Source organism: Collinsella sp. AM41-2BH, assembly GCF_003468085.1.
Lineage (GTDB): Bacteria > Actinomycetota > Coriobacteriia > Coriobacteriales > Coriobacteriaceae > Collinsella.
In genome coordinates this window covers 1-57671 of sequence record NZ_QSGH01000015.1, presented here as the reverse complement: position 1 = coordinate 57671, position 57671 = coordinate 1, and the positions used below count along the sequence as shown (strand labels likewise).

The following is a 57671-nucleotide window of genomic DNA, read 5'->3' as shown; positions in this document are numbered from 1 at the left end:
GAGCAGGTCGAGGCGCGCGCCTGCAACGGGTGTGCCGTCGGCAAGCGCAATCTGAGTGGAGATACCCTGCTTGGGATGCTCGTTGACGAGCATCAGATAGCTCTCGCCCGCCCGCTCGTAGCGCAGTGCGCGCAGCCAGGGCTGGGGCGCGGCGCAAACCACGGTCTGCATGCCGGTGTTGGCAAGTGTGTCTGCGAGCTCGGTGGTCGCCAGGAGCTTGATGCCGGCGACCGCGGCTGCATCCAGGGAGGCAAAGCCCTCGCGGCCTGCAGTGTCACCGTCGTAGCGCTTGTTCGGCAACTCATCCAGCGCGTACACGGCAACACCTGCGGCTGCGGCACGCGCGGCAAAGTCGAGCACGGCTCCGCCGACAAACTCGGCTCCGGGCATCACCAGGCAGCGGTATGCCTGGCCGTTCACGCCAAAGCCGCTACCGTCTGCGGCAATTTCAACGGCATAGCGCCCTGCGTCCTCAAATGCCTCTGCCGGCACGATGTCAAAGTCGACCTGCGCGCGCATAAGCTCGGAGGCGGCATGCTGCATAAAGTTCGCCTCGCCTGCCCACTCGGCGTCCGCATGGTAGAGAAGCGCCACCGGGGTCGTTGCGCGCCCGCCGCTCAGCAGGCTCGCCGTACGGTTCATGTAGCTCATGAGCTGCCCAAAGTGTGCAAACTGGGGGTTTTGGCCATGCGCATAGAAATGCGGCGGGCAGTCCCAGTCGGGGAAGGCGGCCATGCTAAAGGCATGCGGCACAAACCAATTGACGCCGCGCACCAAAAAATGATCGGCGATCCACTTCATCTCGCGTAGGCCTTCGTGCCATCCAAATGCGCCAAAGACCTCGGCCATGCAGCGCCCCTGCTTTTTGGGGTCGAGGTGTGCTGCCGAGGAGCCCAGCTTGGGCAGCACGTAGTTATAGAACTCGAGGTCCCACACGCCGCGTCCGTAGCTGTGAAGGCCGCGGTCCATGCCGGGTACCAGCTGGTTGATCACGATGTCGACGCCCGCCATGTCCTGACCGCCCACGGCGCGGAAGTAGTGCCCGGTGCCCACGCCCAGGCGCGCGTGGCAGTCCTTGTCCTCGATAACGTGGCCGATGTACTGCACGCCGCGCGCGCGGCACCAGTCTCCGAGCTGGTCGCAGAAGCACTCCTTATAGAGGGTGCTCGCGATGTCCATATAGACGTGGCGTACGTGCGCGCCGGCCGGCTCGCGGTCCCACAGGTGCGGGAGCTCGGCCAGGTAGCGCTCGCCCAGTGCCGCGCGTAGGCGACGCTCAAGCTCGGCCGACCAGGGTAGGGGCGCGGTGGCCTTGCCGATGAGCGTGTCCGAGATGCCATCGGGGCCCGTGGTGCCCTTCTCGTTGGCAAAGCCGGGCTCATCGGAGAAAAAGCCCAGGATCGTCTTGCCAAACTCATCGCCCAGATGCTCAAAATGCGGCTCGTAGACAGCATCGATGAGCTGCGCCACCGAGGCGCGGCCGACCATATTGATGTAGTCCTCGTTGTAGGAGGTCTTGCCGCTCGTGAACATCACGCATGCCTGCGTGAGGCCCGCAGGTGCATCGAAGACCAGGCGGCTGGGGTTGCCGTCTGCATCGTCGATTACTCGGTAAGCGACGTCGACGGGGCTGCCGTCCTGCATAAATGTCACGCCGTAGAAGCGCTCCGTTTTGTCGAGCATGTTGGCGAGCGCGATGCTCGCGGCGGACGTGGGACCCACGATGTCGAACGTGCGGTGCGTGAGCACGATCTTGCGGAGCTCGGGCACGGCCTCCTTGACGGCGCCGTTGGCAAAGCCCGTGGGGAAGTGTGCGTCGTCCAAGATCCAGAGCTTAAGGCCCAGCTGCCTGCACTCGTCAATGACAAAGTGCAAGTCGCGCCACCAGCCCTCGCCGCAAAAATCGGGGTGTGGGCGGCTTTCGAGACAGACCTCGTGGATGTCGGCGCCGGCGATCTTTTCCAGATACTCGGCAATGGTCTTATGGCTCTCGCCCTTCATCCACAAAAACGGAAGCACGTGGTTGTCGTATGTGCCCTCGAGCACCTGCTGATAGTACGCGGTCATGGATCCTCCTTGGCTCGATCGATCTGCTGCATAGCACAGATTATGGACGCGTCGGCGCGTTCTGCTAATATCTGAATCACGACGAACTATGACTAAATCAACGATTGGCAAGCCATGGAGATCGACGAGCTCGAGCGTAGGCTCAGCGAACTGAGCGCCAGTGAGATCGCTTATAAAGACGGCATGGCATTTGATTGGTCGATTATGACCGAGCATGTCGAAATCGACGGATGCCCAGTGCGCAAGATTGGGCAGCCAGGGTTTGCCTATGCCCAGCCCGGCATGCCGCGCGGCCTGACGATAAGGAAAAACTCGCGCTTTAATGCAGTTCCCGAGCACGTGCATGATTACGTGGAGATGAGCTATGTGTATCGCGGGCGCTGCCCGCAGACGGTGGCGGGGGAGAGGCTCGAGTTGCGCCGCAACGAGGTGCTTTTGCTCGACGCCCTTTGCCCTCATGCCGTGGCGGCGCTCGGCGAGGACGACATCATGCTGAGCATGACCGTTTCACGCTCTTTTTTGCGCCGGAGTCTCGAGTCGAGCCTCTCGCGCGAGAGCGCGGTCTCGCGGTTTTTGTTCAACGCGCTCAACAGCGAGACGGACCATCGGGGCCATGTCCGTTTTCATTGCGGCGAGAGCCGTCGGATTCGGCGCTACATGCAGGAGATGCTCTGCGAGCTGTACGACCCGAGCCCCAACGGTCCCGAGATCGTCTTGCGTCTGTTTCAGCTGTTTTTGGCCGAGCTCATGGATTGCTACGAGCGCGAGCTGGTGCGCGGCGCGGCGGACGGCGCGGCGGGGCCCACTGCCCTGGTGACGGGAATGCTCGGCTATATCGATCGCGAATTCGCCGCGTGCTCCCTCGAGGGGATGGCGGCGGAGTTTGGCTTGAGCCCTAATTATGCGACGGCGCTCCTTAAGCGGCATGTGGGCAAGACCTTTAGGCAGCTTGTGCAGGAGCGACGCCTGGTACATGCGGCCGAGCTTCTGCGCGGCGGCGCCACGGCCGGGGCGGCTGCGCATGCGGTGGGCTATGAAAACATGAGCTTCTTCTACCGTAAGTTTCACGACAAGTATGGCTGCACCCCCGCGGCATACCGCCGGTAAGCGCGGGGCGGATCGTCTTCGCTCCTTCGGTGTCAAAAAGTTTCAGCTGCAGCGCTGTTGCAGCGCGCGTCTGCGAAAAGAAGTGTCGGGTTTGGCACCCCTGCCCCTGCCTGTCGCGTGCGTGGGCGATACTCGGCCTATCGACCCGCAATGCAAAGGAGATGCTCATGGCAAACATCAAGTTCCCCGAGGGTTTCTATTGGGGCGGCGCCACGGCCGCCAATCAGTTTGAGGGCGCTTGGAACGTGGACGGCCGCGGTCCGTCGGTCGACGACCACTTCTTGGGTGGCAGCTACAAGGAGCCGCGCCAGATTACGATCGACATCGACCCTAACCGCTTCTACCCCAACCATGACGGCATCGATTTCTACCATCACTACGAGGAGGACATCGCGCTGTTCGCCGAGATGGGCTTCAACATGTTCCGCATGTCCATCTCTTGGAGCCGCATCTTCCCCAACGGTGACGACGCCGAGCCCAACGAGGCAGGTCTCGCCTTCTACGACCGCGTCTTCGACTGCCTGCGCGCTCACAATATTGAGCCGCTCGTGACCCTGTCGCACTACGAGATGCCCTATCACCTGGTCGAGAAATACAATGGCTGGGCGAGCCGCGAGCTCATCGGCTTCTTTGAGAAGTACTGCCAGACCGTCTTCGACCGCTATCAGGACAAGGTCAAGTTCTGGCTCACCTTCAACGAGATCAACTGCGGCACCCAGGACATGGGTAACCTCTTTGGGACCAGCATGATCCAGGGCTTTGAGGGCCCGGCTTCGGCGGTCCACACCACGCCGCAGGCCCGTATGCAGGCCCTGCATCACCAGTTTGTCGCCAGCGGCCGCGTCGTGCGCTATGCCCACGAGCACTATCCGCAGTTTAAGATGGGCAACATGGACTGCTTCATCCTCTCCTATGCCGCCACGTGCGATCCGGCCGACGTGTTCGCCACGCAGCAGGAGATGAATACCATGAACTGGTACTGCTCCGACGTGCAGGTGCGCGGCAAGTATCCGTTCTATGCCAAGCGCTTCTGGGCCGAAAACGATGTCGAGCTCGTGATGGAGGACGGCGACCTGCAGGATATCGCCGACGGCAAGGTCGATTTCTACACCTTTAGCTACTACATGTCCGGCACCGTGGGCACCCACAAGGATCACGAGATGACCGAGGGCAACATGACCTTTGGCGGCAAGAACCCCTATCTGGAGTCCACCGATTGGGGCTGGCAGATCGATCCGCTGGGCCTGCGCATCGCCCTCAACGAGATTTACGCCCGCTACGAGATTCCGCTGATGGTGGTCGAGAACGGCATGGGCGCCTACGACGAGGTCGAGGAGGACGGCTCCATCCATGACCCGTATCGCATCGCCTACTTGCAGAGCCACGTCAAGGCCATGGGCGAGGCCATTGCCGACGGCGTCGACCTGATCGCCTACACCTGGTGGGGCCCCATCGACCTGGTTTCCGCCGGCACGGGCGAGATGCGCAAGCGCTACGGCTTTATCCACGTCGATAAGTACGACGACGGCACCGGTACCTACGAGCGACGCCGCAAAGACAGCTTCTACGCCTACCAGAAGATCATCAAGTCCAACGGTGCCGAGGGCCTGGATTAATCGACAATATGAGTGCCACCGGGGAAAAGCGTTGGGATGGGCTCGCGATTCGAGTCCCCACCTTAGCATTTGAACCATTTGGCACTATAATCACCATAGGCATGCGCACAACGTTGCGCTTAATCAAGAGGAGAAAACGTATGGGTCTGTTTGACATGTTCAAGAAGAAGGCTGAGCCCGCGGCTGTCGCTGCTCCGGCCTCCATCTCTGCTTCTGCCGGCGCCGACGTGCTGTGCTCGCCCGTCAAGGGCAAGGTCATCAAGATGGCCGACGTGCCCGATCCCGTCTTTGGTGGCGAGGTTCTGGGCAAGGGCTGCGCTGTGTGGCCCGAGGACGATCTGGTCTACGCTCCCTGCGACGGCAAGGTGACCGTCACCATGGGCCACGCCGTGGGTCTGCAGTCCGATAGCGGCATCGAGGTTCTGGTGCACGTTGGCGTCGATACCGTCAACATGAACGGCGACGGCTTCGAGGGCTTCGTCAAGGCCGACGACGTCGTCAAGGCTGGTCAGCCCATGCTCAAGATCGACCGCGCCAAGATCGCCGCTGCCGGCTACAAGGACTGCGTCGTCGTGGCTGTGTCCAACACCGCCGAGTTCGCCGACGTCGAGCTCGCCGTCGAGGCTGACTCTGCTGTCGCCGCCGGCGATGTCATCGTCAAGGTCGTCCGCAAGTAAACTGCGGCAACATAAGGGTGTTTTGGGGTGGTCGAATTGTCCGACCACCCTTTTTTATTACAACGCGGCGGAACGTTTTATTGCGCGTTGGGCGGACCGGTAAACCGTTCGGACGTTAAATCGAGCCGACTGCGCCTTTGCTTTGCCGGGGGTGTTCGTTATCGGCTAGTATGGCCTTATTGTTACGACGCGCACCGCGTCGGGAAGCGCGGTGCCGCTTGTTGGGAGGAATGTCATGAAGAAGAAGCTGCTGCTTGCGCCCCTGATGGCTGTTCTGGTCGCGTGCGTGGTTGTGCTTTCCGGCTGCGGAGGTCCTTCGGTTGAGGAGCTCATCACCGAGGATCTTACGACGCAGTTTGACGAGGTCAAGAACGGCGGCGACGACTTCCTCGCCGGCCTGGAAGAGGCCTCGGGCGACGAGTTCGAGCAGCTGGGCATCGATCCCAAGGAGTACGCCAAGAGCTATCTCGAGGGTTTTGACTACAAGATCGGCGATGTGACGGTCGACGAGGACAAGGGCACCGCGACTGCCGATGTCACCATTACCTGCAAGTCCATGAACAAGATCGTTGAAGATTTCGCCACCCAGTATCAGGAGAAGATCGCGGCGCTCGATACGATGCCTTCCGAGGACGACCTGTACAAGATGGCCGGCCAGGTCATGGTCGACGTGACCAAGGCCGCTAAGACCAAGGACACCAAGGTTACCTTCAAGTACACCGCCAATGACGATGGCGAGTGGTCTGCTGACGATTCCGCAACCACCGAGATGATGAATGCAATGATGAACTAGGGGAGTTACGCGGTAGTTCGTTGCGGCGTTTTACCAAACACCGCAACTGCTCGACGCTGCAAACGCCCCTAAGCGGCAATCTGACGTTCAATTTCAAGGGCGCGACCAGAAGGTCAGCGCCCTTTCATTTCACGTCACCTTGCTCGCTTAGGGGCGTTTTCGCTGTCCGTCCTCTACCTGCGACGTTGCCATTGTTTGACCAGTCGTTTAAGAACGTCCCCAACGACTACTTTCCGCGCAACGGCATTGCGGCGGCTGGGTTGGGCAGCGCTGGCGTTACTCGCCCAGGATCAGCGCCGCGAGCTCTTCCTGCGTGTCAACCACGTAGTCGGCACCGGCTGCTTCGAGCTCTGCGCGGCCGCGGAAGCCCCAGCTGACGCCCGCGCTCTTAAGGCCGGCGTTATGACCGGTCAGGATATCGACATTGGAATCGCCCACGTAGAGCGTGGTCGCCGGGTCGGCGCCCAGCGCTTCCATCACATGCAGCGTGACGGGCGCCTCGGGCTTGGGCGGAAAAGCGTCGACACGGCCCTGGACCAGCGCAAAGCGGTCGGGGCCAAAGTACTTCTCGATAAGCGGGGCCGCCGAAATGTGGTCCTTGTTGGTGAGCACGGCAAGCTGGATGCCCGCGGCGCGCAGGCGGTCGAGCATCTCGATTGTGCCGGCATAGGGGGCGGTGTGGTCCTCCTTGTGCTCGCCGTAGTAAGCCCTAAACTCGGCAAGCGTCTGCTCAAAGGCGCGCCCGTCGCCCGCATACTCGGCGGGCATAAAGCGCTCGACCAGCTTGAGCATGCCGTTTCCCACCTTATAGCGGTATTCGTCAACGGCAAACGTAGGCCAGCCGTGCGTCTCGCAGGTATGGTTGCTAGCGGCCGCCAGGTCCTCGAGCGTGTTGAGGATGGTGCCATCCAGATCAAAGATCACATGGGAAAAAGCTGCTGCCATGAAAGCTCCCGTCATTGGGTTTAAAAACGCACCTCATAATACTGGGCTTACGCATCGGGCTTGTTTGGAATCTGAACATCTTCAAGGGATATCGAGCTGCATCGCGCCGTCTGCGAGAATGTGCCGCTAGCAAATCCTCGGCAGCTGCTCTCCCACGAGCATGTCGAGAATACGGGTCGATCCCCAGCCGGTGCGTACGCGCACGGCGGGGCGGGCGTCCTCGGCAAGCGGCAGCACGCGACCGATGATGGCGGCGCTCTCGCCGTAGCGGGCGGCGCGCATGGCCGCCAGCGCGGCATCGGCCTGTTCAGCAGGCACCACGGCGACCATCTTGCCCTCGTTTGCCACCTGCAGCACATCGTAGCCGAGCATCTCACATGCCGCCTGCACGTCGGGGCGCACGGGCACGGTATCCTCGTCGATCTCCATAGCAACGCCGCTGGCCTGGGCAAACTCGTTGAGCGTGGATGCCAGGCCGCCGCGCGTGGGGTCGCGGAAGCAGCGGGTGTCGGGGGCAGCGGCGAGCACGTCGGCAATCAGATGATTGAGCGGCGCAGCGTCGCTTCCGATGTTGCTCGAAAACGCCAAGCCCTCGCGCTGGCTCATGATGGCGATGCCGTGGTCGCCGAGTGTACCCGACACCAGGATGACATCGCCGGGCCGACAGTTGGCACCGCTGAGCGCTACGCCCGCGGGCACTTCGCCCACGCCGGCGGTATTGATGTAGACGCCGTCGGCACCTCCACGCTCGACCACCTTGGTGTCGCCGGTGATTATGGACACGCCCGCCTCGCGCGCTGTTTCGGCCATGGTTTGCACAATCTGGCGCAGCTTATCCATGGGATAGCCCTCTTCGAGGATAAAGCCGCATGAGAGGTAGCGCACGTTAGCGCCTGAGGTCGCGACGTCGTTGACGGTTCCGCATACGGCGAGTCGGCCGATATTGCCGCCGGGGAAGAACTGCGGCGTTACCACAAAGCTGTCGGTCGACATGGCGATTCGCCCGCTTGCGGGCAGTACGGCGACACCGGCATCGTTGCCCGCAAGCAGCTCGGGCGACCCAAAGGCATCCAGAAAGACCTCATCGATAATGCGTTTCATCATCTGGCCGCCGGAGCCGTGGCCCAGCAGGACGGTGCTATCGGTAACGCTATGGGACATATCGAAAACTCCAATCGTGGGTGGTGCCGGTACGCGGGGGCGTCCGGGCTAGTCGCGGTATCTAAAGTACGCCGCGCAGCTGCCTTCGGAGCTCACCATGCAGGGGCCGACGGGGTGTTCGGGCGTGCAGGTGCGGCCAAACAACGGGCAGCTGCTCGGCGTGATGGCACCGCGCAGCACGTCGCCGCAGCGGCATCCGCGTGGCTCGACCGCCGGTTCAATGGGCACGTCAAAGCGGGCGCCGGCATCAAAACGCGCGAATTCTGGTCGGATGGAAAGACCCGAGTTGGCAATCGGTCCCAGCCCGCGCCACGTGGTGTCGCACGGTTCAAATACCTGCTCGACCAGCTGGCGCGCCACGGGATTGCCGTCTGCATTGACGCCACGGCGGTAGGCGTTGTCGATTGCGGGCCTGTGCTCGACAATCATCTGGACCAGCATGCAGATGCCCTGCAAGATATCGACCGGCTCAAACCCGGTGACTACGCCGGGGGTCTCGAACTCATCGACCAAAAACCCAAAGGGTGCCAGGCCTGTGATGGTAGCGACGTGACCAGGCAGGATAAAGCCGTCGATGGTCGTCTCGGGGTCGTTGGAGATCGCACGCAGAGCCGGCGGCGTGGTCTTGTGAGCACAGTAGACCGAGAAGTTCTGGAGCCCGCGCGCGTCGGCCTCCAGGATAGCGGCGGCAATGGTGGGCGTTGTGGTCTCAAAGCCGACACCCATAAAGATGACCGGGCGTTCGGGATTTTGCTCGGCAATGTCGAGTGCGTCGAGCGGAGAGTAGACGATGCGGATGTCGCGCCCCGCCGCCTTTTGCGCGGCAAGCGAGGTGGACGATCCGGGCACGCGCATCATGTCGCCAAAGGTGGTGATGACAGCGCCGTCCATGTTGGAAAGCGCGATTGCGTGATCGATGTCGCGGTTGGCGGTGACGCAAACGGGGCACCCCGGGCCGCTTAGCAGTTTGAGTCCCGTCGGCATAATGGAACGAAAGCCATAGCGGCCAATGCTCACGGTATGCGTACCGCAGACTTCCATAAGGTTGATGCTGCGGTTGCCGACAAGCTCATGAATACGATCGATGAGCTCGCGAGCCAGCTTGGGGTCACGAAATGACGAAAAGTCGATACCGGAGCGAACCGGCTGCGCCGCCGCCACTAGTATGCCTCGGCCGGGTTGGTGACGAGCTGGTCCTCTTCGGCCAGCTCGGTCATGGTATTGACGAGCTCGAGTGTCTCTTGGGCTTCCTGCTCGTCGACAATCTGAATGCCAAAGCCGGCGTGCACGAGAATAAAGTCGCCTACCTGTGCCGTCGGCACGAGGCGCAGCGAAACGGGGCGCTCGATGCCCATCATGTCGACGGTCGCCTTAAGGTCGTCGTCGCGTTTGACCACTTTACCGGGAACGGCAAGGCACATAATGTTCCCCTTTATACGTTTTGCGCTGGATAGGCGCCTAATTACCCATCAGTTGATGGTAGCGCTCGCGGGAGTCACGAGCAAACGCGTTACACCTGTGAGACGGCGGCGCGCAGGCTGGCAAAACAGCCTATCGCAACGCCGTCTGCGCGAGGCGAGCGCGAGCGATGGCGGCCTGACCGTAGGCGATGCAGCCGTCGTTGGCGGGTACAGCGTGGGGGACCAAGACGGCAAGACCGGCGTCTTTGAGTTCGTGGGTAAGGAGCTGAAGCAAAAGCCGGTTCATGAACACACCGCCCGAGAGCGCGACGGTGTCGAGGTCTTCACGGACGCAGATCTCGCTTGCGATGCGGGCCGACGCGCGTGCGATGGTGACATGGAAGTCGAGCGCGAGCTTGCCGGCGGGCACGCCGGTCCTGATTCCCTCCAAAAGCGCCTCAAAAAGCGGTCTGGAGTTCAGAACATGGAAGTCGTCCGGACGGGATGATTCGGTTACGGAAAAGCTGGCCATATTGCCGGTGGGGCAGGCACTTTCACTGCTGAACGCGCGCCAGGCGGCGGCTTCGAGTTCTATGGCAGGCTCGCCCTCGTAGGTTGCCTTGTCGCAGATGCCCAGAATTGCTGCCGCGGCATCAAAGAGACGCCCCATGCTGCTGGTGCGCGGGCTGTTGATGCCGTGCTCGATCATGGTGGCTGTCACGCTGCGCGTTTGCTCGTCGAGGCTGCCCAAAAGCCGAGCGGCGCCTGGGTGCTCGAGCAGACCGAGCTCACTGAGCAGGGCAAAGGCGTTGCGGCGGGCGTCGCGCACGGAGGCCGCCCCGCCGGGGAGCGCCCAGGTGAGTAAATGCGCGGCGCGCTCAAAGCCGCCAAGGCCGGCAACAAGAAACTCGCCGCCCCAAATGGTCCCATCGGTGCCGGCGCCGGTGCCGTCAAAGGCGATGCCAAGGACACGCGCGTCGGTTGTAAGCTGGCCCGCGGCGATGGCCTCGGCCATTACGCTCGCGATATGCGCATGATGGTGCTGCACCTCGACGAGCGGCAGATTGTGCTCCCGTGCCTGCTCGCGCGCCCACTGGCTCGATAGATAGCTGGGGTGCAAATCGCAGGCCAAGGCGGCGGGCGCCAAGTCAAAGAGATCTTCCAAGCGCGTGCGCGCGGCGTTCCAGGCATCGAAGGTCTCGCCGTTTTCAACATCGCCGATATACTGCGACACAAAACAGGTTGCCTCGCCGTTCGTCCCTTCACGCGTGAGCGCAATCGTGGCCTTTTGTTGTGGCCCGCAGGCGAGCACGCAGGACGGAGCGCCGTCGAGAGCCGGCAACGGCAACGGCTGGGGTGCATATCCGCGAGCGCGGCGCACGGGCATAACGGCGCCGTCGACCACGCGCACTACAGAGTCGTCGTAGCGCGAGAGGATCGCGCGGTCGTTGCCGAGCAACGCATCGGCGATGCCGGCGGCAACGAGGTGTTCCCAGGCAAGATCGTCGTCGGTTTCTATGGGTTCTTCGCTCAGGTTTCCGCTGGTCATGACGAGCGCGTGCATACCGCAGACTTCTGCCGCGGCAAGCAACAGATGTTGAAGCGGCGTATAGGGGAGCATGATGCCGAGCTCTGGAAGGTCGTGCGCGACGGACGGCGCGAGCGCGAGGGCGTCGGGGGAGCCGCCGCTCTCGCAAGCAGCACGTCGGCGCAGCAGCACAATGGGGCGAATGCTGCCGGCCAGCAAGCCGCGCTCAACGTCGCTGACATGGCATAGGCGTTCAACGTCGGCAAGGTCGCGCATCATGACGGCAAGTGGTTTGTTGCTGCGGCGTTTGCGACGGCGCAGCTCGGCCACCGCCTGCTCGCTGGCGGCGTCACAGGCTAGATGAAATCCGCCCAGGCCCTTGATGGCGACGATGCCACCGCTGGCCAGCAGCTCAACGCAGCGCTCGATAATGGCGTCGCTGGCCTCGCGTGTGGTGCCGACTGCCGGTGTCGCGGACGAATTCCCGCACGCATCGCCGTTCACAGCCTCGCGCCACGTAATATGCGGCCCGCAATCAAAGCAGGCATCGGGTTGCGCGTGAAAACGCCGGTCGAGTGGGTCGGCATACTCCGCGGCACACTTGGGACACATGGGAAAACAATCCATCGACGTGGCCGCTCGGTCATAAGGCAACGATCGGATGATGGTAAAGCGTGGGCCGCAGTTAGTGCAGTTGATAAAGGGGTAGTGATAGCGTCGGTCGGCGGGATCGAACAACTCGCGCAGACAATCGTCACAGGTAGCGATATCGGGCGAGACGAGCGTCGTGTGCGCGGTCTGGTCCTGCGATGCCACAATGCGAAAGCCCTGCTCATCGGCAGCACTCCAACCGCCAGGCCCCAAGTCCACAACCTCGACATGCTCTACGCGAGCCGCCGCGGGCGCATGCTCAGAAAGCGCGGCAACAAAAGCATCGAGCGCATCGGCCGGAGCGTGCGCCTCGATATGTACGCCGTCGCCCGCATTGAGCACCCATCCGCAAATGCCATGCGCCATGGCCTCGCGATACACAAATGGTCGCATGCCAACGCCCTGCACAATGCCCGTCACATGAATATGCACATGCCGCATGCGACACTCCTCATCAAAACCGACCAAAAAGGGACAGGTTTATTTTGGTCGGTAAAACTTCTAAACCTGCCACAACAAACCTGTCCCTTTTTGGCAGGTGCGCTATAGCCCCAGGCTTTGCTTGGTGGCGGCGCAGGTGAGCTCGCCGTGCTTAACGCCGCGCAGGCCCAGCAGTCGGTCGGCTAGTTCGTAGACGCGCTCGCCGCGACCCTTGAGCGCCAGAATCTCCAGACAGTTGTGGTGATCCAGATGCACGTGCATGGTCGATACGATCTCGTCGGTGTAGTCGTGCTGCACTTCGTCCAGACGGCGCGTCAGGTCGCCGGTATGGTGGTCGTAGATCATGGTGAGCGACCCGATAACATGCTCGTCGGGCGTGCGCATCTGCTCCTTGGCGATCGAGGCGCGAATCAGGTCGCGCACGGCCTCGGAGCGGTTGGCCACGTCGCCGCGGCGCGCGATCTGTTCGTCAAAACGGCGCAGCAGGTCATCCGGTGCGGTAACCGAAAAACGGACCAGCTCGGAGCCGGAGCCACTACAGTGGCAGCCCGCGTCACCGTCCGCCCCGTGCGGATGCTCGTGCTCGTACCCGCAGCCGTGCTCGTGTTCGGCCACCTTACACCAGCTTCACGGAGCCGACGGAGTTGTGGTCGGCCTCGATGGCTTCCTCGTAGCCCTCGAGCGCGTCATGCGCCTCGTGCAACGCGGCCATGGCGGCCTCGAGCTTGGCGCCGATGCGCTCCATGTCAAAATTCTCGGTCGCATGCAGCAACTGATGGCTCCATTCGTGAGCGAGCTCGATGGTGTCGTCGACCTGTTTGACGTTCATGGCAAGCTGGCTCATGTTCATTCCAACATCATGCATGGGAAATCTCCTTTTGTATGGGGCAGTTCAGTGGTTCAGATTTTACTACGCCCGCTTTGCGCGCAGCTGCATAAGAAAACGGGTGCGAGCCTGTGCGACCCGCACCCGTTCACTGGGGGCTGTTTGTAACTACCATACTATCCGTGGTCGCATGCCTTGCGTTTGGCACTCCGGTGAGCGGTGCGAAACCGCTCATGGACGGCAGACAAGTAACAAGCGTATTACAGATGTTTCTCCAGCAGTGCCTGAAGTCTTGCCTTGGGTAAGGCGCCAACCGAGCGGTCGACCTCCTCGCCGTTCTTAAAGACGATCAGCGTGGGGATGCTCATGACGCCAAACTTCATGGCCAGGTCCTGGTTGTCGTCGACGTTGCACTTGGCCACAGCCAACTTGCCGGCCAGCTCGTCGGCAACCTCGTCTACGATGGGCGAGAGCGAGCGGCAGGGGCCGCACCACGGGGCCCAAAAATCAACCAGTACGGGCAGGCTATCGTTGACGACAGCGCCGAAGTTCTCGGGGGTAATCTGCTTAATGTCAGCCATGGTGACCTCCATAATACGACGCGGCTCGGCCGCGTAAAACTCAGTACGACCGTGCTTATACCCAGCGGCCCGCAAAGCAACCACTCGCGGGCGGCTCTTTTATATAATGGTGGGCACGCAAACGATTGGAGAGCGCATGCCCACGTCACAAAGCCAGAAAAAAGAAGCCATCGCTCAGGCGACCGAGCAGGAGCTCGCGTCGCTTGCAGATCGCGGTGTGCGTATCGCGGGCAACGCGTGCTCGCCGATTGTGCTGGTCAAAGGCGATTTGGATGAAGCCGAGTGCTCGGGCGGCGAGCTGGCCGCCGGCGCGGATGGCGCCGCGTTGCGCAAGGCGCTCGGTGCCATCGGATATGCCCCCGAGGATTTTTGTGTGCTGGCAAGCGTCGCCGGCGCGGGCGACGGAGCGGTCGCGGCGGGCGAGGCCCTGACGTGCGACCTGTTCCGCGAGGCGCTGGAGACCTTGGACCCCGAGGCGGTGCTGCTGCTGGACAACAGTGCGGCCGATGTCATGCGCGAGACCTATGCCGATATGCTTGTGGCAATTGATGACTTTGACACCGCCATGCTCAAGCCCGGCCTGGTCGCCCATGTGCAGGGGCGCCGCGTGCTGGCGCTCGACGGTTTTGAGGCGGCGCTCACCGACAAGGCCGCCAAGCAGCGCATGTGGGCCTACATTAAGCAGCTGACCCCGGCGGCTGCACCGCTGTAGCGAGGTTGGCGGCAGCCCCTACATCACGGCGCGCAGCTCAAACCGGTCGCCGTTAATGCGGAACTGGCAGTTGCCGTTCATGCGCTCGACGGCAAGCATAATGCTCTTGGTGCCAAAGCCGTGCCCAGTGTGCTGAGTCACGGGCATGCCGTCGACCATGTGCGGCGCACGGCCAAACGTGTTGGAAACCAGCAATAGAAGCTGACCGTCTTCGTAGCGAAGGTCCAGGTCGACAAACCGCTTGCCTTCGGGGGCGGCGCTCGCCGCGGCGATGGCATTGTCCAGGGCGTTCGATACCACACTGAATAGATCGACATCGCCCACGTGGACGGTTTCGGGCACGGCGGCGTGCAGGTCGGCGGTGATGCCGTGCGCGTTGATGTCCGCGGAAAGCGACGAGAGCGCAATGTTGACCGTTTCGTTGGCGCAGTAGCGGCGCACGGCGGTGCGGTCGTTGGTCTCGCAGAGCGCGTCGATGCGCTCGAGTGCCTCATCGGTGTGACCCTCTTCGATCAGGGCCGCTAGACCGCGCAGGTAGTGGCGCATGTCGTATCACATTGAGACCAAGTCAAGAAGAATCGCTTCGGTCGAATCGCGTCTTTTGGGTGAGTTCTCAACGTCCGCTGCCGCTGGTTTCCACCGTATGCCGAAAACACCCGGACGATGCCGTGCAGATCGCTTCGCTCTGCTATAGTCTCCCAAATTCACGTTTTCTATTGGGATGGTGGTTAATATGGGCGACATACTCGAATCGTTCCTGCGCGTGGCGATGGTGGTGTTCATCGTCGGTCCGCTCACTGCATGGGTCGCCCGTCGCGGCGCGCGCGAGCGCAGTGAGGCGACGGACAGCCTCGATCGCTTCACGGTGCGCATGCCCGCTGCCATCCGCACGATCATCGCCTGCTGCGCCGTCGCGTTCGAACTGCTCATGCTGGGTGTCTACGTCTGGCAGGGCGTCTCGTTGGGCGAGTGGGACCACGAACTTGTGTGGTTCGGTCACGCCATGGCGCTCGCGGGCATGGCCATCTGGGCCCTGCTGAGCATCCCGCGCATCGACGTGGACGGTGAGCGAATTCTCTCGCGTAACGCCTTCGGCATCCGCAAGGAGACGACGTTTGGCAACATCACCCGTGCAACGCTTCACACGCAGATGATGAGGATCGACCTGTTCGAGGGCGACTGGAAGTTCTGCTCGATAAGCCTCGAGGGGGTGTGCTCGCTCAACCTCCTCGCCCGTCTGGAGGAAGAGGGCATCGAAGTCTCGGACGCCGTCGACGGTCCCATGACCAAGGCGGGCCTGTGTTGGTCTGCCATCAAGCCGTTGACGATTGTTTTCAACGGCATGGCGCTCGTCTTCTCGCTCGTGATCGCCTTCATGGCTGTTTTCACCGATGCCGGTGCTCGTCTGCTCTTGCTCGTCCCGTTCCTCTTCCTGTTCATAGGGGGACTCCTGCCCCTGCTCATGCTCAGCATGCCCGCCCGCGGCATCCTCGAGATCGGCAGGCAGGAGCGCGAACTCGGCTTCTCCTTCGCCGAGGAGATGGCGAGCCGAGGTGCCACGGGCACCTCGCTTGTCGACGACGATTGGTTCATCGAGATCAGCAACGCCCGCGTCGTGGCGTTCCGCCGCGATTATCTCAAGAAGGTCACGGCGCACGAGGATAGCGAGAGCGGCGACCGTTGCACGGTGACCACGAAAGGCGGTCGCAAAATCAAGGTGTACGCAGCGGGCAGCACGCTCGAGGACCTGCGCTCGTGGTTCAAACAGGGTGCCAAGGCCAGAAGCATGCTCGACCGTGCAGAGGACGTGCTCGAGACGACGTCTGATTGGGTTGTCTGACCTGTATCGTCTTTTCGGACACGCATGCTAGAGGCCCAATCCTTTAGAATGCATTCATCGACGACCGAGAGGACGGTATGCTATGTCCAACCCAGCCGCCAAGTACACCGACGAGTTCAGGCGCGAGACCGCCGACTACATCATCTCGACGGGCAGGCCGATAACGGAATGCTGCGCAGAACTGGGCCTGAATTCCAAGACCGTGAACAAGTGGGTGCAGAGCCGCCGGCGCGAGCTTGCCGGCGGGCCCGACCCCAAGGCCGAGGACCGCGAGCTTCGCGAGGCGAAAAGGCGCATACGCGAGCTCGAGATGGAGAACGCCTTCTTGAAAAAAGCCGCGGCCTTCTTCGCCAAAAGCCAGGCGTAGCCGCATGCTACCGGATGATGTTGGCGGAGAAGGCCGAATTCCCGGTGAAAATGATGGCCCGCGTGCTCGGCGTGAGCCGATCGGGCTTCTACTCGTGGCTCTCCAACGGCTGCCCGCGAGAAGACTGGTCGGCCGAGCGCGAGGCGGTCCGGCGCGTGTGGCTGGAGTCGGACCGCAGGTTCGGCTTCCGGTTCGTGAAATGCTTCCTGCCCGGCGAGTTCTCCGGATTGACCCTGTACAGGGTGCGCAAGCTGATGCGCGAGCTGGGAATACGCGGCTGCACGCCCAACGCCAGGAAGCGCACCACCATCCCCGACCCGAAGGCCAGGCCCCGGCCCGACCTGGTGCGCCGCGACTTCACCAGTCCCGTTCCAACCTGCAAGCTCGTGGGCGACATCACCTACCTGCGCACCGGCGAGGGATGGCTGTACCTGTCGACGGTCATCGACCTCAACACCCGCATGGTGGTGGGCTGGTCGCTCTCCGAGCGCATGACCGCCGACATCGTGGTTTCGGCGCTGGCGTCGGCCAAATCGCGCGGCTACGTGGCCGGCAACGCGATATTCCACGCCGACCGCGGCGCCCAGTACACCAGCAGGCTTCTGGCCGAATGGGCGCGCGACAACGACGTGCGGCTGTCCTGCAGCCGCGCCGGCAACTGCCACGACAACGCGGTGGCCGAGTCGTTCCTCGCCACGCTGAAGAACGAGATGTACTACAGGCGCAGCTTCCCGACCAGGGATTCCGCCAAGCACGCGGTGGTCGAGTTCATCGAGGCGTACTACAACCGCCGAAGGCCCCGCTCGACGATCGGCTACAAGGTGCCGGCCGAGGCCATGGCGGCCTTCTTCGAGAGAACCGAGCCCAAGCTCGAGGCCATGCCTATGGCCGCTTGATTTCTCGAGCATGCGTGTCCGAAATCTTGACACAGGTCAGAAGGCCTCGATGCCAGCGCTGCGCCGATATGGGGCAGCGGCCCCCCGTTGGCCGCCATGGCCCTGACTTCCGAGCGTATGCTGGCGCCGCTCGTCTTAAGACGTTGACCTCCATCCGGAGCCTGCGGTTCTCGCGCTCGGGCTCCAGGATCCGGTTCTACTCGGGCGTGCGGTTGTCGGCGGCGCGCGGCGAGCCGGTCTCGTTTATCGACTTGACCCGCCTCTCCACGGTGCTCTTGTCGAGGTCGCACTCGTCCATGGCCTCGCGCCTGGGCTTTCCGGCGTTGTGGAGATCGACTATCTTCCTCTTGAACTCGTCGGTGAAATGCCTCGGTCTGGGGCCGGTCGAGGCCGAGCCCCCGGTCCGGCTGGGGTAGCATGTCGCTGCGGACCATTGTCTTTCCTCTCGTTGAATATCTAGGCGCTGACGATTCTAGGCGATGGCCCTCTCTTGCTTCTTACACCTCGATTGTGCTCGCTACCCCCAGCGGGCCCGGATCGAGCGATTCGGGCCCGCTTTTGGGGCCTGCCGGAAACCCGGTGGTCAAAAAGGGCCAAATATGAGTACTGTTACCAGTTTGGTGGCAGCCAAATGGCCTCAAAAATCGGTGCCAGAGGCCAAAAGTGCATCGATTTTCGTTCTTCAGAGTCGCGATCGGGCTCCAAACAAGGCGATTTTGCTGCTCTGGACCGGAAAATCGATGCTACTAATTTGGTGACAGTACTCATATTTGGCCCTTTTTGACCACTGCCCCTTGGTTCAGGACAAAACGGGCTGCCCGAATCATGGGGCGGGTCCATTTTCGGCTGTCCTCAGCTTGCCAGTTCGAAAATGGACCTGCCGCATGATTGAATCTTTATTTCAACTTTACACCTAGGTTTACAGCTGTCTTGTCAGCTGTAAACCTAGGTGTCATACTAAAGCCCCAAGATTCGCCAAAAGAGAGGGGCCTTGATGGCACAGAGCGCGAACATGGATGCGTCGGAGCTTGCACGCGATATCGCGGCCGGCCTAGCATCGGCAACGACGGCAACGGAGCGCGCGGCACTGGTGCCCGCAGAGCTCGTCGAGGCCATTCAGCAACTTAAAACCCAACGCGACGCGGTGATCCTGGCGCACTATTACGTGGCGCCCGAGGTTCAGGCTGTGGCCGATTACGTCGGCGACAGCTTCTACCTGGCAAAGCTTGCCAAGAGCCTGCCGCAGCAGACTATCGTGCTGTGCGGCGTGGAGTTTATGGGCGAGAGCGCCAAGCTGCTCAATCCCACCAAGACGGTGCTGCTGCCCGAGCCGGGCGCGGACTGTCCCATGGCGCACATGGTCAAGCGCGAGACGGTCGATGCGGCGCGCGCCGAGTATGGCGACGACCTAGCTGTCGTCTGCTACGTCAACTCGACGGTCGAGATCAAGAGCTGGAGTGACGTGTGCGTTACCAGCTCCAACGCCGTCAAGATCGTGTCCGAGCTGCCGCAGCAGCACGTCCTGTTCATTCCCGATCAAAACCTGGGCCGTTTCGTGGCCGAACAGGTGCCGCAAAAGCACGTCATCCTCAACAACGGCTACTGCCCGCGTCATCACATCATCACCGTCGAGCAGATCGTTGACGCGCAGGAGGCGCACCCCGACGCGCTCGTGTTGGCGCACCCCGAGTGCAAGGCCGACGTTCTTGCCGAGGCCGACTACATCGGCTCCACCGCCGGCATCATCAAGTACGCCGAGGAGTCGGACGCGAGTGAGTTTATCATCGTGACGGTCCGCGGCGTGCTCTATGAGCTCGAGCGCCGCTGCCAGGGCACCGGCAAGAAGTTCTACTTCCCCGCGGTGCAGCCCACCTGCGTCAATATGGATCTCATCACGCTCGAAAAGCTCGTGCACTGCCTGGAGACGGGCGAGGGCGAGGTGCAGATTGGCGTGTCGGACGAGGCTGCCGATCAGGCCAAGCTCACGCTCGACCGCATGCTCGAGTACGCGGCGCGCTAGAACGATGTGACATGAGGGACAGTCCCTTATGCCACATTACAAGGGAGAGGATTCCTGTGGAAACCAAACAATACCCCGACATGGAGTGCGACGTCGTCATTGCCGGCTGTGGCGTGGCGGGCCTGTACGCGGCTCTCAACCTGCCGACGAGCACGCGCGTGATCATGCTCTCCAAGGGCGCTGTCGACGAGTGCGATTCGATGCTCGCGCAGGGCGGCATCTGCGTACTGCCCGAGGGCTCGGACTACGATGCCTTCTTTGAGGACACCATGCACGCCGGCCACTACGAGAATCGCCGCGAGAGCGTCGACATCATGATCCGTTCGAGCCGTTCGGTCATCAACGACCTGCTAGCGATGGGCGTGGATTTTGAGCGCAAGGCCGACGGCAGCCTCAACTTTACCCGCGAGGGCGCGCACAGCCGTCCGCGTATTGCCTTCCATGCCGACATTACGGGCAAGGAGATCACGACCAAGCTGCTCCAGGCCGTTCGCAAGCTGGATAACGTGCAGATTTTGGAGCACGTGGCCATGACCGACATCCTGACGGGCGAGCGTGACGGCGTCACGGTGTGTGTCGGTGTCGTCGCCGTTTCCGTGGACGAGGACAACTCGGTTCGTCCCGCCGACGAGCTGGCAAATGCCGCCGAGGGCGTGCATGCCGGCGAGCCGTTTAAGATTCATGCCCGCCGCACGCTGTGGGCGACAGGAGGTATCGGCGGCGTGTACGACCATTCGACTAACTACCCGCAGCTCACGGGCGATGCATGCTACATCGCTCAGGAGCATGGCATTAAGATGGAGCACCTGGACTACGTGCAGATTCACCCCACGGGGCTGTTCTCGCCGCAGCCGGGTCGCACCTTCCTGATCAGCGAGAGCTGCCGCGGCGAGGGCGCGATTTTGCTCAACGCCGCCGGCGAGCGCTTTACCGACGAGCTTCAGCCGCGCGATGTGGTCGCTGCCGCTATTCGCGAGCAGATGAAGCAGGACGGTACCGAGCACGAGTGGCTGAGTTTTGCCCCCGTCGAGCGCGATGTGGTGACCGGGCACTTTGCCAACATTCGCGCGCGCTGCCTGGAGGACGGCCGCGACATCTTGGACGAGCCCATCCCCGTTACGCCCACGCAGCACTACTTTATGGGTGGCGTATGGGTCGATAAGGACGGCCGCACTTCGATGCCCGAGCTCTACGCTGCGGGCGAGACGGCTTGCAACGGCGTTCACGGCAAGAATCGCCTTGCATCAAATAGTCTGCTCGAGGCGCTGGTCTGGGGTCGTCGCGCCGCGTGGTACATGCGCACCGGCGAGTCGCTGGCCGTGGAGCAGGCGGGCGAGCCCGCGCTCGATGGACGCCATCGCGCCCTGAGTTCCGATACCCTTGCAATCGATGATTTGGCCCGTGCCGCCGGCACGCAGGCCGCAGAGGAGTAGACCATGAATCCCATTACCATGAAGCTCGTCGTCGATGATCTGATTTTACAGGCTCTGCGCGAGGACATTACGTTTGAGGACGTGAGCACGGCGAGCGTGTGCCCCACGGCGCGTCCCGCCACGGTGGAGCTTATCGCCAAGGCCGACGGCATCATCGCCGGCTTGGATGTGTTTGCCCGTACCTTTGAGCTGCTGGATTCGCAGAGCTCGGTGCTGCTCGACGTTGCCGATGGCGACGAGGTGCACGCCGGCGACCATGTGGGTCAGGTGCGCGGCGATGCGCGCGTGCTGCTTTCGGGTGAGCGCGTGGCGCTCAACTACCTGCAGCGCATGAGCGGCATCGCTACCTACACGCACAGCATGGCCGCGGCGCTCGAGGGAACCAAGACCGTGCTCGTCGACACGCGCAAGACCACGCCGGGCATGCGCGTGTTTGAGAAGGCGGCGGTTGAGATTGGCGGCGGCAGCAACCACCGCTACAACCTGTCGACGGCCGTCATGCTCAAGGACAACCATATCGATGCCGCCGGTGGCGTGACGCGCGCGATCGAGATGGCGCGCGCCCATGCGTCGTTTACCACGACAGTTGAGATTGAGTGCGAGAACCTGGACATGGTGCGCGAAGCCGTGGAGGCCGGTGCCGACATTATCATGCTCGACAACATGACCCATGACGACATGGCCGCCGCCATCGAGCTTATCGCCGGTCGCGCCAAGACCGAGTGCTCGGGCAACGTGGACGCCAGCAACATTCGCGCCCTGGCCGATCTGGGTGTCGACTATATTAGCTCGGGCGCCCTGACGCACTCTGCGCCGATCCTCGACCTCTCGCTTAAGCACCTGCGTCTGCTGGACGGTAAATAATGAACGCCCGTGAGCGTCGCCGTGCCATCATGGGCGTGCTCGAAGGAGCCAAGGAGCCCGTTTCGGGCAGCGCACTTGCCCGCGAGGTTGGCGTGAGCCGTCAGGTCGTGGTTCAGGATATTGCCCTGTTGCGTGCCGATGGGCACGATATCGTGGCGACCAACCGCGGCTACGTGCTGCAGGAGGCCCCCAGCAGCCCCGCCGTGCCCACGCGCTTGGTCAAGGTTCGCCACAGCGTGGAGCAGGCAGGCGATGAGCTCACGAGTATCGTCGACGCCGGTGGCGCCGTGCTCAACGTGATCGTCAATCACCGCGTGTACGGCAAGATCACGGCCGACCTGGACATCCGCAACCGCCGCGATGTCGAGCGCTACCTAGAGGGCATCGCCAGCGGCAAGAGCTTCCCGCTGCTGACGGTGACGAGCGGCTACCACTTCCATCGCATCGCGGCGGAAGACGAGCAGACCCTCGACGAGATCGAGGCCATGCTCAAGGAGAAAGGCTACCTTGCCGATTTAATGCCCTACGAGGATGATTTGTCCTAACCCGATACTGTCTTTATAAGTTGCGGTGAAATAGTTCCTACAATCGGCACCTAAGCAATGAGCCAGGAACTATTCCACCGCAACTGCCAAGGTAGCCCCGTCCCCAATTAGCTGCCTGTACAAACAAAAGGAGGCCTCCGCGGCGATGCGGAAGCCTCCTTTTTTGTGCACGGTGTACTTTTGAGTGTGCAAGTGGGGGAGTTGTTACTCCTCGACGATCTCGGTGATCGCGCCAGCGGGGCAAGCGTCCTGGCAAGCGCCACAGGCGACGCAGGAGTCCTCGTCGGCGACGGTAGCGACGTCCTGGAGCTCCAGAACGCCAGCGGGGCAGGAGTCGACGCAAACGCCACAAGCGATGCACTCGTCGGCATCAATTACGGGATGAGCCATGGTAGTTTCCTCTCTGTTGACCGACGCTACAGGCGATGCGCGTCGGTTTGATTCGGGCAAAAACATACCACGGGAGCGACCGTTTGCAATACCCTCTGGCCGGCATCTTCATACCGTTCGCCGAGTATGCCAAGGTTTACTAAAAAACGCGCAGGTGGGGCCGTTGAGCTGCGCAAATGTTAGCTATAGGTGACTTGTAATATTGACCTATTGAGCGCGCCTGCGGAAAGGGCATCCCGTTATTTGGCCGAAAACCGGGTCGCAGTTTCCGGTTGGGCCCGCTAGCGGAAACTGCGACCCGGTATCAGCTCTCAAAACGGGATACGGTTTCCGGTTGAGCCTTCAGACGGAAACTGCGACCCGGAATCCACGCTCAAACCGGGATGCGCTTGCCGCAAGACGGCCCCCAGGCACCCCCGGACGCAAACCTCAGCCATCTCTACATAGATCTCAATAGATCTGCCGAGAACTCAAACAGTGCATCTACCTGCGCATTTGAGAACCTAAACTCTCAGAGATAAGAAATCTTATATGAATTGACTTAGATTTTGTATATTCCGGCCCATAAGGGGATACACTACATCCTGAAAGACAAGCCGAAGCGCCACACGACAGACCGTCGAGGCGGCGCGAACGCACAAGAGAGAGGGAATTTCTAATGAGTAAGATTCTTGGTATCGACCTTGGTACTACTAACTCCGCAATGGCCGTCCTCGAGGGCGGTTCTCCGACCATTATCGTGAACGCCGAGGGCGACCGCACCACCCCGTCCGTTGTTGGCTTCCGTGCCGACGGCGACCGCGTCGTGGGTAAGGCCGCTAAGAACCAGGCTGTCACCAACCCCAAGAACACCGTGTTCTCCATCAAGCGCTTCATGGGCCGCAAGTACTCCGAGTGCACCTCCGAGATCAAGACCGTGCCGTATGAGGTCAAGGAGGGCCAGGGTGGCCGTGCCGTCGTCGATATCGAGGGCAAGGACTACACCGCCGAGCAGGTGAGCGCCATGACGCTCGCCAAGATGAAGGCTGACGCCGAGAAGTATCTGGGCGAGACCGTCACCGACGCCGTCATCACCGTCCCGGCCTACTTCAACGACGCCCAGCGTCAGGCCACCAAGGACGCCGGTAAGATCGCCGGCCTCAACGTCAAGCGTATCGTCAACGAGCCGACTGCTGCTGCTCTTGCCTATGGCCTGGACAAGCAGGGCACCGACCAGCGCATCCTGGTCTTCGACCTGGGCGGCGGTACCTTCGACGTCTCCATCCTCGACCTCGCCGACGGCGTGTTTGAGGTTCTGTCCACCTCGGGCGACAACCACCTGGGCGGCGACGACTGGGATCAGCGCGTCATCGATTGGATGGCCGATAAGTTCCAGCAGGAGAACGGTGTCGACCTGCGTCAGGACCCCATGGCCCTGCAGCGTCTGAAGGAGGCCGCCGAGAACGCCAAGAAGGAGCTCTCCGCAGCCCAGCAGTCCACCATCAACCTGCCGTTCATCACCATGAACCAGTCTGGCCCGCTGCACCTCAACTACACGCTGACCCGCGCCGAGTTCGAGAAGATCACCCGCGACCTGCTCGAGCGCTGCAAGCAGCCTGTCACCAACGCCCTGCGCGACGCTAAGCTCAAGCTCTCCGATCTGACCGAGGTCATCCTCGTCGGCGGCTCCACCCGTATGCCCGCCGTCCAGGAGCTCGTCAAGACCATGACCGGCAAGCAGCCCAACATGTCCGTGAACCCCGACGAGGTCGTTGCCGACGGCGCTGCCGTCCAGGGCGGCGTGCTTACCGGCGACGTCGAGGGCATCCTGCTGCTCGACGTTACCCCGCTGTCGCTGGGCGTCGAGACCATGGGCGGCATCATGACCAAGATGATCGACCGCAACACCACGATCCCGACCTCCAAGACCGAGGTCTACTCCACCGCTGCCGACAACCAGACCAGCGTCGAGATCAACGTGCTCCAGGGCGAGCGCGAGCTTGCCCGCGACAACAAGTCGCTCGGTAAGTTCCAGCTGACCGGCATCCCGGCTGCCCGCCGCGGCGTGCCGCAGATCGAGGTTACCTTCGACATCGACGCCAACGGCATCGTCAAGGTCTCCGCTAAGGACAAGGGCACCGGCAAGGAGCAGCAGATCACCATTTCCGGTTCCACCGCTCTGTCCGACGACGAAGTCGATCGTATGGTCAAGGACGCCGAGGCTCATGCCGAGGAGGACAAGAAGCAGAAGGAAGAGGTCGAGGTCCGCAACCAGACCGACAGCCTGTGCTACTCCACCGAGCAGACCCTCAACGAGCTGGGCGACAAGGTTTCCGCCGACGTGAAGTCCAAGGCCGAGGCCGCTATCGCCGACGCCAAGAAGGCGCTCGAGGGCTCTGACGTCGAGGCTATCAAGGCCGCCGGCGAGTCCCTGCAGTCCGTGGCCTACGAGCTGGCCCAGGTTGTCTACGCCGACGCTCAGCAGCAGACCGACGGTGCCGCTGGCGCCCAGCCTGCCGACGATGACGTTGTCGACGCCGACTACGAGGTTGTGGACGACGAGGACAAATAATCATGTCCGCCCGTAAAGCTCGCACGGAGGCGGCCGCCGCTGGCGCCGCCCCCGTTGACTCTGAGGAGAAGGACGTGAAGATTCCCGTAGAGGCCGTTGACGATACCGAGGCCAACGAGGCCCCGGCCGCCGAGGCTGCCGAGAACCAGGTAGAGGATTCTAACAAGGAGGCGACGATGACCGAGGACGAGATGGTGGAAGCCGCTATCCGCGCCGGTGAGGAAGCCGCCGACAACGACTTTAAGCTCAAGTTCGAGCAGGCCCAAAAGGAGCTTGCCGACGTGCGCAATGAGCTCGATGCTGCGGCAGAGGCTCAGAAGGCCGCCGAGGACAAGGCAAAGGACGCCACCGAGCGTACCGCCCGTCTGCAGGCCGACTGGGAGAACTTCCGTCGCCGCACCGCCAATGAGCGTATTGCCGAGCGCGAGCGCGCGACCGAGAAGCTTGTCACCGCGCTGTTGCCGGTGATCGACGATATCGAGCGCGCAATCGACCATGCCCGCAGCCAAGAGCTTTCCGACGACTTTAAGCAGTTCGTCGATGGCGTTGACGCGGTACATGCCAAGCTGCTCGATGTGTTTGCGCACGAGGGCGTTGAGCCTATCGACCCCAAGGGCGAGGCGTTCGATCCGCTCGAGCACCAGGCCGTGGGGCGTGTCGAGGACGCATCGCAGTACGACGAGACCGTCAACGACGTGTACCAGAAGGGCTACCGCATGGCGGATCGCATCCTGCGTTCCGCGATGGTGACGGTGACCTACGGTGGCGAGAAGCGCCCCGCACCGGAGCCCGAAGCGGCGCCCGAGGATGCTACGGCCGATACGGCCGAGAGCACCGAGGAGTAATTGAGAAGGGCCCCGGGGCAACACCCGGGGCCCTTTCTGGCCTAGTGCCATATGAAAGCATGGGCCGTCGTCTGCATGGACGGCGGACGTAACAGGAGAGGAGCTACGATGGCTGCAGGCAAAACCTTCTATGACATCCTGGGCGTATCCAAGAGCGCCTCCGACAAAGAGATCAAGAGCGCGTTTCGCAAACTCGCGCAAAAATATCACCCCGATGCCGGCGGCGACGAGGCCAAGTTCAAGGAGATCAGCGAGGCCTACGAAACGCTTTCGGACGAGAAGAAGCGCAAAGAGTACGACCAGATGCTCATGTTCGGCGGCATGCCGGGCGCGGGCGGAGCGTATGGCGGCGGCTACGGTGCCGGCGCGGGCGCCAGCGGCTGGGGTGATATCTTCGACAGCATCTTTAGCGGCAACGGCGCCTGGGGCAGCGATTGGGGCTCGGGCTTTGCCGGGGCTGCGGGTAATGCCGGCGCGGGACGCAGCCGTGCTCGCAAGGGCGGCGACCTGTCGCTGACCGTCGATGTTTCGGCCGAGGACGCGTTTCGCGGCGTGACGCACAAGGTTACCTACCGCATTCCCTCGACGGGCGAGCAGCAGACCATTACGGTCTCGGTGCCCGCGGGCGCGGTCGACGGCGGCAAGCTGCGCTACAAGCGTCGCGGAGAGTACGGCGTTGCCGGCGGCGAGCGCGGCGACCTGGTCGTGACCACGCACGTAGAGGAGCATCCGCTGTTTAAGCGCAAAGGCGCCGACGTGACCATGGAGGTGCCGATCTCGGTCTACGAGGCGGCGCTCGGCTGCACGGTGGACGTGCCCACGCCCGGCGGTGCGACGGTCCGTTTGAAAGTGCCCGCGGGTACCCAGACGGGCAAGAAGTTCCGCTTTAAGGAGATGGGCGCGCCCGATGTTAAGCACCGTGGCCGCACGGGCGCGCTGCTCGTCGAGATCAAGGTGCAGGTTCCCACGAACCTGTCCGACGATGAGCGCGATGCCATGACCAAGCTGCGCGAGGCCGACACGCGCGATTATCGCGAGAAGGTCAACCGTTACAAGGCGACGTACTAGGGCGGTCGTGGCGCACACCCGCGCCCGCGGGCTTATGATGGACGATAACGAGACGGAAAGGGGTCAGGTAGCATGGCCGAGGACAATAGGAATAAACCGCTGTACATGATCAGCGTGGCGGCCGAGTTGACCGGCATGCATCCGCAGACTCTGCGCGTCTACGAGTCCAAGGGCCTGGTGAACCCCCAGCGCTCGGGCGGCAACACGCGTCTGTATTCGCGTGCCGATATCGAGCGCCTGGAGCTCATCAACCAGCTGACTGACGAGGGCATCAACCTTGCCGGCGTGGTGCGCATCCTCGATATGAAGGAGCGTGCTGAGGAGCGCGAGCGCGAGAACGAAAAGCTCCGCGCCCGCGTGCGCCAGCTCGAGGACGAGCTGCACGAGTACAAGATGCAGAAGAAGATCACCGCCTTGGCCCCGCGTGATGGCTCGGTCAACCCCGAGCAAGTCATGCGCAAGCTGCTGGGTACGGGTAGCGACCTATAGCTCCGCCGACGCTGCCGGGCACTCATTGGGGACAGACTTAAATGAGTGCCCGCAGAATGAGAGTGGATAATCTCCCGTTTTTGGCCTGTTTGCAGGCTCAAAGTGGGAGATTATCCACTCTCGTCATTTCGGCGTCTAAGTCTGCCCCCGGCACCCAACTCGTTCTTTGCTTTACTGAGATAAAGTGAACGTACAGATTCGTAACCCGCTGGCAACCGTTCTATGGCACGATGTTGAACGAATGTATGCTATGCGCCCAAATCGTTTTGGGCAGAGTGGGAGACAGTATGGTTAAGCTGTACGAGGACGGCATCTACCTGCGTGGTGGCAGCGAGGTTGTGCCTGCGGGCGAGGCTGCCGAGCGTGGTATTACGCAGACGCCCGAGGATGCCAAGCGCGGCACCATCGCGTATTCGATCCTTCAGGCACACAATACGTCCGGCGACCCCGAGGCGCTCAAGATTCGCTTCGATGCCATGGCGAGCCACGACATCACCTTTGTCGGCATCATCCAGACGGCGCGCGCCTCGGGCATGGAGCAGTTCCCGCTGCCTTACGTGCTCACCAACTGCCATAATTCGCTGTGCGCCGTGGGCGGCACCATCAACGAGGACGACCACGTCTTTGGCCTCTCGGCTGCCAAGAAGTACGGTGGCATCTTCGTTCCGCCGCATATCGCCGTTATCCACTCCTTTATGCGCGAGAACTTCGCCGGCTGCGGCAAGATGATCCTGGGCTCCGACTCGCACACCCGCTACGGCGCCCTGGGCACCATGGCTGTGGGCGAGGGCGGCGGCGAGCTGGCAAAGCAGCTGCTGCGCGACACCTACGACGTCGCCTATCCCGGCGTTGTGGCCATCTACCTCACGGGCGCCCCGCGTCCCGGCGTCGGCCCGCACGACGTTGCGCTTGCCATCATCCGCGCCGTCTTTGCCAAGGGCTACGTTAAGAACAAGGTCATGGAGTTTGTGGGCCCCGGCATCGCGAGCATGACGACCGATTACCGCAACGGCGTCGACGTCATGACCACCGAGACCACCTGCCTTTCCTCCATCTGGGTCACCGACGAGGACACGCACGCATTCCTGGCCATGCACGGCCGCGGCGACGACTACCGCGAGCTCAAGCCTGCCGATGTTGCCTACTACGACGGCTGCGTCGAGGTCGATCTGTCGAGCATCAAGCCCATGATTGCGCTGCCGTTCCATCCTTCCAACGGCTTTGAGATTGACGAGCTCAACGAGAACCTCGAGGACATCCTTCACGAGGTGGAGCTCGAGGCCGCTAAGATCGGCGAGGGCAAGACGCACTTTAGCCTGCTCGACAAGATCGTCGACGGCAAGCTGCACGTGCAGCAGGGCGTTATCGCCGGCTGCTCGGGCGGCAACTACGACTCCGTGGTCCAGGCTGCCCGCGTGCTCAAGGGCGCCAACACCGGCTGCGGCGAGTTCTCGCTGTCGGTCTATCCCACGAGCCAGCCCGTGGCACTCGAGCTTACACGCCGCGGCTATATCTACGACCTCATGGAGGCCGGTGCGATCGTGCGCACGGCGTTCTGCGGTCCGTGCTTTGGCGCTGGCGACACGCCTGCCAACAACGGCCTTTCGATCCGCCACACTACGCGCAACTTCCCCAACCGCGAGGGTTCCAAGCCGGGTAATGGCCAGCTGAGCGCCGTGGCCCTGATGGATGCTCGCTCCATTGCGGCAACGGCTGCCAACGGTGGCGTCCTGACGCCGGCGACCGACCTGCCCGAGGAGACTTGGGATGAGGCCTGCGAGTACACCTTTGACGACGCGCCGTACAAGAAGCGCGTGTACTGGGGCTTTGGCAAGGCGGAGCCTGCCGATGTGCTGGTCGAAGGCCCCAACATCAAGCCGTGGCCCGCGATGGAGCCTCTCGGCGACGATATCCTGCTCAAGGTATGCTCCAAGATCATGGACCCGGTCACTACGACCGACGAGCTCATTCCCTCGGGCGAGACGAGCTCCTTCCGCTCCAACCCGCTGGGTCTGGCCGAGTTTACGCTGAGCCGTCGCGATCCGGGCTACGTGGGCCGCAGCAAAGAGGTCGACGCTGTGGAGAAGCGCCGCGTGGCCGGCGAGTCCGCAGGCGACCTGGCGGCGCTCGATGCCGAGCTTGCGGGCGTGTTTGAGGCGCTGACCGGCGCGGGTGTCGCGGCCGATGCCAAGGCGACCGAGTTCGGTTCCATGCTCTACGCCAAGAAGCCCGGTGACGGTTCTGCCCGCGAGCAGGCCGCGAGCTGCCAGCGCGTTATCGGCGGCCTGGCCAACATCGTCCACGAGTACGCCACCAAGCGTTATCGCTCCAACGTGATGAACTGGGGCATGGTGCCCTTCCAGATGGAGGCCGAGCCCAGCTTTGAGGTGGGCGACTACGTCTTTGTGCCGGGTATTCGCGCCGCGCTCGATGGCGACCTGCAGAACATCGCTGCCTACGTGGTGCGCGCTGACGGTTCGGTCGAGCAGATTGAGCTCTACATTGCCGATATGACGGCAGAGGAGCGTGCCATCGTCAAGGCCGGCTGCCTGATCAACTACAACAAGTTTAAGGCCGCTGCCGAGTAACGCACTTAATTGTCCGCCCGGGGCTTACCCTTTCCCGCCCGCTCACGCGCTTCGCGAGGGTCGCGTTCGGGAAAGGGTAAGCCCCGGGCTACATTTCTGCGTTCTCGTTGGGTCTGGAAGGACGCTAATAAATAGACTTACTTGATGCCGCCCCTTTTTATTGGGGCGGCTTCTTTTTGTCGAAAACCGCCACAAAAGGGCAAGCACCTTTGTGGCGGTGGGGGTGAGCTCAATGTCGGTGTGCACGTTGAGCGACATTCCAATAAGCGCCTCTACAGGATTTCATCTGGGTTGACGGGTTTGGTTGTTTTGGGGATGCCGAGTTTGGATGACGCGAAATCGTCAACATTGTCCTTAATTCCGTCTTTGGTGTAGACAGTGACCATATAGGTGCTGTGTCCGAATTCGCCCTTGTCGCGTGTTGCCCAGGCATCCCAGTAGGCGGCCCCGTTTCGCCCTTTGATTTTTCCGACACGGCGGAGTTCTGTTCGCTTTAATTTCTGGTTGCTATAGATGGTTCGACCGGCCTCCTCGGTGAGCCCGCACTGTCCAAGCATCTTGTCGAGGACTTGGTTCATGTGGCGCTCATCGGTGTTTGGTGCGTAGTCGTAGGCGAGGGTGATGGAGTCGAGTGGCTGGTCGTCGATTAGATAGTTTAGCGCCTGAGGTCCAAGGCAGAAATAGGGGGAGCATCCGTCGATCTGACCGAGCAGTGGCAACTTTGACTGCCAACTTCCGGTGGGAATTCCATATTCGTAGAACACGCCACGACAAATAAAGGAGAGCGAGGTGGCACGCGAGCCGGCGTCGACCATTCCGCATAAATCGAAGGGCGAGGTGATACCAAGGGAAAAGGGCGTGATGACGATAAGGAAGAGCATCACGATGGGTACGGCGAGAATGGCGATGACGTTGCGACCGGTGGAATGAGACGGCTTCATATGCGCTCCTCGAGACAAAGATCTGTTGAGGATAGGCAGAAATGGATATGTTCAGAGAACAATTCAAGTTTAATCTCATGGCGCGAGATGGTCGACCGTTAGCGTCGAAAACCACCACAAAGGTGCCTGTCCCCTTTGTGGTGGTGAGGAGCGCGCGGCTTCTTTTGGTAATAGTGCTGGCTGGCGATATCATTAGTGCAGGTAGCGAAGGTTTGCGTTGCGAGGTGCTTTGCTGTGAGAAGTCCTGCCCGTATTGGATTGATTGTTTTGGCGCTTGCGATTGCCGTGGTTGGCATGGGCACTGTCGGCATGGCGTTTCTACCTGCTGCGGTGACGGAGCCGGTGGTCAAGCCTGTGACTCAATCTGTCGAACTTCTGACCGGCGACGACAAGCCCGAGACCATTACCGTTGATTTTGATGAGCAACCGGCTGCGCTGGGCATTAGTAATTATCCGCGTATTCAGCTTGGGGCCATGCGCTATACCACGGATACAAGCCTGATCGATAGGGCGTCCGAGCTGCTCAAGGGCAAAACCTTTAAGCGTTGGTACGGATATGCGTCCTATCGGGCAAAAGCGAGCGACATGGTTGGCGGATGCCACTCTTCCATCGAGCTGGACACTGCAAACGGCGCAAAGTTATGTGATGTCTCGTACGATCCGGGCTACGAGGGCAATGAGGGGCCGGGCATCTACATCATGGACGGCGATGTCGCCTATGTCATGGAGGGCGACCAGACCGAGCTCAACGATTTTATGGGTCAGTGTATCCAAGATGCCTATAAACAGACCTGCTTGCCTGACCCGCAGACTGCACGCGATAGTGGGTCTGCCCGTACATGGCTGTTCGAGGATGAGATGCCCTGGACCGTCGAATCGGGAAGCACGGGCTCGACAAGTAAATAGAGGCTGCAACCACCACAAAGGTGCCTGTCCTCTTTGTGGTGGTTTTCGGTCTGTCTCGATCTGTAACATCTTGGCCGCTAAAAGTGGGCCTGGTGTTACAGATTTAGATTTTCGATTCAGGTGTCTTCTGTTCGTCTCGATCTGTAACAGTTAGACCCTAATTTGCCGAGTAGATGTTACAGATTGAGACAAACGGTCGCCGTCGATCGCTTCATCTAAATCTGTAACACTTGGGACCGAAAAGGGCCGCTAGCTGTTACAAATCGAGACAATGGAGCGTTGGAGTCGAAAACCATCACAAAGGTGCCCGGTGACACCCTATTTCGATGGGGTCCAGGTTATTTCATCGTCAAATAGCCAAGTGCGTGCCGAGCCACTGTCGCGCGCTGTCTGCGGATCTGGCTCGCAGGTTTGTTCGTAGGCATCTTCGGTACACTGATCCATAAAACTAACGACTGCCGTCTGGTCGCCCTCCATGACGTAGATTACGTCGCCATCCGAGATATAGACCCCCGGCCCTTCATTGTCCACATAGCCGGGGTCGTATGAGACGTTGCACAGTCTGCTCCCGTTTGCCGCATCGAGTTCAAGGGTCGAATAATACCCGCCATTCATTTGGCTGTTCTTGGCTCGATATATTACTGCGCCGTACCACCGCTTAAACGTCTTGCCTTTGAGCAGCTTGGCTGCCTTACCGATAAGCTGCTCATCTTTGGTATAGCGCTTGGCCCCAAGTTCGATACGGGGATAGTTGCTGACCCCAAGCGCTGCGGGCGTACCGTCAAAATCGACGGTGATCGAATCGGGTTTGACGATATCGGTGAGGATTTCGATGGGATAGCTTACGGTCTCAATCACCGCCTGCGTTGCAGAGGCGGGGAGAAATGCGAGATAGATAATTCCTACGCCGACTGCGGTAATCGCAAACGCTAAGACGAGCAGGCCGATATAGGTGGAGCGTTTCACGGTGGGGCACCTCGCTTACAATATGCAATCATTAAGATAAATGATATCAGCTTGCGACAATATTCAAAAGAAAGCGATCGATCGAAATGACGGGGGCGAAAAGGCCCTATTGGGCTTCGATTTGACCTCTAATAGGAATATTTGCCCCACTCATTCTGGGCGAGAGGTCAATAATTGAGTCCACGAGTCTTGAGCGATACTATTCTCACTAAACTCACTATTTTCACTATAAGCACTATAAATACGATAGGGAGGACGCCGAGAACATTGTGACGTGCGATAGCTAAACCGTTTAAGCCGGACTCTGACCTTGAATCTCCGCCTCTATCTGTGCGAACGGGCTATTGTCGGTTCTCGATTCCATCGCTGCGTTCTCGCTGGGTCTTGGGATCGCCAAACGTAGACTGGGCTTGATGCCGCCTCTTTTAATCGGGGCTGATTCTTCTCTGGACCACCACAAAGGGGACAGTGTCCTCTTTGTGGTGGTTTTCGGTCTGTCTCGATCTGTAGCATCTTGGCCGCTAAAAGTGGGCCTGGTGTTACAGATTTAGGTTTTTGATCCAGGTGTTTTCTGTTCGTCTCGATTTGTAACAGATAGAGCTCTATTTGCTGACTAGATGTTACAGATTTAGATAAACGGGTGCCGCTGGTCATTTCATCTCGATCTGTAACATCTAGAGCCATAAACAGCCGCTAGATGTTACAGATTGAGATAGTAAGGGGACGAGGCCGTAGCGGGTGAGCGCACCTGCTCCCTATCTCTCAATCACTCAGAAAATCTTATATATAGAGACTTAGATTTGTGTATAAGATCGCGTAAAGCTGGCAACAATACTTCTCGAACAACGTGAAGCCGCCCCGTAGGGCGGCCGCCCCAAGAGAGGTGATTCCATGAGAATCGATAAGCTAGCAATGACGTCGCGCGAGGCGCTGCAGACCGCCATGAGCACGGCTGCCGATGCACAGGCCGGCGCGGTGGAGCCGATCCACCTGCTGTCTGCCCTGCTCGGTGCCGGCGAGCGCAATATCTCCGTGATCATCGAGCGCATCGGTGCCGACCCGGCTCAGCTCGCACGCTCCACACAAGATGCCATCGACCATGCGCCCAAGGTGTCGGGCGAGGGTCAGCAGATGGGCCTGTCCAACGAGCTCGTTCGCGTGATCGAGAAGGCCGAGAAAAAGGCCACCAAGATGGGCGACAGCTTTGTGGTGACCGAGCATCTGCTGATGGCACTTGCCGAGGACAAGGGTGAGGCGGGTCGCGTGCTGCGTGACGCCGGCGTGACCAAGGAGCGCATCGAGCAAGTCTACGAGGAACTGCGCGGCGATGACCGCGTGACGTCTGCCGAGGACAAGACGCAGTTTGAGGCGTTGGAGCAGTACGGTCGCAACATCTGCGATCTGGCTCGCGCCGGCAAGCTCGACCCGGTCATCGGCCGTACCGACGAGATCCGTCGTACTATTCAGGTTCTGTCCCGCCGCACCAAGAACAACCCCGTGCTTATCGGCGAGCCGGGCGTCGGCAAGACGGCCATCGTCGAGGGCATTGCTCAGCGAATCGTGGCCGGCGACGTACCGAGCACCCTGCGCGACCGCGACCTCATCGAGCTCGACATGAGCGCGCTGGTCGCCGGCGCCAAGTACCGCGGCGAGTTCGAGGACCGCTTGAAGGCCGTGCTCAAGGAAGTGCAAAAATCCGAAGGCAAGGTCATCCTGTTCATCGATGAGCTCCATACCATCGTGGGCGCGGGTGCCACCGAGGGCTCCATGGACGCCGGCAACATCCTCAAACCGGCGCTCGCTCGTGGCGACCTGCACGCGATCGGCGCGACCACGCTCGACGAGTACCGCAAGTACATCGAGAAGGACGCGGCGCTCGCCCGTCGTTTCCAGACCGTGATGGTCAGCGAGCCTACCGTCGAGGACACCATTTCAATCCTGCGTGGCCTGAAGGAGAAGTACGAGATCTTCCACGGCGTACACATCACCGATAGCGCGCTCGTGGCTGCCGCCGACCTCTCCGACCGCTACATCGCCGACCGCTTCCTGCCCGACAAGGCTATCGACCTGGTCGATGAGGCCGCGAGCCGCCTGCGCATGGAACTCGACAGCATGCCGGTCGAGATCGACGCCACCACGCGTCAGCTCACCCAGCTGCAGATCGAGGAACAGGCGCTCATGAAAGAGACCGACGACGCCTCTAAGGAGCGTTTGGAGGCTCTGCGCCAAGAGATTGCCGAAGTCCAGGAAAAGCTCAACGTGCAAAAGGCCGGCTGGCTCAACCAAAAGAACGCCATCGACCACGTGCAGGAGCTTAAGGGCCAGCTTGACGCGGCCAAGAGCGAAGAGGAGCGCGCGACGCGCAACGGCGATCTGGGCCGTGCGTCCGAGCTTCGCTATTCTGTGATCCCGGGTCTGCAGCAGCAGATTCAGGATTCCGAGGCTGCGCTCGAGGCGCAAAAGCAGCAGGACGGCGAGGGCCTCAACGAACAGGTGACCTCCGACGAGATCGCCGAGGTCGTGAGCGCCTGGACCGGTGTGCCCGTGTCCAAGATGATGCAGGGCGAGCTCGACAAGTTGAAGGGCTTGGAGGGCGAGCTGCATAAGCGCGTTATCGGTCAGGACGAGGCCGTCTCCGCTGTAGCCGCGGCCGTGCGTCGCAGCCGTGCGGGTCTCTCCGACCCAGACAAGCCCATCGGCAGCTTCTTCTTCCTGGGCCCCACCGGCGTAGGCAAGACCGAGCTCGCCAAGGCGCTGGCCGAGTGCCTGTTCGATGACGAGCGCGCGCTCGTGCGTATCGACATGTCCGAGTATATGGAGAAGTTCAGCGTCCAGCGTCTGATCGGTGCGCCCCCGGGATACGTGGGCTATGACGAGGGCGGCCAGCTCACCGAGGCCGTGCGCCGTCGTCCCTACTCCGTGATCTTGCTCGACGAGATGGAGAAGGCTCATCCGGATGTCTTTAACGTGCTGCTGCAGGTGCTCGACGACGGCCGTTTGACCGACGGTCAGGGTCGCCAAGTGTCCTTCAAGAACACGATTATCATCATGACGTCCAACGTGGGCTCCAAGGCTATCGCCGATCTGTCCGGCAAGGACGAGGAGGAGATGCGCCATCAGGTTGACGGGGCCATGGCTCAAACCTTCCGCCCCGAGTTCCTCAACCGTATCGACGATATCGTGGTGTTCCATCCGCTCGGCATGGCGCAGATCGAGAAGATCGTCGACATCCAGCTCGCCGACGTCCGCGCGCGTCTGGCCAAGGAGCGCATGACGCTTGCCATCACCCCGGCGGCCAAGCAGATGCTCGCCGTGGGCGGCCTGGACCCCGTGTTCGGTGCCCGTCCGCTCAAGCGCCTGGTCCAGCGCGAGGTCGTGGACGCCATCGCCGCCGCCATCATCGACGGTACGGTGCGCGAGGGCGATCAGGTGACGGTCGATGCCGACAAGGACGGCGGCTTTACCGTCGTGTGCGACAACACGCCGTCTGCTACCTACGAGGTCCCCGACGCCGAGTAGATTTATGGGACATGCCTTAAAATCTGCCAGCCGTCTCTAAACGCCAAGGGCGGCGGATCCAATTGGGTCCGCCGCCCTTTTTCGTGCGACAATCGATAATGTTGAACACGATTGCATGGCAAGGAGATATGCAGATGATAGACAAGAACAAGACGAATGCGCCGGTCGCCAACGCCGCGCCGGCCGCACCCAAGTCTGTGCCCAAGCCTGTGCCCAAGCCGCGCGACCCCTACATCCGTGCCGAGAACGAGGATGACGACGGCTACGATCCTTATAGCGATCGTCGCCCCGAGCGCGAGCCCCTCTTCGAAGCCGACCCCTGGCGTTAAGTAGCTCATTTGGGACGGGGCTTTTTTAGCTACTTTGTTTTCGGCTAGAGGCGTTCATGCCTGCCCCCCTCGGCCGCTCGATATCCTCCGGGAGGGGCCACTAATAGAAAACTTGCTTATCCATTAATCAAGATACGCATAATCTTGCTCTCCTGCTAATCAAGAATCGTTATAATCTTGATTAGCAGGAGAGCAAGATTGGAGAATTATGGCATTCAACGACTTGGTGGCTCAAAAAATAAAGGACTTTGAGCAACAGGGGATTCCGCAGGTCTTTGAGCGCGACCTTGATCTGGGCAACCCGCAGGAGCCAAAGCGCGACAACATCGTATATGTGATTGTGGGCGCCCGTCGTTGTGGAAAGACGTATCGCCTGTATCAGGAGATACGGCGGCTTCAGGGCCAAGGCGTCGAGCTTGACCGGATGCTATATTTCAATTTTGAGGATGAGCGCTTGCGTCCGTATGAGCCATCGCTACTAGCGGACGTGCTCGATACATTCTATGCACTATATCCTGCTGCTCGAGGCGAGGGCGCCTACCTTTTCTTTGACGAGATCCAGGAAATACCCGAATGGGGTGCGTTTCTGCGACGCGTGGTCGATACGGAGAAGGCGACCGTTTACGTGACGGGATCTTCTTCTAAGATGCTGTCCTCAGAACTTAAGAGCGAGTTCAGGGGCCGTTCTCTTGTGCGAGAGCTTTTTCCGTTGAGTTTTTCGGAATACGTCCGATATAAGACGGGGAGCGTTCCTGAGTCGAACGCACCCTTCTCCTCGAGCGATGCAGCGTTGCTCCGACACCATCTGGTCGGATATCTCGAGCGAGGGGGATTCATCGCGACACTTGAGCAGACGCCCGCAGACGCGATTCAGCTGCTACAGGAATATGCGTCGCGAACGGTCGCCATGGACGTCGTTGAACGTTACGACGTCAAGAACCCCCGTTTGGCCTCGCTGTTTCTGGCGCGGTGCATGGCATCTTCGGGACGAGAGCTGTCAGTGAACAAAGTGTACAACGAGTTCAAGAGCAGACAGATATCCGTCAGTCGAAATACGCTCAGCGACTTACTTGAGTATTACGAGGATGCCTACCTGCTGTTTTCGGTGCCGGAGTTCACGCGTTCGCTTGCAAATAATACGCGGTCTGCGTCTAAGGTCTACGCCGTCGATCCTGCGATGTTCGGAGCGTTCTCCCCCGCATCGGCATTGGATCATGGTCAGAGGCTCGAGACCGCGGTGTTCAATGCGCTCAGAAGAAGGACCCCCGCCGTGCGGCCCGGTTCGGTTTGCCGCCTGCTGATTAAAGATAAGAATAAAAGCCATGAGGTGGACTTTGTGGCTGGGGATGCACTGCTCATGCAGGCTTACGGCCTGATTCAGGTAAGTGTGGATATGACAAGCGAGAAAACGCGCGAGCGCGAAATTGCCGCGCTCGATGCCGCGATGGCCCAGTTTGATCTTGGCGAGTCGGTAATCGTTACCATGGATGAGCAGGCCGATATTCCATGCGAGCACGGTGTGGTACACGTTGTTCCCGCATGGAAGTGGCTCCTTGCCTAATCATCTACGGATCTGTGGGGCCAGGACCTCCTGGCCCCTTCATCACGGTTGGGGAGCACCATGATGCGCCCGGCTAGTCCTGGGCTTTGATGCTTGGCAGGAGAATCTGGGCGAGATAGTCGCATTCGAGCTTGGTGGCAGCGTCGGCCTTACCGTCTTTGCCGACCAGCACGTTCTTGATTTGGCTGTAGGTGTAGCGGTTGCCGGTCGTGAGCTCGACAAGCTCAATGGCCGTGTCCATGGGATAGGTCGACACGGGGCTCTGCGTGCGCCCGTTGATAGTCTGGGGCACCACGTATGGATAAACGGGGCCGCTGGCGTAGACGGTGTAGCCGTTGCCGAGGTTTGCCGCACCCAAAACCGCGTCGCCCTCATCGGGCGTAAAGCTTTCGCCGTCGCGCACCGTGACAAGCGTCACAAGCGGCGTATCGCTGTCGCCGGCAAGATAGATGCATAGCGTGCTGCCATTCTGCCAAGTCTCGACCTTGCCGTACCACTCGACGGGAATATCGAGCTGGTAGAGGTCGGTTGCCTTGTGGCGAGCGTCAGCATCACGGGCCGCCTGTGCCTTTTGCGCGCCCACGGCATTGACGGCGGCGTCGCGCCGCGCGGTTGCCGCCTGCTGGAGCACCTTGGCGGTGGCGGCGGAGCTCGCGCCTCCCTCCTCGGCATATTTGGCGGCGGCGTCGATCTGGTCGTTGGTTACCGTGTCGGCCGAAGGCACCTTGAGTTTAAAGGCAGCCTGGGCGCTTAAATCCTGTCCATCGCTCTTAACGGTGACCTGCGTCTTGGTGGTCGGGACGGTATAGATGGTGCCGTCGGCCGCGATGGGGGAGGCAGCGATGGAGAGCGTGTAATCGCCGGGCAGCAGTTTGATGCCGCGGCCGTGCTCGTCAACGTAGAGCGTTTCGCTCACAGAAGAGCCGTCGGAGTCCTGGCCACTCACCTGCACGGGGATCTTTGAGCCGGTGGAGCAGTCGAGTCCCGCGGCATGCACGCCAATCTGCACCGACATCATCGTGTGCGCACTGGCGGCGACAGCGGCAGCCTGCTCTTGCTGATATCCGTTCCAGGCAGCATAGCCTGCACCACCGGCGACGAGCGCGACGGCCACGACACCGGCGACCATCAGATTGCGGCGCTTGGGCGACATCTTGCGATGGCGAACCTCGGCCTCGCGTGCCGAGGGGACGGACGGAAGGGGAATATCGCCCATGGCGATGGTCTCGTCCACGGCTGGTGCGGAACCCAGGCCAGGAAGCTCGCGGGTCAGCGAATCCTCGGCCGGCAAGCTGTCGAGCAAGACGGTTTCCTCGCCCGTGTCGGATTCGGGCTGGTTGCCGGCCTCGCTTTCGGTGTCTTCGTGATCTACCTCATCCTCGGCAGGCTCAACGTCGTCTGCATCCTGATCATCGGACTGCGCCTCGGCTTCCGGCTCATCCTGCACGTCAGCGCCCGAATCGTCAAACGCAATCTCATCGAGTGAAATCCGGTCTAAGCTCTCCAAGGCCTCAGCGCAAGCTTCTGCATCTTGGGCCGCATCCTCTTGGCCCATCGTTTCATCTTTCATACATCCCCCAAGCTCAATATCGGGACAACAATGTACCCAAAAACAGGGTCATATAGAGCTGTCAGGCAATTGGAAATCTGATTTTATCTGTGCGAGAGGTTTTGAATATGGATGCGCGCAACAGCAAAAAGCCCCCGGAAAGCGGACAAATCGCTTTCCGGGGGTATGCAATACGTTGCATTGCGCGGAGTCGGCCAGGCGACTTCGCATTCAAGCGGCATGTGCACCGGGCGCGTTACTCGGCGTGTGCGTAATCCACCTTGGCGCGGCGAGCGGTAGCCTTCTCCCAATCGCTGGTGCCCTCAAAGACATCCTGCTTGTAGGGATTGCGGCCGAGCTTCTTGGCGCGGTAGGCGATGTAGATGATCGCGGCGATGTTGGCGATCAGCGCGGCGATCGAGACCGCGGTGGCGGCGACGGGGTCGAGCGTGGAGTGGGTCACAAAGATGGACTCCTCCTGGAAGAACGGGAACACCTGGGCAAACATGCACCAAATGGCCAGCGTAAAGGCGCGGTTCTGAATCCAGCCGCCCTTGTTCCAGATAAAGGCGGCGACGGTGGGCGCCAGCAGCAGCGCAAAGCCGCAGAACCAGGAGTGGGTGGGCAGGCAGTTGTAGGTGTAGCAGAAGTTCCAGATATCGTAGGCGATGATGTAGACCCAGGTCATGTCGGGCCACAGCATGTCGGTCTTGTCCTCGGAGGCGTAGACGCTCCACCAACCGGTCATGCAGAAGATGTTGATGATACCGGCGATGCCGTTGAACACGTTGTTCCAGCCGGCAAGTTGCGTAGCACCTTCGGAGGTGACCCAAGTGGACTGGCCCAGGACAAAGAAGTGATAGGCGCTCTCAAAGTCGGACACGACGGCGATCATGATGTTGATGGCGACGATCACAAACGGCCACGCGCGGAACCAGTGTGCCTTGCCGATTTTGCCCCACTGATACTTAATGGCGATGAAGCCCCAGCAACCGGCCAACGCCGCGTAGACCTTGGCGTAGTGGAACCAGCTGTTCTGGTACACATGGGTGGGGTTGGTGAGCGCCCACTCGGCGCCCTGCGAAACGCCGATGGCGATGGCGACGCAGTAGATGGTCATGGCCAGCGGAGCCACGCCAAAGATGATTGCCGCGCCCAGCTTGGTGCGGCGGCCGACCTCGTTGAGCACGATCAGGCCAATAAAGACCATGGCCCAGCCGGCCCAGTGGATAAGGGTATCGCTACCCCAAACATCGAACAGCATGCTGCTCTCCTTTCACACGCCCGCGGCCCCTCTTCCGATCGCGGGCAGTTTGGCCAAATGTCGTCAGTTCTGGGGCTTGCGCTCCGGATACTTGGCGGTATAGCCCTCGATGTGGAGTGTCGAGGCGATGATTTCCTTGACTGTCTCGTCGGGCACATCGGGGTGCGTGCGGATATACATCAACAACCCCATGATGAGGGTGTAGAACGTCTCGTAGACATGGTCGATGCGTAGCTCATGATGGGCGACAAAATCCACCACGGTGGTGTCGCAGATATACTGCGCCACGCGTTGGACCACGTTGTGCAAAAAGCCGCCGTAGAGCGCGCCGCTGCTGGAGGTCAGGGTGCTCGGCAGTTCGTGGCCGCTGGCGACCAGGCGCTTAAAGAGCGGGGCGACGGTGTCGAGCGCCCCCTCGATGTCGCCAACCGTGCGGCTGGCATTCCACTGCTCGAGCTCGGTAATGAAGCCGTCGATCGCCTCGTCCATGACAGCGGTGACGGCGGCGTCCATATCGGCAAAGTAGTGGTAGAACAATGAACGCGTGCAGCCGGCTCGCTTGGTCACAGCCGATACCGATAGGTGGGACACGCCCAGCTCGGAGCTTACGGTGCGCACGGCATCGAGAATCTCGCGACGGCGTTCGTCGCCCGTCAAGCGCTTTGCCGCGCTATCGGATGCGGGGACGGCATCGACCACAGAGGTACCTGCTGCGTTGTTGCCCATGTTTTGCCGCCTTTCATCCTCTTTTGCCTGACCGTTCGCCTAACAGTCTTGAATATTGTTGACGGTTCGTCAATACTATTTTTGACACAATGTCAACAATGGCGGGTGAACGGCATGGGGGCATGCCCGGCCTGCAAAAAAAGAGGGGCGCTGCGGCCTCGTTGGGCTGCGGCAAGAGAAGGGACAACCATGATTCTCAACGGACCGGGGATTAGTTACACCGAGCCCGATATCGGCGCGGAGTTTGTGCCGCCGCTGCCGGAGCATCCGCGCGAGGCAATCGTCAAGCTGTGCGAGCACTGCACCAACCGTCTGCTGCATCGCGACGAGCTGCTGGGCTACGAGTACTGGTCGTTTGCCGAGGCCGCAACCGACGAGCAGGCCGAAGTGCTCTGCAAGATGAAGATGCGTCGTCCCTATACGCTGCCCGAGATGGTCAAGCTCACCGGCATGCCCGAGGCCGATATCGAGAAGATGCTCGACGACATGAGCTACACGGGTCTGCTCGAGTACAACTGGGAAAACCCCGAGCGCGCCAAGCAGTGGGTACTGCCCATGCTGGTGCCGGGTTCCGCCGAGTTCCTCAACATGCGCGTGAGCCAGCTCGAGGAGCATCCAGTCTATGCCAAGTTTTTTGAGCAGGCATCCAAGGGCCCGCTGTCCCGCGCCACGCCGATGGTGCCGCCCGGGGGCGCCGGTATCGGCATGCACGTCATTCCGGTCGAGAAGGCTATCGACGCCGCGAGCACGTCGGTGCCTATTGAGCATATCGAGCATTGGCTCGACAAATACGATGGCAAATATGCCGCTAGCACCTGCAGCTGCCGCGCGAGCCGTCGCGTGATGGGTGAGGGCTGCGCCGATGACCCGGCCGACTGGTGCATTGCCGTGGGCGATATGGCCGACTACGTGGTCGAGACCGATCGTGGCCATTACGTGACCCGCGATGAGGTTTACGACATCTTGCGCCAGGCCGAGGACAACGGCTTTGTGCACCAGATCACCAACATTGACGGTGAGAACAAAATCTTCGCCATCTGCAACTGCAACGTCAACGTGTGCTACGCCCTGCGCACCTCGCAGCTGTTCAACACGCCCAACCTGTCGCGCTCGGCCTATGTCGCCAAGGTCGAGAAGGACAAGTGCGTGGCCTGCGGTCGCTGCGTTGAGGTGTGCCCGGCCGGCGCCGCCAAGCTGGGCCAGAAGCTCTGCAGCAAAAAGTCCGGCGGACAGGTGCCCGAGTATCCGCGCCAGGAGCTGCCCGATGCCACCAAGTGGGACCACACCAAGTGGTCGCCCAACTACCGCAACGACAACCGCATCGAGACGCATGAGTCCGGCACCGCTCCCTGCAAGACGGCCTGCCCCGCGCACGTTGCCGTTCAGGGCTATTTGAAGCTCGCGGCTCAGGGCCGCTACGACGAGGCGCTGGCGCTCATCAAGCGCGAGAACCCGCTGCCCGCCATCTGCGGCCGCGTGTGCAACCGCCGCTGCGAGGACGCCTGCACCCGTGGTCGCGTGGATGCCGCCGTGGCGATCGACGAGGTCAAGAAGTTTATCGCCCAGCGCGATCTGGATGCCGCGACCCGTTATGTCCCGCCCGTGGTGACGCCGACGCGCGCCGGCGGCTTCGACCAGAAAATCGCCATCATCGGTGCCGGCCCGGCCGGTCTGTCTTGCGCCTTCTATCTGGCCAAGAAGGGCTACAAGCCCGTCGTGTTCGAGAAAAACGAGCGCCCGGGCGGCATGCTCACCTACGGTATTCCTAGCTTTAAGCTGCAGAAGGACGTTATCGAGGCCGAGGTCGAGGTCATTCGCCTGATGGGTGCCGAGTTCCGCTATGGCGTGGAAGTCGGCCGCGACGTGACGCTCGACGAGCTGCGCGCGCAGGGCTTTAAGGCCTTCTACGTGGCCATTGGCTGCCAGGGCGGCCGCCTTGCCGGCATTCCGGGCGAGGATGCCGAGGATGTGACCGTGGCCGTCGACTTCCTTCGCGAGGTTAACAGCGGCAAGATCGACGCGCTGCCCGGGCGCACCATCGTGGTGGGCGGCGGCAACGTGGCCATCGACGTCGCGCGCAACGCCTGCCGTCTGGGTTCCGAGCACGTTGAGATGTTCTGCCTGGAGAGCGAGGCCCAGATGCCTGCCAGCGAGGAGGAGCGTCGCGAGGCCATTGAGGACGGCGCGCACATTAGCTGCGGCTGGGGCCCCAAGGAGATTCACCTGGACGAGGCCGGTCGTGTGTGCGGTATCACCTTCAAGCGCTGCACGCGTGTCTTTGACGACGAGGGCCGTTTTGCGCCCGAGTATGACGAGAACGACTTGCGCCGTGTCGATGCCGACCGTGTCGTCATGTCCATTGGCCAGTCCATTGTGTGGGGCGACCTGCTGGCTGGCTCCAAGGTGGAGCTCGGCCGCGGCCAGGGTGCCCTTGCCGATCCGCAGACGTACCAGACCGCCGAGCCCGACATCTTTGTGGGCGGCGACGTCTACACTGGCCCCAGCTTTGCCATCGATGCCATTGCCGCCGGTCACGAGGCCGCGGTGTCCATCCATCGCTTTGTGCAGCCGGGCTCCACGCTCACCATCGGCCGCAACCAGCGCCGCTACACCGCGCTTGACCGCGACGATGCCGTGATCGAAAGCTACGACAACGCGAGCCGCGAGGTTGCGCATGTGGACCGCGAACGCGAGAAGGCCGCGCCGTTTAGCGAGTACGTCGAGACCTTTACCGAGGAACAGGTGCGCGCCGAGACCGCTCGCTGCCTGGGCTGCGGCGCCTCGATCGTCGACCCCAACAAGTGTATTGGCTGCGGTCTGTGCACCACCAAGTGCGCGTTCGACGCCATCCATCTGGATCGCGACCGCCCCGAGTGCTCCACGATGGTCAAATACGAGCAAAAGCTCCCCAGCCTCGGCAAGTACGCTTTGAAGCGTGCGATCAAAATCAAATTTGGGAAGAAATAAAAAACGCAACAAACAAGAGAACGGCGCAGAGAACGGTTGGACAGCGAGCGAGTCCCAGGCGTGGCGAGGTGCCTTGAAAGAGGAGGGCATAGGGCTTTTGCCCATGCCCGACGATTGAAAGGCAGATCGTCCGTCTGGGGCTCGCGCAGCGTCAAGTCGACCGCCGTTCGTTAGAACGGCGGAAGAAAAAGTGCATGAATTAGGAATCGTCTATCACATCATTCGCGATGTCGAGAATGTGGCGCGCGCCAATGGCGTGAGTCGCGTTTCGAGCGTGACACTGCTCCTGGGCGAGGTCTCGGGCGTCGTTCCCGATCTGCTGCTTGACGCTTGGCGCTGGGCGGCAGATAAAAAGCCTATCACGCAGGGCGCGGAGCTTATTGTGGAGCCTGTCGAGGCCGTGACGCATTGCGAGGCGTGCGGCTGCGACTACGCGACGGTCGAGCACGGCAAGACCTGCCCCCATTGCGGTAGCGGCGAGACCTATCTGCTGCAGGGCCAGGAGGTCATGATCAAGCAGATCGAGACCCCCGACGAGGACCCGACAGACGCTGCCCCCGACGGCCTCTCCGATGCCCCCGACGCCGTCGACGCCGCCAACCCCCTCCACATCGCCTAACTTAGTCTTTGGGGACGTTCTTAAACGACTAGTCGAAAAAGAACGTCCCCAACGACTACTTTGCTAGAGCATATTTCTTACCATTAGTCAAGCACCATCTGTTTAAACGAAATAGCCTCAACCCGAGCACATTTGTGTCTGTTTAAAACCGGCAATAATGAACAGCGTGCTCAATTCGGTCATGTAAATAGATCAGCTATCAATCCTCAGCAGCAAATCAGCCAAAAAACTGGAATGTAATCAACTTGTAACAAATTAAGACGTTTAAACAAATAATGCTACCTTTTGCAGTTTTTCAAACAATTCTGCTGTATTTGCAGCTATACTCCATAACTGTCGTGTAGGAATTACGTAGACAAAAAGGAGGTTATGTGATGGTAAGTATTGTTCTTGCTAGCCATGGTGACTTGGCGGCTGGAATCAAGCAGACGGGCTCGATGGTCTTTGGCGATCAGCCGTCTGTAGCCGTGGTCTCGCTCGAGCCGAGCATGGGCCCCGACGACTTCCGAGCCAAGGTCGAGGAGGCAATTGCTTCCTTCGAGGACCAGGAGCAGGTGCTCTTCCTCGTTGATCTGTGGGGCGGCACGCCCTTCAACCAGATCAGCGGTCTCATCGAGGGCCATGATTCCTGGGCTATCGTCACCGGTGTCAACCTGCCTATGCTCATCGAGGCATATTCGCAGCGCTTTGACGCAAAGAACACTGCACATGCGATCGCAAAACATCTCGTGACTGAGGCTAAGGCCGGCGTGCGCGTCAAGCCCGAGTCTCTGGAGCCCGAGGAGAAGAAGCCGGCTGCGGCCGCCGCTGCTCCTGCGGGTGCCATTCCTCCGGGAACGGTGATCGGCGACGGGCACATCAAGATCGCCCACGTCCGTATCGACACGCGTCTGCTGCATGGTCAGGTGGCCACCACGTGGACCAAGCAGATCAACCCCAACCGCATCATCGTGGTCTCCGACGGCGTTGCTCACGACGAGCTCCGCAAGACCATGATCGAGCAGGCTGCCCCTCCGGGAGTCCACGCCAACGTCGTGCCCATCAAGAAGATGGCCGAGGTCGTCAAGGACACGCGCTTTGGCGACACCAAGGCGATGCTGCTGTTCGAGAACCCGCAGGATCTGCTCAGGGCCATCGAGGCCGGCGTCGACATCAAGGAAGCTAACATCGGTTCCATGGCCCACTCCAAGGGCAAGGTCGTCGTCACTAACGCTGTCGCTATGGGCGATGACGACGTCAAGACCATCGAGGCTCTCAAGGCCAAGGGCGTCAAGTTCGAGGTCCGCAAGGTTCCTTCGGATTCCTCCGAGGATCTCGACGCCATGTTGAAGAAAGCTAAGGCCGAACTGGCCGCTCAAGCATAGTAAAGGAGGGTCCGATACATGTCTGCAATCACTATTCTGCTTGTTGCGATTGTCGCGTTGCTTGCCGGTATGGAAGGCATTCTGGATGAGTTCCAGTTCCATCAGCCGCTCGTGGCATGCACGCTTATCGGTCTCGTAACCGGTCACCTTCAGGAGGGCATCCTCCTGGGCGGTTCGCTCCAGATGATGGCCCTTGGCTGGGCTAACGTCGGCGCCGCCGTCGCGCCTGACGCCGCTCTGGCCTCGGTCGCTTCTTCGATCATCATGGTGCTCGCCCTCAACGGTGGCGCCACCGATTCGGCCAAGGCCGTTACCGCCGCCATCGCCGTCGCCGTCCCGCTGTCGGTCGCTGGTCTGTTCCTGACCATGATCTGCCGTACCCTGGCTACCGCTATGGTTCACGGCATGGACGCCTGCGCCGAGAAGGGCGACTTCGCCGGCATCGAGCGTTGGCAGTACGCCGGCATCCTCATGCAGGGTGTTCGTATCGCCATCCCGGCAGTACTTCTGTGCATCATCCCGGCCGAGGCTGTTACCAACGCGCTTAACGCTATGCCCGATTGGCTGTCCGGCGGCATGGCTGTCGGCGGCGGCATGGTCGCTTCCGTCGGTTACGCCATGGTCATCAACATGATGGCCACCAAGGAGACCTGGCCGTTCTTCATCCTCGGCTTTGTCCTTGCTGCCATCCCTCAGCTCACGCTGATCGCCCTTGGCCTCATCGGCATCTCCCTTGCCCTCATCTACCTTGGCCTTAAGGATCTGGCCAAGCAGGGTGGCGGCATGGGCGGTGGCTCCGGTGACCCGCTCGGCGACATTCTGAACGATTACGAGTAGGAGGGGAGTGATACATATGGCAGAGAACAAGATTCAGCTCACCAAGGCTGACCGTAAGAAGGTTTGCTTCCGTCATCAGTTCCTTCAGGGCTCGTGGAACTACGAGCGTATGCAGAACGGCGGCTGGTGCTTCGCAATGATCCCTGCGATCAAGAAGCTCTACACCAGCAAGGATGACCAGATTGCCGCTCTTAAGCGCCACCTGGAGTTCTATAACACCCACCCCTATGTTTCCGCCCCCGTCATTGGCGTTACCCTCGCCCTCGAGGAGGAGCGCGCCAACGGTGCTCCGATTGACGACGTCGCCATTCAGGGCGTCAAGGTCGGTATGATGGGCCCGCTCGCCGGCGTCGGCGACCCCGCCTTCTGGTTCACCCTTCGCCCGATTCTGGGCGCACTGGGCGCTTCCCTGGCCCTGTCCGGCAGCATCGCCGGTCCGCTGCTGTTCTTCTTCGCGTGGAACATCATCCGTTACGCCTTCCTGTGGTACACGCAGGAGTTTGGCTACAAGGTCGGCTCCTCCATCGCCAAGGACCTCTCCGGCGGTCTGATGGGCAAGGTCACCGAGGGTGCTTCCATCCTTGGTATGTTCATCATCGGCGCCCTTGTCGAGCGTTGGGTTTCCATCTCCTTTACCCCGGTCGTCTCCAAGGTCACGCAGTCTGCTGGCGCCTATATTGACTGGGCCAACCTGCCCGCCGGTTCTGAGGGCATCAAGCAGGCATTGACGATGTACAGCTCTGTCGGTGCCAACGCACTCGACCCGGTGAAGGTCACCACGCTTCAGGCCAACCTCGATCAGCTCATCCCCGGCCTTGCCGCCGTGTGCCTGACCCTTCTGGTCTGCAAGCTCCTCAAGAAGAAGGTCAGCCCGATCGTCATCATCCTGGCTCTCTTCGCCGTCGGCATCATCGGTCGCGTCTGCGGCTTCATGTAAGCACGCTTCGGCTTAAGACCGAGAGTTGCTAGGCAAGGGCTTTTGAGCCATTGAAACGGACCGCACCCGGTGGGTACACTGGATGCGGTCCGATTGTTTTTATTGGAGGGCGAGGCGCGTATGGCGCAATCTCAGAACAGCACGGTCGATCTGGCAACGCCGGCAACCTGCCTGATGGGGCTTACCAGTCACGGTAACGTGATGGTGGGCAATAAGGCGTTTGAGTACTATAACGAGCGTAATCCCGAGGATTATATCCAAATCCCGTGGGACGAGGTCGACTATATTGCCGCCGAGGTTTTGCGCGGCACCAAGAAGATTACGCGTTTTGCCATCTTTACCAAAGAGAATGGCCACTTTACGTTTTCGACGCGCAATGACAAGGAAACGCTTCGCGCGGTGCGTAAGTACATTGACGAGGACAGGCTCGTTCGTTCGCCCGACTTTATCGATGTGACGGCCAAGGGCGCCAAGAGCATCCCCTCCGTTATCAAAAACCTTTTCCACAAAGGCAACTAGTCATTAAAGAGCGCCCCCCTAAAGTGGGACGCGGTTTCCCATGAGGCTCGATCGGGAAAGTGCATCCCGGTTCGAGTGCCGATTGCGGGATGTAGTTTCCGGAACGGGCCCGTTTGGGAAACCGTGTCCCGTTTCGAGTCGAAATTCTGGGACACAGTTTCCCAGCGAGGTCCCATGGGGAAAGTCTGACCCAGAATTTGCCTGGATAGTGGGACGCACTTTCCGGAGGGCTGTTCCACCGCAACTTCGAAGAGTGGGTATACGCTGCATTACAGCGGCGTAAATCTGCTACACTAATACAACATGCCTCCGTAGCTCAGGGGATAGAGCACCGCTCTCCTAAAGCGGGTGCCGACGGTTCGAATCCGCCCGGGGGCACCAGAAAAATCGCAGGTCAGGAGTTAATTTTGCTTCTGACCTGTTCTGGTTTTAGGGTTAAGAACTGCTTTTGTTTGTAAATCTGGTAAGTAAATAATTTAACTTACCGAGTTTTCCACTGAAAACAGGAAATCACCATTTTGGGGATAAAAAGTTTTCAACAGCCGTTAGTCGGTTCCATTTTGGTGAAGCGCTTCCTCAATTTGGGTAAAAAATCTCACCATTTTGATGATTCGGCTGCTTTGAGTTTTTGATAAAAACGCCTGTTCAGAAGCTTGCGCTATACCCATTTTGGTGAAACCAATTAATAGAGAAATATACTATAAAAATATAGGGACGGCGATGCCGTCCTCTTCGCTCGCGAAGCTCGCTGCGCGGCCACGTACCGTGTCCTTGCCGCCGGCTAAGCCGTCGATAAAGAATAGGGACAGCGATGCTGTCCCCCTTCGCTCGCGAAGCTCGCTGCGCGGTCACGTGCCGTGACCTTGCCGCCGGCTGTGCCGTCGATTGATTCGCTCACTGCGTTCGCTGATTGATTGATGGACTAATCCGTTTTCTCAGTCACACCAGTCATGAGTGCAGCGATTGTCATGTCGAATCCGTTAGCAATTTTACAGAGGTTAGAAAGACTGACATTTCTTCGTCCGACCTCTATCGAGGCGTAGTAAGACCTGTCCATGCCGATGCGATTCGCAAATTGTACTTGAGAGTAACCAGACTTTGATCTTAATTCTTTGCAGCGTAGACCAAAGGATCGTTGTAGCGGCGAGATATCCATGACAAAAAGAGTCATGGATTGTTGTATAAAAGCCAACGGACTATATACAACAATCCCTGTTAAGGCGCATAATTATCTCTATTGGAAAGCACTCTGATGCCCAGTCGGATAGGGCACGGAAAAGGAATGGAATAGCAATGACTCAGGGAAAGCATTTCGCTGCCGGCGGCGATCACTTCGCCACACTGCCAAACAAAAAGATTCATGCCCCGAAGGGGATCGCGCGTCTGACCGTCACCGCGGCGACCATGGCCGCCATGACCGGATCGAGCCTCATCTCACCGTTCACGGCATTCGCCCAGACCGGTGACGGGGGCACGCAGCACCCCGCCGTGATGTCGCCGATCGCCGCCCACGCCGGCGCGGCATCCGGTGTCGGCGCGAAATCCGCCGCACAGACCATCGCGGACCTGCAGAAGGCAGTCGACGAGGCGAAGGCGAAGGAGGACGCCGCCAAGGCATCCTACGATGAGGCCGCCGGTCCCTACAACGAGGCGGCTTCCGCCCGCGACCAGGCCAAGGCATCCTACGATTCGGCAGTCAGCGCCGGCACGGCAGCCGACCGAGCGGCAATGGACGAGTACGCCCGTCAGGTCGCGGAGGGCAAGGACGCCGCCGATGCCGCCGGCAAGGACCTCGAGCAGGCGAAGGCGGGTCTCGCAGACGCCAAGGCGGATGCATCCGAGAAGGACGAAGCGTACCAGTCCGCCCTCAAGGCGGCCCAGGACGCCAAGGATGCCCTCGATAAAGCCAAGGCCGATGCCGTAAGCGCCACCCCGGAGGCTATCCGTGCCGCCGAGCAGGCGGTACGCGACGCCCAGGATGCCGTGAGTAGGGCACAGGCCGAACTCGCCAACGCCAACGCGACGCTTGCCGATGCCCAGTCCAAGCTGGTTGCGGCCCAGTCTGCAAAGGATTCCGCCGATTCTGTCCTCGCTGCAGCCAGGCAGAACAAGGACGCGGCGGATGCGAAGGCCGCAGCCGCCAGCGCCGCCTACGAGAAGGCGAAAGCCGACCTCGCTGCAGCGGAGGCAGGTGCCAGCGGTCCGGAGTACGATGCGGCGAAACAGAAGGTCGCGGACGCAGAGGCAGTCCTCGCTGCCGCACGAGCGGCACAGTCCCAGTGCGAGTCCGAGCTCGAGCAGGTACAGTCCGCTGCGGCAGCGGCACAGGACGCCCTGAATGATGCCCAGGTGGCCCTCTCCGTAAAGCAGCAGGCCGCGACCGATGCCGAATCCGGTGTGAACGCCGCCCAGTCCGCACTCGATGCCGCGAACGCCGACCTCGATGCGGCCAAGCAGGCGAATGCCGACGCCGTCGCCAAGCTGGATGCCGCGAAGCAGGCTGTCAAGGACGCCGAGTCAGCTAAGGCAGCCGCCGACGTAGAGCTCGCGAACGCCAAGGCCGCAAAGGATACCGCAGACGCCGCCGTGACCGCCGCGCAGCAGAAAGTCGACGAGGCCCAGGCGAAACTCGATTCTGCCGGCGCGCAGCTCAAGCAGGGAGCCATCGGCTTCTTCCGTGCCATGGGTGCCGATTCAGCCATCGAGATCATCCAGAACTGCACATACAAGGACTACACCGAAGTGGGGAACAGCCTCGACGCGACCAGTCTCGACAACATGCTCGCGGCAATCCCGTACATGAAGTCCATCAACGAATATCGCAAGTCCGTCGGTCTCCCTGAGCTCCAAGTCACGTACAAGCTCATTGCAGCGGCGATTGCCAACGCGAACTATTCCGATGTCAAGTTTGGGCATTCCATGCAGTTTGATACGAGCGAAAACCTCGCGTGGAACTATGGAACCGATCCAAAACCGCAGTGGGTGGACCAAGAAAAGGCTTTCTTCGATCAGGCGGTTCAGGAGCTCTATGGCGTCACCGGGCTAATCGGTAAGGATGCCGTAGATTTCTACAAGTCGCATAGCGGGATTGAATCCTATGTCAACCAGCATTTTAAGGTTGCCGGATATCCCGCAACCGTCGGTCACTATCTGCATGTCATCAGCCCTGAAATCGGCTATATGGGCATGGCAGTCTGCAGCAAGGGAACCATGAACGGCTGGCAGACCGACAGCTTCGATACCGCAAACCTGGGCTGGGCAGGCTCCGGTTGGAACATGAACCCCATGTCCGTCGACGAGTACGAGCAGAAGCTGACCTCCTATATCAACGGCCTCAAGAACGCCAAGAGCGCACTCGACGCAGCCAAGGCCGATCTCGCATCCAAGCAGCAGGCAGCCGCCGGCGCCGCCGCAACCGTCCAGCAGAAGCAGGACGCAGCGGATTCCGCACAGGCAGGTGTCGATGCCGCGAAGCAGGACGTCACCGATGCCCAGCGTGCCGTCGATGCCGCAAAGGCTGATCTCGCATCCAAGCAGCAGGGCGTCACGGAGGCCCAGACCGAGCTTGATGCGGCGAAATCGGACCTCGATGCCGCCAACGCGGCAGTCGATACGGCAAAGTCGACCGTCCAGCAGAAGCAGGTTGCCTTTGATGCTGCCAACGCAGCCGTAACGACCGTACAGTCTAAGTTGGATGCCGCCAAGGCGGACACCGAGGCCAAGCAGCAGGGCGTCACGGATGCGAACGCCGATCTCGCGAAGTTCTTCCAGGACGTCGCCGATGCCAAGAAGGTGCTCGATACCGCAAAGAGCGCCCATGACGCGGCGGCAGCCGACCAGGCCGAGAAGGCGGCGGTCCTCGCAGCCGCCAAGCAAAAGGCGGATACCACCGCAAGCGCCCTCGCGGATGCCCAGCGTGCCGTCGATGCCGCAAAGGCCGACACCGGCGTTGCCGCCGACAGGCTTACCGGCTCCCAGACTGATCTCGAGGACGCACAGTCGAACCTCGACATCCTCACCGGCCTTGCCGCGAAGCTCGCAGAGGCACAGCAGCGCGAGCAGGATGCAGTAAAGGCCGTCAATGACACCAAGGCCGCGCTCGATGCCGCGAAGGCGGATGCCATCGCCGCCGAGTCCCTGGTCTCCGCCGCCGAACAGGCAAAGGCGCAGGCAGACGCCAAGCTGTCGAAGCTGAACTCCATCGATGCCGGCGCGGCGATCGCTTCCGGCCATGATGTGAACGCGGATGACGCCCTCAACGCGCTTTTCGCCGCAGCAGTCGAGGCACGTGCCAAGGTCGCGCCCGCAAAGGCAATCCTGGACGAAAAGCAGGCCGCGGTGGACGGGCTCCAGTCCGGCTATGATACGGCACTCGCCGCCTACGAGCAGGCGAAGTCCGACCGCATCGCGGCGGAGCAGAAGCTTTCCGATGAGATCGCACGACAGGAGGCAGAGGAGGCGGCAAAGCAGCAGGCGGCATACACCCCGAAGCACCTCGCCGGCACGGATACCGCCCAGCCCGGCAGCCTCGCCCAGACCGGTGACCGCGCGGGACTCATCGGCGAGACGTTCGTCATCGGCGGTACCGTCCTCGTGGCAGCCGGCGTCTTCCTCGACCGGAAGAAGCGCCGCGAGCAGATGTAAAAGCGAGCCGGGCGTTGGATATCGGCTGGTGTCCAACGCCCGGTTTCATGGTCAGGGAGATCGGTGTGAGAACAAAGGCTATTATCGTTGCGCTTCTGGTGTGCCTTTCGGCACCTCAACTTGGATGTGCCAGCGTTGCAAAGCAAGGAAGCGGCTCTACGGAAAGGGCCGCCACAGCGGTAAAGAACAAAGACAAAAAGAAGCCAAGCGAAGAAAAGGCGGCGCAAACCTCTGGAGCCAAGACCGAGGAGAAGAAAGAATCCGACGGCAAGGACCAGAAGTCCGATGACTCCAAGAAGGAGGATAACAAGTCTTCCGATTCCTCGAAGTCGGACAACAAGGGCGATTCCTCCCAGTCCAAGCAGAATTCCGGCAATTCGCAGAGTTCCGGCAGCAACAATTCCTCTTCCAACGGCGGCAGCCAGAAGAAGTGGGTTGCCGAGCAGGGCCACTGGGAGACAGATTACAGCCAGGTCTGGGTGCCGAATGTGGTTTATACGCGCCATGAACGTTGGATCTGCAGTGCATGCCACGCAGCATTTGGATCTGCAGCCGAAATGGACGCTCACGCTCACGCTACTTTTGGCGATGCGCAGCATCCTAACGGCGGTTCTGCAATCAATGATTCGTATACCACCTCTGAGGACCAAGGACATTATGAACAGCAGGCTACGGGACAACATTGGGTTGTCGACGTCGCCGGTCACTGGGAGTAATGCGCATCGTTCCTCTCCTCTTACATTCGGTAAATAAGTATTTATTTGCGGGCGGCCGGTTTCGGCCGCCTTTTTTAACGCCCATTCTGGGAGTAAACGATAGGAAAGCAATCAAACGAGAGGCCGTTCCAAAAGAATCCGGCGGTGCCGGATGCTTCGGGCAAAACCTTCCGCAAATCGGTAAGGTCTTCCATCAACTTGTTCCAGCCCTCGCCCGGAGTCCGCTGCGCGGTAATGCAAACACTCTGCATCCCTCGCATTCGCATTACCGCTCCGCTCTCGCTACAGCGAATCTCTAACACTCAGCATCCTTCGCGTTAAAAATTCGCTTCCGCTCACGGTCTTCGCTGACACTACGACACCGCGAAGCCTTTCGCTCGAAACGAGGCCTCTCATTTCGTGTCTACGCTGCGCTCCGCCCAATCGCCGTAGCAGGCGATTGCAAGATGACTGTGGGTGGTGTTTTTGTGGGTCCATCCGGACCCCAAAAACACCACGCCACAGACCTTGCTTATCGCCTGCTACGGCGATAAGGTTGTTGTGAAGTTGAAACTTCGCGATAAAGAATCGCGAAGTCGATTCTTCATTTTTGGAACGACGCCAGCCGTTCCTCATCAAAAGGAAAGCGAATCGCATAGCAGGTTTTGATCGGAGGCCTCTCCGATCGCTGATTCGTTTTCCGAGGAGGAATCATGAGCAGGCTCCGCCCACACACCGTCAAGGCGTCTCTTTCAAATGACGAGAAGAAAGCCATCACTGCAATCGCAAAGCGACATGAGATGAGCGAGGCGGAACTCATCCGCTTCGTTTTGTGCAATGCCGACGATCTCGATATCGATTTTGGTTTTTCGGAAATCGCTGACCAGAAATTCCGAACCGATGACATTCACGTCCGGGTCTCGCCGGAAGAAAAAAAGATAATTGAAAGCAATGCTGATTCCCTCGATATGACTGTCAGTGCGTATGCACGTCGCGTACTGCTCAAAGGGAATGTCGAGAAAATTGATGTCGATCGGGCGTCGATCGACAAGATCTATCACGAGCTCTTGAAGGAAGGAACGAATCTCAATCAGCTGATGTATTTTGTGAACGCCCAGGGGCTTCCCGCGTACAACGAGAAAGCTGTTTTCCGCACACTCGAAAAGGTTTACCAAGTTGGGCGTAAGCTGGACCGTTTCATCGACGAGCTCGAGAAGCGATATTTCGTCGGCGGTGACCAAAATGACCGTCATTAAGCAGAAGAGCGTTTCGAGTGAACGGTATGCGAAGAACGTCCGTAAATACATCAACGGAAAACATGCGCTTGTGCGCGGTGGCTGGAACATCGAATACAGCGATCGCTGGTTTTCGAAAATGGATAGAACCAGAAAGGTTTTCCACCACGACAAGCCGTCGAGAGCCGGAGCCAAAAACGTAATCCTGCTACACCAGATCCTCGCGTTCCTTCCGGAAGAATGCTCATGCAACGGAGGCAAGATGACCCCCGATGCATGTTTGGCCTACGCGGAGCAATGGCTTGCGAGGCACTATCCGCATCAACAAGTGATTCTCGCGTTGCATGAGGAAAGCGATAAGGCGGGAAAACGGTTCGCGGTCCATATGGCAATCAACCGGACAAACCTTGATACCGGCAAGCGTTGCGACATCGGCGGTCGCAAGGGAAAGTACGAACGCGCCTCATGGGTCCGCGAACTCGATAAGGACTGGAATCTCGCCCAGCTCGAAAAGGGAAAGAAGAATTCGAAGATTCGAGATCGACAGCCGCGCGATATTGAAAAGGTGATTGTCGATCGGGGAGAGTACAGTTATAAAAACAATCTGCGCGAGCTGATCCATATTGCAATCAACGACTACCACCCGAAGAATATGGAGCAGTTCAAAAAATTACTTGCCTCATGGGGCGTAGACATTTTCATCAAGAACAACCGAGTCTATGCGACGGATCTCGATATCAAGGAGGCCGGCAACCCGAAGTGCACTTTCAACCTGACCCGTCTTGACGGGCGGTTCGCGATCAAGCAGCTCGAGGCGGCCTTCAAAAATAACGTGCTGGAAGCAGAGCGAGCCCTTCCATACGAGAAGCGCTGTGAGATTTACATCCAACGGCTTAAGAAGGCGTATTCGGCGTGGGTCGAGCAGGCGAAGGCGAGCAAGGGCGTCGCCTACAACTCGTTCCCGAAGTTCATCGCACCGAAGTGTGATGACGATCTGCTCGAAGATCCGGCGGTTCGCGATGAGCTTCTTGCGCGTCGCGGTTACGCAAGGGAGATTCGCAACCGCTACGCCGGCGCCGTTCCCGATGCCGGTGACGACCGCGTTCGCGCCGCGGGCCAGGCGCACGGCGGCGGCGCTGTGTCGAGGCAGCTGGACGACCGCGTCGTCGACCGCGCTGACTACTCGCGCGGAGACACGCCTCGCTAGTTTTGGAAAGCCTATCGTCGGTGCCCTAGCGCGCTGCCATCCAGTGCCGATTCTTTCATGCTCGCAATTCGGCGAGGGTGAGGAGTATGAATTGATCGGCGGGAGTCAGCCGCTCTGATAGAATCGTCCTTGCTGTCGGCAGCACTCGTGCCGGGCAGAGCCCTCCATTTGATGGGAGGTGATGCCCATGACCGATTTCACCGAGCTCGTGAAGCTCCTGACCGCTATGGTCTCGCTCCTCACGGCCCTTGTCGGCCTTTCCAAGGCACTCAAGCAGGGTTCGAAGCCCAAAAAGAAAGGCCACCGTCGCTAAGACGATGACCCAACTTCATTAAGCAACGGCTCTGCCCAGCTCTCTACAACTTGGGCTGCCGTCGGCACCATTTTACCCTCCTGACGAGGAATTCGTCCATATTTCAAAAATCAAATCCTGTTCGCGCGTGGGCCCTTGATTATCAACTTTATCCGAACACCTCCCACATTCA

At 60.5% G+C, this 57671-nt stretch carries 48 protein-coding genes, 1 tRNA gene and 1 pseudogene (1 of these 50 running past the window's edge); 33 read left to right on the top strand and 17 right to left on the bottom strand.

Going from position 1 to position 57671, the window contains the following annotated elements; all coding sequences use genetic code 11:
- Positions 1-2067 carry the 5' portion of a glycoside hydrolase family 2 gene (locus DW899_RS08220; protein WP_117800619.1) on the bottom strand. 525 nt of this gene lie to the left of the window's left edge, so the window shows 2067 of its 2592 coding nt (coding positions 1-2067); the start codon lies at positions 2065-2067; its stop codon lies off the left edge, out of view.
- A 114-nt stretch (positions 2068-2181) separates the two neighbouring features.
- Between DW899_RS08220 and DW899_RS08215 the strand changes: the two genes are divergently transcribed.
- From DW899_RS08215 to DW899_RS08200, 4 genes are all read left to right on the top strand, one after another.
- Positions 2182-3174, top strand: coding sequence for an AraC family transcriptional regulator (locus DW899_RS08215; protein ID WP_117637203.1), 993 nt, complete (start codon positions 2182-2184; stop codon positions 3172-3174).
- A 167-nt stretch (positions 3175-3341) separates the two neighbouring features.
- On the top strand, positions 3342-4790 hold the full coding sequence (locus DW899_RS08210; protein WP_117800618.1) for a glycoside hydrolase family 1 protein: 1449 nt from the start codon (positions 3342-3344) through the stop codon (positions 4788-4790).
- Between the two features lie 140 nt (positions 4791-4930).
- On the top strand, positions 4931-5467 hold the full coding sequence (locus tag DW899_RS08205) for a PTS glucose transporter subunit IIA (RefSeq protein ID WP_117800617.1): 537 nt from the start codon (positions 4931-4933) through the stop codon (positions 5465-5467).
- 235 nt (positions 5468-5702) lie between these two features.
- Positions 5703-6260 carry a hypothetical protein gene (locus DW899_RS08200; protein ID WP_117800616.1) on the top strand — a complete coding sequence of 186 codons (558 nt, stop codon included), beginning with the start codon at positions 5703-5705 and terminating at the stop codon, positions 6258-6260.
- Positions 6261-6536: 276 nt separating this feature from the next.
- Here DW899_RS08200 and DW899_RS08195 read toward each other — a convergent pair whose 3' ends face one another.
- From DW899_RS08195 to trxA, 8 genes are all read right to left on the bottom strand, one after another.
- Entirely contained in the window at positions 6537-7205 is a 669-nt protein-coding gene (locus tag DW899_RS08195) for an HAD family hydrolase (RefSeq protein WP_233539947.1), read from the bottom strand.
- 126 nt (positions 7206-7331) lie between these two features.
- A complete protein-coding gene (hypE, locus tag DW899_RS08190; RefSeq protein ID WP_117800614.1) occupies positions 7332-8366 on the bottom strand; it encodes a hydrogenase expression/formation protein HypE in 1035 nt (344 codons plus the stop codon).
- A gap of 48 nt (positions 8367-8414) precedes the next feature.
- The gene (hypD, locus tag DW899_RS08185) at positions 8415-9527 is read right to left on the bottom strand and encodes a hydrogenase formation protein HypD (RefSeq protein ID WP_117800613.1); all 1113 of its coding nucleotides are present in this window, start codon (positions 9525-9527) and stop codon (positions 8415-8417) included.
- The gene (locus DW899_RS08180) at positions 9527-9787 is read right to left on the bottom strand and encodes a HypC/HybG/HupF family hydrogenase formation chaperone (RefSeq protein ID WP_117800612.1); all 261 of its coding nucleotides are present in this window, start codon (positions 9785-9787) and stop codon (positions 9527-9529) included. The genes hypD and DW899_RS08180 overlap by 1 nt, the downstream gene beginning before the upstream one ends.
- Before the next feature lie 130 nt (positions 9788-9917).
- Positions 9918-12386 carry a carbamoyltransferase HypF gene (hypF, locus tag DW899_RS08175; protein WP_117800611.1) on the bottom strand — a complete coding sequence of 823 codons (2469 nt, stop codon included), beginning with the start codon at positions 12384-12386 and terminating at the stop codon, positions 9918-9920.
- 102 nt (positions 12387-12488) lie between these two features.
- Positions 12489-13001 carry a nickel-responsive transcriptional regulator NikR gene (gene nikR, locus DW899_RS08170; protein WP_118205863.1) on the bottom strand — a complete coding sequence of 171 codons (513 nt, stop codon included), beginning with the start codon at positions 12999-13001 and terminating at the stop codon, positions 12489-12491.
- A gap of 1 nt (position 13002) precedes the next feature.
- Positions 13003-13251, bottom strand: coding sequence for a hypothetical protein (locus tag DW899_RS08165; protein ID WP_117800610.1), 249 nt, complete (start codon positions 13249-13251; stop codon positions 13003-13005).
- Between the two features lie 221 nt (positions 13252-13472).
- Positions 13473-13793: a thioredoxin gene (gene trxA, locus DW899_RS08160; RefSeq protein ID WP_117629728.1), complete on the bottom strand. Its 321-nt coding sequence runs from the start codon at positions 13791-13793 to the stop codon at positions 13473-13475.
- Between the two features lie 136 nt (positions 13794-13929).
- On the opposite strand from trxA, the gene DW899_RS08155 reads away from it, so the two are divergent.
- Positions 13930-14505 (top strand): hypothetical protein, encoded by a 576-nt coding sequence (locus DW899_RS08155; RefSeq protein ID WP_117564541.1) that lies wholly within the window; start codon positions 13930-13932, stop codon positions 14503-14505.
- 18 nt (positions 14506-14523) lie between these two features.
- Here DW899_RS08155 and DW899_RS08150 read toward each other — a convergent pair whose 3' ends face one another.
- Entirely contained in the window at positions 14524-15051 is a 528-nt protein-coding gene (locus tag DW899_RS08150; protein WP_117797306.1) for a GHKL domain-containing protein, read from the bottom strand.
- Between the two features lie 187 nt (positions 15052-15238).
- Here DW899_RS08150 and DW899_RS08145 point away from each other — a divergent pair, with 187 nt between their 5' ends.
- The 7 genes and pseudogenes from DW899_RS08145 to DW899_RS08120 all read left to right on the top strand — a co-directional run bounded on the left by DW899_RS08145 (position 15239) and on the right by DW899_RS08120 (position 22470).
- Positions 15239-16345, top strand: a complete 1107-nt coding sequence (locus DW899_RS08145) for a hypothetical protein (RefSeq protein ID WP_233539946.1) — start codon at positions 15239-15241, stop codon at positions 16343-16345.
- Positions 16346-16427: 82 nt separating this feature from the next.
- Positions 16428-16655: pseudogene (locus DW899_RS10790) on the top strand (transposase); the annotation flags it as partial.
- On the top strand, positions 16556-17608 hold the full coding sequence (locus DW899_RS08140) for an IS3 family transposase (protein ID WP_158551670.1): 1053 nt from the start codon (positions 16556-16558) through the stop codon (positions 17606-17608). The pseudogene DW899_RS10790 and the gene DW899_RS08140, both read left to right, overlap by 100 nt.
- A gap of 994 nt (positions 17609-18602) precedes the next feature.
- Positions 18603-19628 (top strand): quinolinate synthase NadA, encoded by a 1026-nt coding sequence (gene nadA / locus DW899_RS08130; RefSeq protein WP_117800608.1) that lies wholly within the window; start codon positions 18603-18605, stop codon positions 19626-19628.
- A 56-nt stretch (positions 19629-19684) separates the two neighbouring features.
- Positions 19685-21061, top strand: a complete 1377-nt coding sequence (locus DW899_RS10700; RefSeq protein ID WP_233539945.1) for an L-aspartate oxidase — start codon at positions 19685-19687, stop codon at positions 21059-21061.
- Between the two features lie 3 nt (positions 21062-21064).
- Positions 21065-21925: a carboxylating nicotinate-nucleotide diphosphorylase gene (nadC, locus tag DW899_RS10695; RefSeq protein ID WP_117839956.1), complete on the top strand. Its 861-nt coding sequence runs from the start codon at positions 21065-21067 to the stop codon at positions 21923-21925.
- Complete coding sequence (locus DW899_RS08120) at positions 21925-22470, top strand: transcription repressor NadR (protein WP_117800607.1); 546 nt, start codon at positions 21925-21927, stop codon at positions 22468-22470. The genes nadC and DW899_RS08120 overlap by 1 nt, the downstream gene beginning before the upstream one ends.
- Before the next feature lie 204 nt (positions 22471-22674).
- On the opposite strand, the gene DW899_RS08115 is transcribed toward DW899_RS08120, so the two are convergent.
- Entirely contained in the window at positions 22675-22860 is a 186-nt protein-coding gene (locus tag DW899_RS08115) for a DUF362 domain-containing protein (RefSeq protein WP_006235216.1), read from the bottom strand.
- Between the two features lie 658 nt (positions 22861-23518).
- Between DW899_RS08115 and dnaK the strand changes: the two genes are divergently transcribed.
- From dnaK to DW899_RS08090, 5 genes are all read left to right on the top strand, one after another.
- Positions 23519-25411 (top strand): molecular chaperone DnaK, encoded by a 1893-nt coding sequence (gene dnaK, locus DW899_RS08110; protein ID WP_117770263.1) that lies wholly within the window; start codon positions 23519-23521, stop codon positions 25409-25411.
- A gap of 2 nt (positions 25412-25413) precedes the next feature.
- The gene (locus DW899_RS08105; protein ID WP_117655931.1) at positions 25414-26256 is read left to right on the top strand and encodes a nucleotide exchange factor GrpE; all 843 of its coding nucleotides are present in this window, start codon (positions 25414-25416) and stop codon (positions 26254-26256) included.
- Between the two features lie 108 nt (positions 26257-26364).
- Positions 26365-27324: a DnaJ C-terminal domain-containing protein gene (locus DW899_RS08100; protein ID WP_117800606.1), complete on the top strand. Its 960-nt coding sequence runs from the start codon at positions 26365-26367 to the stop codon at positions 27322-27324.
- Positions 27325-27396: 72 nt separating this feature from the next.
- The gene (locus DW899_RS08095; RefSeq protein ID WP_089573643.1) at positions 27397-27813 is read left to right on the top strand and encodes a heat shock protein transcriptional repressor HspR; all 417 of its coding nucleotides are present in this window, start codon (positions 27397-27399) and stop codon (positions 27811-27813) included.
- A gap of 287 nt (positions 27814-28100) precedes the next feature.
- Positions 28101-30401, top strand: coding sequence for a hydratase (locus DW899_RS08090; protein ID WP_117800605.1), 2301 nt, complete (start codon positions 28101-28103; stop codon positions 30399-30401).
- Between the two features lie 272 nt (positions 30402-30673).
- Here DW899_RS08090 and DW899_RS08085 read toward each other — a convergent pair whose 3' ends face one another.
- Complete coding sequence (locus DW899_RS08085; protein WP_117800604.1) at positions 30674-31342, bottom strand: hypothetical protein; 669 nt, start codon at positions 31340-31342, stop codon at positions 30674-30676.
- Between the two features lie 234 nt (positions 31343-31576).
- Here DW899_RS08085 and DW899_RS08080 point away from each other — a divergent pair, with 234 nt between their 5' ends.
- Positions 31577-32248, top strand: coding sequence for a hypothetical protein (locus DW899_RS08080; protein ID WP_147349744.1), 672 nt, complete (start codon positions 31577-31579; stop codon positions 32246-32248).
- Between the two features lie 318 nt (positions 32249-32566).
- On the opposite strand, the gene DW899_RS08075 is transcribed toward DW899_RS08080, so the two are convergent.
- On the bottom strand, positions 32567-33214 hold the full coding sequence (locus tag DW899_RS08075) for a hypothetical protein (protein WP_117800602.1): 648 nt from the start codon (positions 33212-33214) through the stop codon (positions 32567-32569).
- Positions 33215-34105: 891 nt separating this feature from the next.
- Here DW899_RS08075 and clpB point away from each other — a divergent pair.
- The 3 genes from clpB to DW899_RS08060 all read left to right on the top strand — a co-directional run bounded on the left by clpB (position 34106) and on the right by DW899_RS08060 (position 38623).
- Positions 34106-36733: an ATP-dependent chaperone ClpB gene (gene clpB / locus DW899_RS08070; RefSeq protein ID WP_117800601.1), complete on the top strand. Its 2628-nt coding sequence runs from the start codon at positions 34106-34108 to the stop codon at positions 36731-36733.
- Positions 36734-36867: 134 nt separating this feature from the next.
- Positions 36868-37062 (top strand): hypothetical protein, encoded by a 195-nt coding sequence (locus tag DW899_RS08065; RefSeq protein ID WP_233539944.1) that lies wholly within the window; start codon positions 36868-36870, stop codon positions 37060-37062.
- A gap of 208 nt (positions 37063-37270) precedes the next feature.
- On the top strand, positions 37271-38623 hold the full coding sequence (locus DW899_RS08060) for an ATP-binding protein (RefSeq protein ID WP_117800600.1): 1353 nt from the start codon (positions 37271-37273) through the stop codon (positions 38621-38623).
- A 73-nt stretch (positions 38624-38696) separates the two neighbouring features.
- On the opposite strand, the gene DW899_RS08055 is transcribed toward DW899_RS08060, so the two are convergent.
- The 3 genes from DW899_RS08055 to DW899_RS08045 form a co-directional block, all read right to left on the bottom strand.
- Positions 38697-40193: a hypothetical protein gene (locus DW899_RS08055; RefSeq protein ID WP_147349743.1), complete on the bottom strand. Its 1497-nt coding sequence runs from the start codon at positions 40191-40193 to the stop codon at positions 38697-38699.
- A gap of 235 nt (positions 40194-40428) precedes the next feature.
- Entirely contained in the window at positions 40429-41436 is a 1008-nt protein-coding gene (locus DW899_RS08050) for a DUF5692 family protein (RefSeq protein WP_117800598.1), read from the bottom strand.
- A 63-nt stretch (positions 41437-41499) separates the two neighbouring features.
- Positions 41500-42162 (bottom strand): TetR/AcrR family transcriptional regulator, encoded by a 663-nt coding sequence (locus DW899_RS08045; RefSeq protein ID WP_117800597.1) that lies wholly within the window; start codon positions 42160-42162, stop codon positions 41500-41502.
- 189 nt (positions 42163-42351) lie between these two features.
- On the opposite strand from DW899_RS08045, the gene DW899_RS08040 reads away from it, so the two are divergent.
- The 7 genes from DW899_RS08040 to DW899_RS08010 all read left to right on the top strand — a co-directional run bounded on the left by DW899_RS08040 (position 42352) and on the right by DW899_RS08010 (position 49786).
- The gene (locus tag DW899_RS08040; RefSeq protein ID WP_199570300.1) at positions 42352-45129 is read left to right on the top strand and encodes an FAD-dependent oxidoreductase; all 2778 of its coding nucleotides are present in this window, start codon (positions 42352-42354) and stop codon (positions 45127-45129) included.
- 190 nt (positions 45130-45319) lie between these two features.
- The gene (locus tag DW899_RS08035) at positions 45320-45748 is read left to right on the top strand and encodes a hydrogenase maturation nickel metallochaperone HypA (protein ID WP_117583629.1); all 429 of its coding nucleotides are present in this window, start codon (positions 45320-45322) and stop codon (positions 45746-45748) included.
- A 374-nt stretch (positions 45749-46122) separates the two neighbouring features.
- Positions 46123-47112, top strand: coding sequence for a PTS sugar transporter subunit IIB (locus DW899_RS08030; RefSeq protein WP_089573275.1), 990 nt, complete (start codon positions 46123-46125; stop codon positions 47110-47112).
- A gap of 18 nt (positions 47113-47130) precedes the next feature.
- Entirely contained in the window at positions 47131-47949 is an 819-nt protein-coding gene (locus DW899_RS08025) for a PTS mannose/fructose/sorbose transporter subunit IIC (protein WP_089573274.1), read from the top strand.
- Between the two features lie 16 nt (positions 47950-47965).
- Complete coding sequence (locus DW899_RS08020) at positions 47966-48886, top strand: PTS system mannose/fructose/sorbose family transporter subunit IID (protein ID WP_117564942.1); 921 nt, start codon at positions 47966-47968, stop codon at positions 48884-48886.
- A gap of 120 nt (positions 48887-49006) precedes the next feature.
- Complete coding sequence (locus DW899_RS08015; protein ID WP_117800596.1) at positions 49007-49405, top strand: DUF956 family protein; 399 nt, start codon at positions 49007-49009, stop codon at positions 49403-49405.
- Between the two features lie 305 nt (positions 49406-49710).
- Positions 49711-49786: transfer RNA gene (locus tag DW899_RS08010), tRNA-Arg, on the top strand.
- Positions 49787-50327: 541 nt separating this feature from the next.
- Here the strand turns inward: DW899_RS08010 and DW899_RS08005 are convergent.
- The gene (locus DW899_RS08005; protein ID WP_231500812.1) at positions 50328-50561 is read right to left on the bottom strand and encodes a helix-turn-helix domain-containing protein; all 234 of its coding nucleotides are present in this window, start codon (positions 50559-50561) and stop codon (positions 50328-50330) included.
- A gap of 137 nt (positions 50562-50698) precedes the next feature.
- Between DW899_RS08005 and DW899_RS08000 the strand changes: the two genes are divergently transcribed.
- From DW899_RS08000 to DW899_RS10855, 5 genes are all read left to right on the top strand, one after another.
- Positions 50699-54049: a CAP domain-containing protein gene (locus tag DW899_RS08000; RefSeq protein ID WP_117800595.1), complete on the top strand. Its 3351-nt coding sequence runs from the start codon at positions 50699-50701 to the stop codon at positions 54047-54049.
- A gap of 14 nt (positions 54050-54063) precedes the next feature.
- Positions 54064-54765 (top strand): hypothetical protein, encoded by a 702-nt coding sequence (locus DW899_RS07995; protein WP_233539943.1) that lies wholly within the window; start codon positions 54064-54066, stop codon positions 54763-54765.
- 692 nt (positions 54766-55457) lie between these two features.
- A complete protein-coding gene (locus DW899_RS07985; protein ID WP_117778755.1) occupies positions 55458-56000 on the top strand; it encodes a hypothetical protein in 543 nt (180 codons plus the stop codon).
- Complete coding sequence (locus DW899_RS07980; RefSeq protein WP_117757733.1) at positions 55987-57186, top strand: relaxase/mobilization nuclease domain-containing protein; 1200 nt, start codon at positions 55987-55989, stop codon at positions 57184-57186. The genes DW899_RS07985 and DW899_RS07980 overlap by 14 nt, the downstream gene beginning before the upstream one ends.
- Before the next feature lie 187 nt (positions 57187-57373).
- Positions 57374-57499: a hypothetical protein gene (locus DW899_RS10855; RefSeq protein ID WP_255413117.1), complete on the top strand. Its 126-nt coding sequence runs from the start codon at positions 57374-57376 to the stop codon at positions 57497-57499.
- Positions 57500-57671: the final 172 nt, after the last annotated feature.

What these genes read in the sequence shown, in the direction of transcription:
- nadC (WP_117839956.1), top strand. Translation starts at nt 21,065, where the DNA reads ATGAATCCCATTACCATGAAGCTCGTCGTCGATGATCTGATTTTACAG.
- DW899_RS08195 (WP_233539947.1), bottom strand. Translation starts at nt 7,205, where the DNA reads ATGGCAGCAGCTTTTTCCCATGTGATCTTTGATCTGGATGGCACCATC.
- DW899_RS08000 (WP_117800595.1), top strand. Translation starts at nt 50,699, where the DNA reads ATGACTCAGGGAAAGCATTTCGCTGCCGGCGGCGATCACTTCGCCACA.
- DW899_RS08105 (WP_117655931.1), top strand. Translation starts at nt 25,414, where the DNA reads ATGTCCGCCCGTAAAGCTCGCACGGAGGCGGCCGCCGCTGGCGCCGCC.
- DW899_RS08095 (WP_089573643.1), top strand. Translation starts at nt 27,397, where the DNA reads ATGGCCGAGGACAATAGGAATAAACCGCTGTACATGATCAGCGTGGCG.
- DW899_RS08040 (WP_199570300.1), top strand. Translation starts at nt 42,352, where the DNA reads ATGATTCTCAACGGACCGGGGATTAGTTACACCGAGCCCGATATCGGC.
- DW899_RS08025 (WP_089573274.1), top strand. Translation starts at nt 47,131, where the DNA reads ATGTCTGCAATCACTATTCTGCTTGTTGCGATTGTCGCGTTGCTTGCC.
- DW899_RS08180 (WP_117800612.1), bottom strand. Translation starts at nt 9,787, where the DNA reads ATGTGCCTTGCCGTTCCCGGTAAAGTGGTCAAACGCGACGACGACCTT.
- DW899_RS08030 (WP_089573275.1), top strand. Translation starts at nt 46,123, where the DNA reads ATGGTAAGTATTGTTCTTGCTAGCCATGGTGACTTGGCGGCTGGAATC.
- DW899_RS07985 (WP_117778755.1), top strand. Translation starts at nt 55,458, where the DNA reads ATGAGCAGGCTCCGCCCACACACCGTCAAGGCGTCTCTTTCAAATGAC.
- DW899_RS08205 (WP_117800617.1), top strand. Translation starts at nt 4,931, where the DNA reads ATGGGTCTGTTTGACATGTTCAAGAAGAAGGCTGAGCCCGCGGCTGTC.
- DW899_RS08085 (WP_117800604.1), bottom strand. Translation starts at nt 31,342, where the DNA reads ATGAAGCCGTCTCATTCCACCGGTCGCAACGTCATCGCCATTCTCGCC.
- DW899_RS08165 (WP_117800610.1), bottom strand. Translation starts at nt 13,251, where the DNA reads ATGCATGATGTTGGAATGAACATGAGCCAGCTTGCCATGAACGTCAAA.
- DW899_RS08065 (WP_233539944.1), top strand. Translation starts at nt 36,868, where the DNA reads ATGATAGACAAGAACAAGACGAATGCGCCGGTCGCCAACGCCGCGCCG.
- DW899_RS08015 (WP_117800596.1), top strand. Translation starts at nt 49,007, where the DNA reads ATGGCGCAATCTCAGAACAGCACGGTCGATCTGGCAACGCCGGCAACC.
- DW899_RS08090 (WP_117800605.1), top strand. Translation starts at nt 28,101, where the DNA reads ATGGTTAAGCTGTACGAGGACGGCATCTACCTGCGTGGTGGCAGCGAG.
- DW899_RS08005 (WP_231500812.1), bottom strand. Translation starts at nt 50,561, where the DNA reads ATGGATATCTCGCCGCTACAACGATCCTTTGGTCTACGCTGCAAAGAA.
- hypE (WP_117800614.1), bottom strand. Translation starts at nt 8,366, where the DNA reads ATGTCCCATAGCGTTACCGATAGCACCGTCCTGCTGGGCCACGGCTCC.
- DW899_RS08150 (WP_117797306.1), bottom strand. Translation starts at nt 15,051, where the DNA reads ATGCGCCACTACCTGCGCGGTCTAGCGGCCCTGATCGAAGAGGGTCAC.
- DW899_RS08100 (WP_117800606.1), top strand. Translation starts at nt 26,365, where the DNA reads ATGGCTGCAGGCAAAACCTTCTATGACATCCTGGGCGTATCCAAGAGC.
- DW899_RS08155 (WP_117564541.1), top strand. Translation starts at nt 13,930, where the DNA reads ATGCCCACGTCACAAAGCCAGAAAAAAGAAGCCATCGCTCAGGCGACC.
- DW899_RS08045 (WP_117800597.1), bottom strand. Translation starts at nt 42,162, where the DNA reads ATGGGCAACAACGCAGCAGGTACCTCTGTGGTCGATGCCGTCCCCGCA.
- DW899_RS08020 (WP_117564942.1), top strand. Translation starts at nt 47,966, where the DNA reads ATGGCAGAGAACAAGATTCAGCTCACCAAGGCTGACCGTAAGAAGGTT.
- DW899_RS08115 (WP_006235216.1), bottom strand. Translation starts at nt 22,860, where the DNA reads ATGGCTCATCCCGTAATTGATGCCGACGAGTGCATCGCTTGTGGCGTT.
- nadA (WP_117800608.1), top strand. Translation starts at nt 18,603, where the DNA reads ATGGCACAGAGCGCGAACATGGATGCGTCGGAGCTTGCACGCGATATC.
- clpB (WP_117800601.1), top strand. Translation starts at nt 34,106, where the DNA reads ATGAGAATCGATAAGCTAGCAATGACGTCGCGCGAGGCGCTGCAGACC.
- DW899_RS10855 (WP_255413117.1), top strand. Translation starts at nt 57,374, where the DNA reads ATGACCGATTTCACCGAGCTCGTGAAGCTCCTGACCGCTATGGTCTCG.
- DW899_RS08200 (WP_117800616.1), top strand. Translation starts at nt 5,703, where the DNA reads ATGAAGAAGAAGCTGCTGCTTGCGCCCCTGATGGCTGTTCTGGTCGCG.
- DW899_RS08145 (WP_233539946.1), top strand. Translation starts at nt 15,239, where the DNA reads ATGGGCGACATACTCGAATCGTTCCTGCGCGTGGCGATGGTGGTGTTC.
- DW899_RS08120 (WP_117800607.1), top strand. Translation starts at nt 21,925, where the DNA reads ATGAACGCCCGTGAGCGTCGCCGTGCCATCATGGGCGTGCTCGAAGGA.
- dnaK (WP_117770263.1), top strand. Translation starts at nt 23,519, where the DNA reads ATGAGTAAGATTCTTGGTATCGACCTTGGTACTACTAACTCCGCAATG.
- DW899_RS08055 (WP_147349743.1), bottom strand. Translation starts at nt 40,193, where the DNA reads ATGAAAGATGAAACGATGGGCCAAGAGGATGCGGCCCAAGATGCAGAA.
- DW899_RS07980 (WP_117757733.1), top strand. Translation starts at nt 55,987, where the DNA reads ATGACCGTCATTAAGCAGAAGAGCGTTTCGAGTGAACGGTATGCGAAG.
- hypF (WP_117800611.1), bottom strand. Translation starts at nt 12,386, where the DNA reads ATGCGGCATGTGCATATTCATGTGACGGGCATTGTGCAGGGCGTTGGC.
- DW899_RS08050 (WP_117800598.1), bottom strand. Translation starts at nt 41,436, where the DNA reads ATGCTGTTCGATGTTTGGGGTAGCGATACCCTTATCCACTGGGCCGGC.
- trxA (WP_117629728.1), bottom strand. Translation starts at nt 13,793, where the DNA reads ATGGCTGACATTAAGCAGATTACCCCCGAGAACTTCGGCGCTGTCGTC.
- DW899_RS08060 (WP_117800600.1), top strand. Translation starts at nt 37,271, where the DNA reads ATGGCATTCAACGACTTGGTGGCTCAAAAAATAAAGGACTTTGAGCAA.
- DW899_RS08210 (WP_117800618.1), top strand. Translation starts at nt 3,342, where the DNA reads ATGGCAAACATCAAGTTCCCCGAGGGTTTCTATTGGGGCGGCGCCACG.
- DW899_RS08215 (WP_117637203.1), top strand. Translation starts at nt 2,182, where the DNA reads ATGGAGATCGACGAGCTCGAGCGTAGGCTCAGCGAACTGAGCGCCAGT.